Below are 57,671 nucleotides of genomic sequence, written 5' to 3' on the forward strand. Positions count from 1 at the left end.
AACGTCTAGAGATAGGCGCCCCCTTGTGGTCGGTATACAGGTGGTGCATGGTTGTCGTCAGCTCGTGTCGTGAGATGTTGGGTTAAGTCCCGCAACGAGCGCAACCCTTGTTCTGTGTTGCCAGCGAGTAATGTCGGGGACTCACAGGAGACTGCCGGGGTCAACTCGGAGGAAGGTGGGGACGACGTCAAATCATCATGCCCCTTATGTCTTGGGCTGCACACGTGCTACAATGGTCGGTACAAAGGGCTGCGATGCCGCGAGGCGGAGCGAATCCCAAAAAGCCGGCCTCAGTTCGGATTGGGGTCTGCAACTCGACCCCATGAAGTTGGAGTTGCTAGTAATCGCAGATCAGCATGCTGCGGTGAATACGTTCCCGGGCCTTGTACACACCGCCCGTCACGTCACGAAAGTCGGTAACACCCGAAGCCGGTGGCCTAACCCGTAAGGGGAGGAGCCGTCGAAGGTGGGACCAGCGATTGGGACGAAGTCGTAACAAGGTAGCCGTACCGGAAGGTGCGGCTGGATCACCTCCTTTCTAAGGAGCACATAGCAGCTTCGGGCGAACGTCCCGGAGTGCTCGCTCATGGGTGGAACGTTGACTATTCGGCACACTGGGTTGGCATTCGTTAGTACTGCTTCGGCGTGGAACACGGGTTGTTGATCGGGTGTGTCGGGCACGTTGTTGGGTCCTGAGGGAACGGAAGTTGCCTCAAGGATGCCGGTCTCACTGAAGAGGTGCCCTTTGGGGTTCTTGGAGGTGGGTGACTGGTCGTTGTTTGAGAACTGCACAGTGGACGCGAGCATCTGTGGCCAAGTTTTTAAGGGCGCACGGTGGATGCCTTGGCACCAGGAACCGATGAAGGACGTGGGAGGCCGCGATAGGCCCCGGGGAGCTGTCAACCGAGCTTTGATCCGGGGGTGTCCGAATGGGGAAACCCGGCAGTCGTCATGGGCTGTCACCCGCTGCTGAACACATAGGCAGTGTGGAGGGAACGCGGGGAAGTGAAACATCTCAGTACCCGCAGGAAGAGAAAACAACCGTGATTCCGGGAGTAGTGGCGAGCGAAACCGGATGAGGCTAAACCGTATTGGTGTGAGACCCGGCAGGGGTTGCCAATACGGGGTTGTGGGAATGAGCTTCAGTCGTCTGCCGGCGGCTGGGCGAGTCAGAAACCGTATGGATAGTCGAAGGACATGCGAAAGGTCCGGCGTAGAGGGTAAGACCCCCGTAGGCGAAATCTGTACGGCTTGCTTGCTCATCTCCCAAGTAGCACGGGGCCCGAGAAATCCCGTGTGAATCTGGCGGGACCACCCGCTAAGCCTAAATATTCCCTGGTGACCGATAGCGGATAGTACCGTGAGGGAATGGTGAAAAGTACCGCGGGAGCGGAGTGAAATAGTACCTGAAACCGTGTGCCTACAAGCCGTGGGAGCGTCGTCAGTGGGCTTGCCTGCTGGCCGTGACTGCGTGCCTTTTGAAGAATGAGCCTGCGAGTTTGCGGTGTGTAGCGAGGTTAACCCGTGTGGGGTAGCCGTAGCGAAAGCGAGTCCGAATAGGGCGGTTGAGTTGCATGCCCAAGACCCGAAGCGGAGTGATCTAGCCATGGGCAGGTTGAAGCGCGGGTAAGACCGTGTGGAGGACCGAACCCACCAGGGTTGAAAACCTGGGGGATGACCTGTGGTTAGGGGTGAAAGGCCAATCAAACTCCGTGATAGCTGGTTCTCCCCGAAATGCATTTAGGTGCAGCGTCACGTGTTTCTTGCCGGAGGTAGAGCACTGGATAGGCGATGGGCCTCACCGGGTTACTGACCTTAGCCAAACTCCGAATGTCGGTAAGTGAGAGCGTGGCAGTGAGACTGTGGGGGATAAGCTCCATGGTCGAGAGGGAAACAGCCCAGAACACCGACTAAGGTCCCTAAGCGTGTGCTAAGTGGGAAAGGATGTGGAGTCGCAGAGACAACCAGGAGGTTGGCTTAGAAGCAGCCACCCTTGAAAGAGTGCGTAATAGCTCACTGGTCAAGTGATTCCGCGCCGACAATGTAGCGGGGCTCAAGCACACCACCGAAGTCGTGTCATTGCAGCATGAAGGGCTAACGCCTGCTGTGATGGGTAGGGGAGCGTCGTGTGCCGGGTGAAGCGGCGGTGGAAACCAGTCGTGGACGGTATACGAGTGAGAATGCAGGCATGAGTAGCGATACAAGAGTGGGAAACTCTTGCGCCGATTGACCAAGGGTTCCTGGGTCAAGCTGATCTGCCCAGGGTAAGTCGGGACCTAAGGCGAGGCCGACAGGCGTAGTCGATGGACAACGGGTTGATATTCCCGTACCCGCTTTGAAGCGCCAACGCTGAACCTCTTGATGCTAAGCCCGTGAAGCCGGCCCGGAGTCTTCGGACGATGGGACGTGGTGGAGCCGGTGACCCAACGGGGTAGTAGGTGAGCGATGGGGTGACGCAGGAAGGTAGTCCAGCCCGGGCGGTGGTTGTCCCGGGGTAAGGGTGTAGGCCGTGAGGTAGGCAAATCCGCCTCACATTAAGGCTGAGACCTGATGCCGAGCCGATTGTGGTGAAGTGGATGATCCTATGCTGTCGAGAAAAGCCTCTAGCGAGTTTCATGGCGGCCCGTACCCCAAACCGACTCAGGTGGTCAGGTAGAGAATACCGAGGCGTTCGGGTGAACTATGGTTAAGGAACTCGGCAAAATGCCCCCGTAACTTCGGGAGAAGGGGGGCCATTCCTGGTGACGGCACTTGCTGTCTGAGCTGGGGGTGGCCGCAGAGACCAGCGAGAAGCGACTGTTTACTAAAAACACAGGTCCGTGCGAAGCCGTAAGGCGATGTATACGGACTGACGCCTGCCCGGTGCTGGAACGTTAAGGGGACCGGTTAGCTAGAGTTCGCTCTGGCGAAGCTGAGAACTTAAGCGCCAGTAAACGGCGGTGGTAACTATAACCATCCTAAGGTAGCGAAATTCCTTGTCGGGTAAGTTCCGACCTGCACGAATGGCGTAACGACTTCTCGACTGTCTCAACCATAGGCCCGGTGAAATTGCATTACGAGTAAAGATGCTCGTTTCGCGCAGCAGGACGGAAAGACCCCGGGACCTTTACTATAGCTTGATATTGGTGTTCGGTTCGGCTTGTGTAGGATAGGTGGGAGACTGTGAAGCAGCAACGCCAGTTGTTGTGGAGTCGTCGTTGAAATACCACTCTGGTCGTGCTGGATGTCTAACCTGGGTCCGTGATCCGGATCAGGGACAGTGTCTGGTGGGTAGTTTAACTGGGGCGGTTGCCTCCTAAAGGGTAACGGAGGCGCCCAAAGGTTCCCTCAGCCTGGTTGGCAATCAGGTGTTGAGTGTAAGTGCACAAGGGAGCTTGACTGTGAGACTGACGGGTCGAGCAGGTACGAAAGTAGGGACTAGTGATCCGGCGGTGGCTTGTGGAAGCGCCGTCGCTCAACGGATAAAAGGTACCCCGGGGATAACAGGCTGATCTTCCCCAAGAGTCCATATCGACGGGATGGTTTGGCACCTCGATGTCGGCTCGTCGCATCCTGGGGCTGGAGTAGGTCCCAAGGGTTGGGCTGTTCGCCCATTAAAGCGGTACGCGAGCTGGGTTTAGAACGTCGTGAGACAGTTCGGTCCCTATCCGCTGTGCGCGTAGGAGTGTTGAGAAGGGCTGTCCCTAGTACGAGAGGACCGGGACGGACGAACCTCTGGTGTGCCAGTTGTTCTGCCAAGGGCATGGCTGGTTGGCTACGTTCGGGAGGGATAACCGCTGAAAGCATCTAAGCGGGAAGCCTGCTTCGAGATGAGCACTCCCACCTCCTTGAGAGGGTAAGGCTCCCAGTAGACGACTGGGTTGATAGGCCGGATATGGAAGCCCTGTGAGGGGTGGAGTTGACCGGTACTAATAGGCCGAGGGCTTGTCCTCAGACGCTCGCGTTCACTGTGTGGTTCCCGGGTAGCGAACAGCTATCGCCGGCGAACAAGGAAACACTTATCAACTGAAAAGTGTGTTTCGCTGAATACCCGATAGGGTTTCGGTGGTCATAGCGTGAGGGAAACGCCCGGTTACATTCCGAACCCGGAAGCTAAGCCTCACAGCGCCGATGGTACTGCAGGGGGGACCCTGTGGGAGAGTAGGACGCCGCCGAACAATCATTCAAGGCCGCGGCCCCAGCGATTCGCTGGGGCCGCGGCCTTTTTGTGTTTTGCGAACGTGTGCACCTCCGGTGCTCGGGACCGTGACGACCGTGGCGGCTTCCGCCGTGACGACCGTCCCCAGGGTGGCGGTTTCCGTCGCGATGACCGTCCCTCCGGCGGCTTCCGTCGGGACGACCGTGACGACCGTCCGCGCCGTGACGACCGTCCGTCCGGTGGGTTCAACCGTGACCGCGACGACCGCGGCGGCTTCCGCCGCGACGACCGTCCGCAGGGTGGCGGTTTCCGTCGGGACGACCGTCCGTCCGGTGGGTTCAACCGTGACCGTGACGACCGCGGTGGCTACCGCCGTGATGATCGCCCGCAGGGCGGCGGCTTCAACCGTGACCGTGACGACCGCGGTGGCCGTCGCTTCGAGGGGCGCCGCGACGACCGTCCGCAGGGCGGCGGTTTCCGCCGCGACGACCGTCCGCGCCGGGACGACCGTCCGTCGTACCGCGACCGTGACGACCGCGGCGGCCGGGACTACGACGACCGCCGTGGCAACTACGAGCCGGTCAAGCGCCTGCCGATCCCGGAGGACGTCACCGGCTTCGAGCTGGACGCGGACGTGCGCCAGGAGCTCAAGAGCCTGCCCAAGACGCTGGCCGACGACGTCGCCCGCAACCTGGTGATGGTCGCCCGCCTGCTGGACGGCGAGCCGGAGGAGGCCTACCAGTACTCCCGCGTCGCGCTGCGGCTGGCCTCCCGGGTCGCCGCCGTCCGCGAGGCGGCCGGTTTCGCCTCGTACATGACGCAGCGTTACTCCGAGGCGCTCACCGAGTTCCGTGCCGCCCGTCGGATGACCGGTCGTGCCGACCTGTGGCCCGTGATGGCGGACTGCGAGCGCGGTCTCGGCCGTCCGGAGCGCGCGCTGGCGATGGCCGGCGAGCCCGAGGTGAAGCAGCTGGACAAGGCCGGCCAGGTGGAGATGCGCCTGGTCGCGGCCGGCGCCCGCTCCGACATGGAGCAGTTCGACGCGGCCGTGGTCACCCTGCAGAGCCCGGAGCTGGCCTCCAGCACCGTGCAGCCGTGGACCGCGCGCCTGCGGTACGCCTACGCCGAGGCGCTGATCGCGGCCGGCCGTGGCGACGAGGCCCGCGAGTGGTTCGCCAAGGCCGCCGAGGCCGACACCGACGGCGCGACCAACGCCTCCGAGCGGCTCGCCGAGATCGACGGTCTGGAGTTCGTGGACGCGCTCGACCCGGAGCTGGAGGACGAGGCCGAGCAGGCCGAGACCCCGGCTGCGGCGAAGTCGCGCGGCGGCGTGCCGGACGAGCGGGAGATCTTCGAGGACGAGGAAGACGTCGAGGAGTTCTACGACGAGGACGACCTGGAGATCGACGAGGACTTCGACGGTGTCGTGCCGGAGCGGTCCACCGACGCCAAGGCCTGAGGCCTGACGGCGCCCGGTACCGACTGAGGCCCTGCCTCCACCACGGAACACCGTGGTGGAGGCAGGGCCTCTTCGCTGTCTGCGGCTGTCCCCGGCCCGTCCGCGCCGGGAGCGGCAGTCCGTGTCGGGAGCGACCGTCCCCACCTGAACCACCGTCCCCCCTGAACCACCGTCCACCCGGGCGGGCCGGCCCTCACCGGCCGGACCGGTGACCCGGGCGGTCCTCAGCCCAGTTCGAGGCTGCGCAGGACCAGCCCGGTGGCCGGCTTGGGGCCGAAGGAGGTCGACTTGCGGGGCATGGTGACGCCCTGCTCGGCGAGCCGGCGGACCACGCTCTCGCGCACCGGGTGCAGCAGCACCGCCGTGCCGCCGCTGCGGGCCGCCTCGCGTTCGGCGGCCACGGCCGTGTGCAGGTAGCCGATGTCGTCCGGCCCGTCGGGGATGCGCCAGGTGTGGTCGAGCAGGGTGGCGTGCAGGACGGTCGCGTCCAGGTGGCGCCACTCCTCCGGCCGGTCGTGCGGGACGGTGGCGTCGAGCAGGGCCTCGTCGGGTTCGCCCACCAGCCAGTAGGTGCCGTCGCCGCCGGTGAGCACGAAGCTGCTGCCGCCGTGCCGCTTCTGCTCGGCGAGCGCCTGCAGGGCGGTCTCCAGTGGGCCGGCGACCTCCTTGACCTGCCAGCGGTCGCCGAGCTTCTCCAGCGCCTCGGCGATCGGCAGCCGGTACAGCACCCGGTGGATCGCCCGGACCTGGAGCGGGTAGCGGGCGGTGTCGACCAGCAGTACCAGGCCGCGGTCCCAGGGGCTGCGCGGGAGGTGGCGGTGCTCGCGCTGGAGCCGCAGGTACATCTCCCAGCGGTGGTGCCCGTCGGCGATCAGCGCGCGGCAGGTGGAGAGGTCGCGGCTGACCTCGGCGATCTCGGCGACGTCGGTGACGGCCCAGAGCCGGTGGTGGGTGCCGTCCGAGGTGGTGGTGGTCAGCAGCGGCTCGCCCCGGACGGCGCGCTCGACCACGCCGGCCGCGCCGCCGTTGCCCCGGTAGGTGAGCAGCAGCGGTTCGAGGTTGGCGCGGGTGGTGCGCATCAGACCGACCCGGTCGGCGACCGGTCTGGGCATCACGTCCTCGTGGGGGAGGACGACGGCGGCCTCGCTGCCGCTGACGGCGAGCGCGCCGATCAGGCCGCGCTGGAGCAGCTCGGGCGAGTCGCCGGCGGCGGGCACCCGCTGCTCGTAGACGTACAGCGCGGGCACCGGATCGGGGGCCAGGACGCCCTCGCGCTGCCAGTCGCGCAGCAGGCGGGCGGCGTGGCGGTAGCGGGTGTCGCGGTCCGGGCGGTCGCCGGGCTCGTCCGGTTCGGGGCGCGGGAGGATCAGCCGGACCACGTTGTGCGGGTCGGCGGTCTCCAGGTCGAGCCGTCGGCCCGGATCGACCACGTCGTACGGCGGCGAGGTCACGGCAGCCAGCGCGCCGACCCGATCGGGGACGTAACGCAGGCCTCGGAAGGGGAACAGGGACAGGCCTGCAGTGGCGACGTGCCCGGGATCGCCGGGGCCGCCCTGCGGAGACTCCGCTCCGCTTTCTGCACTGGGTGCGCTCATTCTGGGCATCGTAACCGGGTACGCGTTGTTCAGAGATCGGAACACCCGTGCTGGTCGGTGGGGCGGGTGTCGTGACCGAGGGCGAGGTACGGCGTGAACGATCGGACAGGCGGGGGCGAGGCGTCCCACGAGGCGGCCGTCTCGGGCGCCGGCGGAAACGGTCCCGGCGCGGGCGCCGGCACGCCCGGCGGGGGCGACGGAGTGCCGGAGCCGGACCGGGCGGGGGAGCCCGCGGGGGACGTGTACGACTGGTTCCGCCGCGGCGGTCGGCTGCTGGCGCAGGGGCACCCGGCGGCGGCCGAGCAGCTGCTGGCGCGGGCGGCCGCGGCGGAGCCGCACTCGCGCAGCATCCGGGAGACGCTGGCGAGGGCGCAGTTCGACGCCGGCTCCTACGCGGCGGCGCTGGAGAACTTCCGGGCCGTCGCCCTGGCCGATCCCTCGGACGACTACGCTCAGTTCGGATGGGGCGTCGCGGCGGCCCGGCTGGGCGACTTCGAGACGTCCGCCGAGCACCTGGCGCTGGCCGTGGCGATGCGTCCGGAGACCGACCACTACCGGGCCGCGCTGCGGCAGACCCGGGCGACCCTGGCGGCCCGCGCCGGGGCGTTCGGCCCGCTGCTGCCGGGGGCGCCGGGTTACCTGGAGCCCCCGGGGGCCTCCGGGGGGCCGCCCGGCCTGCCGCCGAGCGGCGGGGAGGACCGCGGGGGCACGGACCCGGACGCGGACGGCGCGGACGGGCGGGGCCCCGCCCCGGGAACGAACGAGTGAGCGACCCAGTGAACGAGGTAGAACAGGCATGACCGAGACGGCCACCACCGCGCGACGGACCGCCCCCGGCGGGAGCGGCCGCCCGCTCACCGAGGCGTACGACACGGCCCTGCTGGACCTCGACGGCGTCGTCTACGCGGGGCCGGACGCGATCGAGCACGCGGTGGAGTCGCTGGAGGCGGCCCGGGTGGCCGGGATGCGGCTGGCCTACGTGACGAACAACGCCTCCCGCCCGCCCCGGGTGGTGGCCGAGCACCTGACCGGGCTGGGCGTGGCCGCCGAGCCCGACGACGTCATCAACTCGGCCCAGGCGGCCGCCCGGGTGGTGGCCGAGAAGGTCCCGGCCGGGGCGAAGGTGCTGGTCGTCGGCGGTGCGGGCCTGGAGGAGGCGCTGGCGGAGCGGGGGCTGGTGCCGGTGCGCACGCTGGCCGAGGAGCCGCTCGCGGTGGTGCAGGGCTTCGACCCCTCGGTGGGCTGGCAGCACCTGGCGGAGGCCTCCTTCGCGGTCCAGCGCGGTCTGCCGTGGGTGGCGTCCAACCTGGACCTGACCGTCCCGCAGGCGCGCGGCATCGCGCCGGGCAACGGCACGCTGGTCGCCGCGGTCCGGGCGGCGACCGGCGTGGAGCCGGAGGTGGCGGGCAAGCCGCTGCCGCCGATGCACCGCGAGACGGTGCTGCGTACGGGTGCGCGGCGGCCGCTGGTGGTGGGGGACCGGCTGGACACGGACATCGAGGGCGCGTTCAACGGAGGGGTGGACAGCCTGCTGGTCTTCACCGGCGTCACCACGCCGGCGCAGTTGCTGACGGCGCCGGCGGAGCACCGGCCGACCTACCTGTCCGCGGACCTGCGCGGGCTGCTGGTGCCGCACTCCGCGGCGGTCGGGCAGCCGGACGGCGGCTTCGGCTGCGGCGGCTGGGTGGCCGTGGCGCAGGACGGCGAGCTGCGGCTGACGGCCACCGGGGAGGACCGCTGGGACGGCCTGCGCGCGCTCTGCGCGGCGGCGTGGACGGCGCTGGACGCGGCCGGCGAGCCGGTGGACGGGCGGAAGGCGCTGGCCGAGCTGGGCTTCTGATCCCCCACTCTGCGCAAGGGCGCGGGGCCGCCGGGTGCGGGCCGGCTCAGAGCCGGGTGCGGTTGGGGTCAGAGCAGGGTGCGGGCCGGCTCAGAGCCGGTTGCGGGCGGGGTCAGAGCCGGGTACGGGCGCGCGGGTCAGAGCAGGGTGCGCAGCCGTAGCAGGTCGCGGAGGCCGGCCTCCAGCTTGACCCGGCCGGTGGCCCAGGCCGAGGCGAAGTTGAGCCTGCCGTCGACGAGGGCGACCAGGTCGTCGCTGCTCATGGTGAGCCGGATCTCGGCCTTCGCGGCGGGCGGGCCGGGCGCCTCGGTGACGTCCTCGATCCGGCCGCCGCGCAACCGGCCGGAGAAGGTCAGGTCGAGGTCGGTGATCCGGCAGGTCAGCGAGCGGTCGAGGGCGGCGGCCTTGCGGACGTCGCCGGTGGAGCGGGCCAGGTTCCTGCTGAGCTGTTCCAGTGCCGCGCGGCACTCCTCGGCGTTGGCCATGGCGGCTGGTCCACTCCCTGTACGACGGCGGCGGTGACTGCGGGGCCACGGTACCCCAGCACGGTTTTGGCTGTAGCGTCGTCAGTGGGTGCCCGGAACGGGTCCGGGTGCCACGGCGACAGAGCGATGCGCAGAGGCGCTTAGGAGGCACCCGGATGCTGCCGAAGACGGTGCGGGGAGTGGTGGAGGTCGCCGCCGGGCTGGTGGAGGAGGTCGGCAAGCGGGTCGTCGGGACGGCGGCCGGACTGCTGGAGAGGACCGGGGTGGATGTCGCCGGGGTGGAGCGGAAGCTCGGCGGGCAGTTCCCGCCGTCCCCGGAGGCGCTGCAGACGCTGGCCGGGGAGGCGGTGACCGCGGGCCGGGCCGGGCTGGACCTGGCGGTCGGCGTGGCGCGGGGCGAGGTCGAGCGGGCCTTCGAGAAGGTCGGCGACCAGGTGACCAAGGTCGGGGTGGTGCTCGCCTACCTGGAGAGCAAGCTGCGCGAGGTCGAGGGGGAGGCCGTGCCCGCGGCGAAGGCGCCGGCGGCCGAGGAGCCGGGGCCGGCCCCGCGTGCGGACGGGCTCTTCGAACGGGGCTGGGAGAAGGGGGAGGAGCCCGCCGCGCCCGCCACCCGGGTGGCCGCGGAGCCGATAGTGGCCGAGCGGGTGGAGGTGGACGCGCCGGTGGAGGTCGACCCGCCGGTCCCGCCGGCGCGCACGGCTCCGGAGCCGAAGACGCCGGCGGAGTCGGACTCGGCGGCGGAGCCGGACTCGGCGGCGCCGGTGCCGGAGGCCCCGGGCGCGGGGAAGACCGCGGCCGCGAAGCCGGCGCAGCCGACGAAGTCGCCGGCCGGGAAGGCCGCGGCGAAGAAGGCCGCGGCGAAGAAGGCGACGGCGAAGAAGGCTGCGGCCGGTGCGGCGCCTGCCGAGAAGGCGCCGGCGAAGAAGGCCGCCACCAAGAAGGCCGCGGCCAAGAAGACGGTCGCCAAGCGGACGGTCGCCAAGAAGACCACCGCCGGGCAGGAGGCTCCCGCCAAGCGGACCGCGACCAGGAAGACCACCGTCCGGAAGACCAGCACGACGAAGAAGCCCGATGCCTGATCACGACCCCGGCCTCGACGCCCCGGACCGTCCGGGCGCCCCCGAGGCCCTCGACGTCGCCGACCCGCTCGGCGGCGCACCGCTCCCGCTCGGCGTCGAGCTGACCCCGACCGGTCACCCGGCCGTCGACGCCGGGCTGGCCCGGCTCGCGGCACTGGACGGGGTGCCGACCGGGGCGCACGTCGCGGTGTACGAAGATGTTCACCAGCGGCTCACCGACACGCTGGCCGCGCTCGACCGGGACTGACCCGCAGAACCATCCGTAGGAGCTGAAACACCAGTGGCAGTGGCACGACGCCGTCTCGACGCGGAACTGGTCCGCCGCAAGCTGGCCCGGTCGCGGGAGCACGCGTCCGAGCTGATCGCGGCCGGCCGGGTGACCGTCGGCGGCACCACCGCGACCAAGCCGGCCACCCAGGTGGAGACCTCGGCGGCGGTCGTGGTGGCGAAGGACGAGAACGATCCCGACTACGTCTCCCGCGGCGGCCACAAGCTGGCCGGGGCGTTCGCCGCCTTCATCCCGCAGGGCCTGGTGGTCGAGGGCCGCCGGGCGCTGGACGCCGGTGCGTCCACCGGCGGGTTCACCGACGTGCTGCTGCGCGCCGGCGCGGCGCGGGTGCTGGCGGTGGACGTCGGCTACGGGCAGCTCGCCTGGTCGCTGCAGAGCGACGAGCGGGTGACGGTCATGGACCGCACCAACGTGCGCGAGCTGACCCTGGAGCTGATCGGCGGGACGCCGGTCGACCTGGTGGTCGGCGACCTCTCCTTCATCTCGCTGGGTCTGGTGCTGCCCGCGCTGGCCGGCTGCGCCGCCGAGGACGCCGACCTGGTGCTGATGGTCAAGCCGCAGTTCGAGATCGGCAAGGAGCGCCTCGGCAGCGGCGGAGTGGTGCGCAGCCCGCAGCTGCGCGCCGAGATGGTGCGCCAGGTCGCGGGGCAGGCGTGGGAGCTGGGGCTGGGCGTGCGCGCGGTGACCGCGAGCCCGCTGCCCGGTCCGTCCGGGAACGTCGAGTACTTCCTCTGGTTGCGCCGGGACGCACCCCCGTTGGATCCGGCGGACGCGGACCGGGCCGTTGCGGAGGGCCCCGGATAGGCTGCTCTGCGGACGTCCGGTCCGTCATGCCGGGTCGACGCGGCCGCACCGGCCGACGGCGACCCGGCCGACGTAGGGAGAGGGCAGCTGGCATGAGCGGGCGAATCATGGGGGTACTCCTGGCCGGGAGCCGGGAGCGGATCGTCGCGGGGAGCGCGTCTCGCGGGGCGGCGGTCGGGCGGGGCCACGGCCTCGGTACCGGCAACCGCATCAGAATCGGCAGCGGTGTCAGCGGTGTCAGCGGAGTCAGCAGCGGAAGCGGCGGCAGGGGCAGCGAGGTGGGCGCATGAGCGACGAGCGGACGGTCTTCCTGATCGCGCACACCGGCCGTGAGGCCGCGCTGCGCAGCGTCGAGGGCCTGGTGCACGGCCTGCTCAAGGCGGGCATCCGGATCCGGCTGCTCGCCGCCGAGGCGGTGGACCTGGATCTTCCGGACGGCGTGGAGCGGGTGCCCGGCGGGCCGGGGGCCGCCGACGGCTGCGAGCTGATCCTGGTCGCGGGCGGCGACGGGACACTGCTGCGCGGGGCCGAGCTGGCGCGCGAGCACGGGCTCCCGATGCTCGGCATCAACCTCGGCCGGGTCGGCTTCCTCGCCGAGGCCGAGCGCGATGACCTGGCCGTGGTGGTCGAGCGGGTGGTCGACGCCGACTACGAGGTCGAGGAGCGGATGACCCTCGACGTGATCGTGCGGACCAACGGCGACGTGCTGCACCACGACTGGGCGCTGAACGAGGCGTCGATCGAGAAGGCGTCCCGGGAGCGGATGCTGGAGGTGGTGACCGAGGTGGACGGCCGCCCGGTGTCCAACTTCGGCTGCGACGGCGTGGTCTGCGCGACCCCGACCGGTTCGACGGCGTACGCCTTCTCCGGTGGTGGGCCGGTGGTCTGGCCGGAGGTGGAGGCGCTGCTGATGGTGCCGATCAGCGCGCACGCGTTGTTCGCCCGGCCGCTGGTGACCTCGCCGGACTCGGTGCTGGCGGTGGAGGTGCAGCCGAAGACCCCGCACGGGGTGCTCTGGTGCGACGGGCGGCGTTCGGTGGAGCTGCCGGCCGGCGCGCGGGTCGAGGTGCGCCGGGGGCAGACGCCGGTGCGGCTGGCACGGCTGCACCGGGCGCCGTTCACCGACCGGCTGGTGGCCAAGTTCGCGCTGCCGGTGACGGGTTGGCGCGGCCGGCACGACACGCACTGAGCCGGTGGGGGCGGGGTCCGTCGCGGTCCCGCCCCCACCGTTTCCGCGGGATCACTCACCGGCCTTGCGCTGCAGTGGAGATGGCGAAGCGTCAGACCGCCAGTGGCTGGCTCTCGTCGGCGGAGTCGCGCCATCGGCCGCCGGCGGCCCGTGCGGCGACCTCGGCGAGCCGGTCGACGGCTCCGGGGACGGCCGCGGCGGGCACGGTGAGCGGAATCCGGATGTGCTGCTCGAACGCGCCGTCCGCGCCGAAGCGGCTGCCCGCGGCGATCCGCACGCCGACCTGCTCTCCGGCTCGGGCGAGCGCCGCGCCGGAGAGGCCGCCGGTCGAGACCCAGAAGGCGAGTCCGCCGGGCGGCGGGGCGTAGCGCCAGTCGGGCAGGCGGGTGCGCAGGGCGTCGGCGAAGGCCTCGGCGCCGGCCCTCAGACGGGCCAACTGGTGGGCGCGGACGGCCTCCAGCGGCTCGCCGAGCAGTTCCGCGGCGATCAGCTGGTCCAGGACGGGGGCGCCGACGTCGCTGTAGACGCGCTCGGTGGCGAGACGGCGGACCAGGGCCGGCGCCGCCCGGACCCAGCCGATCCGCAGGCCGCCCCAGAGCAGTTTGCCGGCCGAGCCCACCGTGACCACCTGGGCCGAACGGTCCAGCGCGGCGGTCGGGCGGGGGAGGGCGGCGCCGTCGGCGACGCCCCAGCCGAGTTCGGCGGTGGTCTCGTCGACCAGGACCACCGCGCCCGCGGCGCGGGCGGCGGCGAGCAGTTCGCGCCGCTGCTCCTCGTCGACGAGGGCGCCGGTCGGGTTGTGGAAGTCGGGGATCACGTAGGCGGCCCTGGGCGCGGCGCCGTGCAGCACCCGGCGCCACTCGGCGAGGTCCCAGCGCGGCGGCCGGGTCGGCCCGTCCGGCGAGGCGTACGGGACGGGGACCAGCCTGGCGCCGCCGCGGCGCAGTGCCTGCAGGGTGTGGGCGTAGCTGGGCGCCTCGACCGCCACCCGGTCGCCGCTTCCGATCAGCGCCCGCTGCGCAAGGTGGAGACCGCCCATCGCGCCGATGGTGATCAGGATCTGGTCGGGGGAGGTGGGCAGTCCGCGCTCGGTGTAGCGGCGGGCGACCGCCTCGCGCAGGACGGGGACGCCGGTGGGGAAGTGGCCGTGCCCGGCGGCGTAGGCGGGCAGCTGCTCGACGGCCCGGGCGGCGGCGGCGCCGAGGAACGGCTGCGGGGCGGGGAGCGCGGCGACGCCGAGGTCGAGGGTGCGGCCCTGCTCGTCCGGCGGCACCGGGTGCAGTGCGTCGCCGGGCGGCGGGGCTCCCTCGGGCAGGGCGGTCCAGCTGCCGGAGCCTCGACGGCTGTGCAGGTAGCCGTCGGTGCGCAGGGCCTCGTACGCGGTGGCCACGGTGGTGCGGCTGAGCCGCAGGGCCAGGGCGAGTTCGCGCTCGGCGGGGAGGCGGGCGCCGACCGGCAGCCGGCCCTCGGTGACCAGGAGGCGGATCTGCCCGGCCAGGGTGCGGTAGGCGGGCCGCCGGGTGGCGGCGGGTTCGGGCAGGCGTGCGGTGGAGAGCAGCCGGGCGAGCGCGGCGGCGGTGACGGTGGTGTGCCAGTCGGCCATGGCGGAATCAGTCCACTTGCTCGGGATTGGCCCTGGAGCGGGCCTCATTGGCCTTGCCATCATCGCAGGGCGGCCGTTGAGTCCGCCACCGTCGAGGCCGTGCCCCGGGCGGTGCAGTACCACCAGCCGGAGTACCGATGGCCACCACCAGCCCGCCCCCGTCCACCACCACCGAAACCGACACCAGCACCGGCACCGACACCACCACCGAAACCGGCAGCGCCACCTCCACCGCCACCACCACCGCCACCGCCACCGGCCCTGCCGCCGGGTCCACGGCGGCGGCCGGGGGCCGGAGCCTCGCCGACCGCCTGCTCGGCGACACCCACGCGCTGGGCCGCCGGCTCCCGCAGCTCGCCGTCGGACTCGGCCTCTACGGGGCGAGCATGGCGCTGATGCTGCGCTCCGGCCTCGGCCTCGACCCCTGGGACGTCCTCCACCAGGGCCTGCAGCGGACCGCCGGCCTCTCGGTGGGCGCCTGGGTGACCATCTGCGGCGCCCTCGTCCTGCTGTTCTGGATCCCGCTGCGCCAGCTCCCCGGCCTCGGCACGGTGGCCAACGTGCTGGTGATCGGTGCGGCGATGGACCTCACCCTGCGGGTGGCCGGCGAGCCGGGCCCGCTGCCCGCCCGGATCGCCCTGATGGCGGCCGCGATCGTGCTGAACGGCCTGGCCACCGGCCTCTACATCGGAGCCCGGTTCGGCCCGGGGCCACGCGACGGGCTGATGACCGGCCTGCACCGGCGCACCGGCCGCTCGCTGCGGCTCATCCGTACCGCCATCGAACTGACGGTGTTGGCGGCGGGTGTCCTGCTCGGCGGCACCGCCGGCGTCGGCACCGTCGCGTATGCGCTGGCCATCGGCCCGCTGGTGCAGTTCTTCCTGCCGTGGTGCACCGTCCCCGCACCGGGGCAAACCTCCCGGAACGGATGAACCTGCGTGCACGGAGTTGCCGCGCGACGTTGTCGCTCGTCGCGCAGCGGGGGTGGAACCTCGTAAGGTCGTCTCCGTGTTGGACGAGATGCGGATACGGGATCTTGGGGTCATCGACGACGCGGTGGTCGAGCTGGCCCCCGGCTTCACCGCCGTGACGGGTGAGACCGGCGCCGGCAAGACCATGGTGGTGACCAGCCTCGGGCTGCTGCTCGGCGGCCGGGCCGACCCGGCCCTGGTGCGCAACGGCAGCGGACGCGCGGTGGTCGAGGGCCGCCTCGAACTGCCGGCCGACTCCCCGGTGGCCGCCCGCGCCGTCGAGGCGGGGGCGGAACTGGACGACGGCGCGCTGCTGATCAGCCGCACCGTCTCCGCCGAGGGCCGCTCCCGGGCGCACGTCGGCGGCCGGGCCGTACCGGTCGGGCTGCTCGCGGAGCTCGGCGAGGACCTGATCGCCGTCCACGGGCAGACCGACCAGCAGCGGCTGCTCCGTCCGGCCCGCCAGCGCGGCGCGCTGGACCGGTACGCGGGCGAGGCGGTGGCCGAGCCGCTGGCCCGCTACCGCGAGGTCTACCGCCGGCTGCGCGAGGTCTCCGCCACCCTGGAGGAGCTGACCACCCGGGCCCGCGAGCGCGCCCAGGAGGCGGACCTGCTCCGCTTCGGCCTGGACGAGGTCGCCGCCGCCGAGCCGGTCGCCGGTGAGGACGTCGAGCTCGGTGCCGAGGCCGAGCGCCTCGGCCACGCCGACGCGCTCTCCTCCGCCGCCACCCTCGCCCACGCCGCGCTGGCCGGGGACCCGGCCGACCCGGAGGCGCTGGACGCCGGCACCCTGCTCGCGCAGGCCCGCCGCGCCCTGGACGCCGTCCGCCACCACGACGAGCGGCTCGCCGCCCTCGCGGACCGGTTGAACGAGGTGGGCTACCTGCTCGCCGACGTGGCCGGCGACCTCGCCGGCTACGCCGACGACCTGGACGCCGACCCGGTCCGGCTGGCCGCGGTCGAGGACCGCCGGGCCGTCCTGGCCCAGCTGCTGCGCAAGTACGGCGGCCCGGAGAACTCCCTCGCGGAGGTGCTGGTCTGGGCCGAGGAGGGCTCCGCCCGGCTGGCCGAACTCGACGGCGACGACGAGCGGATCGACGAGCTGGGCGCCCGGGAGACCGCGCTGCGCGCCGAGCTGGCCGAGCTCGCGGCCGAGGTGTCGGCCGCCCGGCAGGCCGCCGCCGGCCGCTTCGCCGAGGCGGTCTCGGCCGAGCTGGCCGAGCTCGCCATGCCGCACGCCCGGGTCACCTTCTCGATCAGCCAGGTCGACGACCTGTCCGGGATCGAGATCGAGGGCCGCACCGTCGCCTACGGCCCGCACGGCGTGGACGAGGTCGAGGTGCTGCTGGCCCCGCACCCCGGTGCGCAGCCGCGTCCGATCGCCAAGGGCGCCTCGGGCGGTGAGCTCTCCCGGGTGATGCTGGCCGTCGAGGTGGTCTTCGCCGGTGCGGACCCCGTCCCGACCTACCTCTTCGACGAGGTGGACGCCGGCGTCGGCGGCAAGGCCGCGGTCGAGATCGGGCGCCGCCTGGCGAAGCTGGCCGAGTCCGCCCAGGTCGTGGTGGTCACCCACCTGCCGCAGGTCGCCGCGTTCGCCGACCGGCACCTGGTGGTGGAGAAGACCGACGACGGCACGGTGACCCGCAGTGGCGTCAAGGTCCTCAGCGACGAGGAGCGGGTGCGCGAGCTGTCCCGGATGCTGGCCGGCCTGGAGGATTCCGAGCTGGGCCGCGCCCACGCCGAGGAGTTGCTGGCCGCCGCCCGGGCGCCGCGCCACCGCTAGGCCGGCGCCGGGCGAACCCGAGTCGGACCCCCGAGTCCACTCCCGGGCCCCGACCCACGAGGCGGGCCCGGCTCCGCCACCCGGTGGGCGGCGGCCCTCTGCCGACCGCGACGCGCCCCCGTGGCGCCGACTGTCCAAGAGGGCCGCCGACCTGGCATGGTGGCGGCTGGACACTGGCTTTCCAGTCCCGAGCGCCGCTGCGGGCGATCCTCGCATCACGGCGCCCGAACCTGATCGAGTCGGATGCGAGACGACGTGGACCATTCCGCCGCCCGGGCCACCGCGGCCGCCCCTGAACCCGGCCAGCTGCACGTGGTGCTCGTCCTGGCCGCCAGCACCGGTGGCATCGGCGCACATGTGCGCTCCCTGGCACAGGGCCTGGTCGCGCACGGAGTGACCGTGACGGTGTGCGGGCCGGCCGGCACGGACGAGCTGTTCGGATTCTCCCGCTCCGGCGCCAGGTTCCACCTGGTCGACATCACCCCCACCGCGGGCGCCCGCAGCGACGCCACCGCGATCGGCGAGCTGCGCCGCGCCTTCACCGGCGCCGACGTGGTGCACGCCCACGGCCTGCGCGCGGGGCTCCTGTCCGACCTGGCGCTGCGCACCGCCGGCCGCTTCCCGGGCCTTCGCCCGGAGACCCCGCTGGTGGTCACCTCGCACCACGCGCTGCTCGCCACCGGCATGGAGCGCCGGCTGCAGCGGCTGATGGAGCGCCGGGTGGCGCGCGCCGCCGACCTGGTGCTCGGCGCGTCCTCCGACCTGGTGGCCCGGGCCCGCGAACTGGGCGCCACCGACGCCCGGCTCGGGCCGGTCGCCGCGCCGCCGATGCCCGAGGGCCGGCTGGAGCGGGACGAGGCCCGAGCCGTGCTGCTCGGCGCCGGACCGGACCGGCCGCTTGTGCTGGCGGTGGGCCGGCTGGTCCCGCAGAAGGCGTTCGGACTCCTGTTGGACGCCTCCCGGGAGCTGGCCGCCCTGGACCCGCAGCCCCTGGTGCTGCTCGCCGGGGACGGCCCCGAGGCGCCCGGCCTGCGCGAGCGGGTGACGGCCGAGAAGCTCCCGGTGCGGCTGCTCGGCTACCGCACCGATGTGCCCGACCTGCTGGCGGCCGCGGACGTGGTGGTGGTCTCCAGCCGCTGGGAGGCCCGCTCGCTGGTGGTCCAGGAGGCGATGCTGGCCGGCGTGCCGGTGGTGGCGACGTCCGTCGGCGGCATCCCCGAGCTGGTCGGGGACGCGGCGGTGCTGGTCCCGCCCGGCGACGCGGCGGCGATCGGCCGGGCGGTGCGCGGGCTGCTGGCCGATCCGGCCCGCCGTGACCGTCTTGCGGAGGCCGGCCGGCAGCAGGCCGGGACCTGGCCGGACGAGGCCGCCACCGTGGCCCAGGTGCTCAGCACCTACGACGAGCTGGTCCAGCGCAGCCTGTAGGAAGCAGGACAGGGCGGGGCGGGCGCCCGGCCGGCGGCCGGGCGCCACCGGTCAGACCGTGGCCTGCTCGGCCCGGTCCGCGGCCGGGCCGTTCGGCTGGGCCGAGAGGTACGCGCCGCCGCAGGCGGTCAGCCGCAGCGCGGTGTCGATCAGCGGGACGTGACTGAACGCCTGCGGGAAGTTGCCGACCTGGCGCTTCTCCCGCGGGTCCCACTCCTCGGCGAGCAGGCCGAGGTCGTTGCGCAGCGACAGCAGCTTGTCGAACAGCTCCCGGGCCTCCTGGACCCGGCCGATCATGGCGAGGTCGTCGGCCAGCCAGAACGAGCAGGCGAGGAAGGCGCCCTCGTGGCCGGAGAGCCCGTCGACGTTGTTGCCGCTCTCGTCGTGGGTCGGGTAGCGCAGCACGAAGCCGTCCTCGGTGGAGAGCTCGCGCTGGATCGCCTCGATCGTGCCGATGACGCGCTTGTCGTCCGGCGGCAGAAAGCCCACCTGGGGGATGAGCAGCAGCGAGGCGTCCAGTTCCTTGCCGCCGTAGTACTGGGTGAAGGTGTTGCGCTCCGGGTCGTAGCCCTTCTCGCAGACGTCCCGGTGGATGGTCTCGCGCAGTTCGCGCCAGCGCTCCAGGTGGGTGTCGGAGGGGGCGTCCTCGGGGGTCTGCTCCAGCAGCTTGATGGTGCGGTCGACGGCGACCCAGGCCATCACCTTGGAGTGGACGAAGTGCCGGCGCGGGCCGCGCACCTCCCAGATGCCCTCGTCCCGCTCCTGCCAGTGCTCCTCCAGGTACTCGATCAGGCGCAGCTGGAGGTGGTGGGCGTGGTCGTTGCGGACCAGGCCGGTCATGTGGGCCAGGTGCAGGGCCTCGACCACCTCGCCGTAGACGTCGAGCTGGAGCTGGCCGGCCGCGCCGTTGCCGACCCGGACCGGCTGGGAGCCCTCGTAGCCGGGCAGCCAGTCCAGCGAGGACTCGGTCAGCTCCCGCTCGCCGGCGATGCCGTACATGATCTGCAGGTTCTCCGGGTCGCCGGCGACGGCGCGCAGCAGCCACTCGCGCCAGGCGCGGGCCTCGTCCCGGTAGCCGGTGCGCAGCAGCGAGGAGAGGGTGATCGCGGCGTCGCGGAGCCAGGTGTAGCGGTAGTCCCAGTTGCGCTCACCGCCGAGGTCCTCGGGCAGGGAGGTGGTGGGCGCGGCGACGATGCCGCCGGTGGGGGCGTAGGTGAGGCCCTTGAGGGTGATCAGCGAACGGATCACGGCCTCCCGGTAGGGGCCCTGGTAGGTGCACTGGCCGGCCCAGTCGTGCCAGAAGTCGGCGGTGGCGTCGAGCATCTCCTCGGCGTCCGGGGCGGTCGGCGGATCGAGGTGGGAGGCCTGCCAGGTCAGGGCGAAGGCGATCCGGTCGCCGGCGGCGACGGTGAAGTCGGCGTAGGTGGTGAGGTTGCGACCGTAGGTCTCGGCCTCCCCGTCCAGCCAGACCGAATCGGGGCCGGCCACGGCGACGGTGCGGTGGCCGCCGTCGGCCTGCTCGACGCGGTGCACCCAGGGCACGACCCGGCCGTAACTGAAGCGCATCCGCAGCGCGGAGCGCATCCGGACGGTGCCGGACAGGCCCTCGACGATCCGGATCATCTGGGGGACGGCGTCGCGGCCGGCCAGCGGGCGCGGCGGCATGAAGTCGATCACCCGGACGCTGCCGCCCGGGCAGTCCCATTCCTGCTCCAGGATCAGCGAGTCGCCGCGGTAGCGGCGCCGGTCGGCGGGGACGGCCGGGGCGGCGGCGGTGGCGGGCGGGACGCGCAGGTCGCCGGTGTCGGTGAGGCGCACGCGGCCGGCGGCCGCGGTCGGCTCGGTCGCGGGGGCGGGCAGCTCGGCGGCCACCGCCTCGGCCGGGCCGATCCGCCAGAAGCCGTGTTCATCGGTGCCGAGCAGGCCGGCGAAGACCGCCGGCGAGTCGAACCGGGGCAGGCACAGCCAGTCGACCGCCCCGTCCCTGCTGACCAGGGCGGCGGTCTGCATGTCCCCGATGAGTGCGTAGTCCTCGATACGGCCGGCCACGTGGATCTCCAGTTCGCAATGTGGTCAGGACGCATCGGCGATCCGGGGAGAGCCAGCGGGTCTGCGGGGCCGGGGGCCACCCCGGGACGTCCGGCCCGCCGATGGGTGGTGGCGGGCCTTGCTGGAGTGTCCGCGCGAGGCCTTCGAGCCCCTGGAGTGGGTGGGGAGGAGCTGTTTTTCGGGGAGGTCCGGTCGCGCATCGGGGACCGAGAGGTGTCCTGACCCTCCCACGCCCTCCGCGTGCTCGTGTGTCGGCGATGCGTCCGTGCAGCTTACGACGGACGAAAGGGGCGAAGCACGCGGGCGCAGCTCTGCGTGGCGCCGCAATTCGGCGGAAATGCCGTGCATCGCGGGGCCGACGTGCAGGATGGCCCGGAAGGATCAGCTCCGGATGGTCCGCCGGGAGGGCGGCGCATGGCCCGGACGAGCGCCGCCGGGTGGCCCGCCCGGGCCGGTGGTGCGACGGATGTGACACGTGCGCCGTACGGTGCGCCGGTGGTGCGCCGGGCGCGTGGTTCCGTGCCACCGGGCGCGGGCCGGAAAGCGCCCCGGCCGGGTCACTGATACCCTGGTATCCCGTGGACCGGTGGGATCAAACGCCCCGGACCAGCCGAACCGACGACCCTGCGAGCGACGTGCCCAGCACCGCGCTCCCGTCGCCAGGCGAGCCGCGAGCCTCCCGCCCACGTCACCTTCGACACGCGACCCACGGGAGCCCCCTCTTGGCACAGCCCCATTCCGGCAAGGCAGCGAACGGCCGCGCCGTGACGACCAAGCACCTCTTCGTCACCGGGGGTGTCGCCTCGTCGCTCGGCAAGGGCCTCACCGCCTCCAGCCTCGGCGCCCTGCTCAAGGCCCGAGGCCTGCGCGTCACCATGCAGAAGCTCGACCCGTACCTCAACGTGGATCCGGGCACCATGAACCCGTTCCAGCACGGTGAGGTCTTCGTCACCGACGACGGCGCCGAGACTGACCTCGACATCGGCCACTACGAGCGGTTCCTGGACACCAACCTGCACGGTTCGGCCAACGTCACCACCGGCCAGGTGTACTCGACCGTCATCGCCAAGGAGCGCCGCGGCGAGTACCTGGGCGACACCGTCCAGGTCATCCCGCACATCACCAACGAGATCAAGTCCCGGATCCGCCGGATGGCGACCGAGGACGTCGACGTGGTGATCACCGAGGTCGGCGGCACCGTCGGCGACATCGAGTCGCTGCCCTTCCTGGAGGCCGTCCGCCAGGTCCGCCACGAGGTCGGCCGGGACAACGTCTTCTTCGTGCACGTCTCCCTGCTGCCCTACATCGGCCCCTCCGGCGAGCTGAAGACGAAGCCCACCCAGCACTCGGTGGCCGCGCTGCGCAACATCGGCATCCAGCCGGACGCCGTGGTGCTGCGCGCCGACCGCGAGGTGCCGCAGGCCATCAAGCGCAAGATCTCGCTGATGTGCGACGTGGACGAGGAGGCCGTGGTCGCGGCCATCGACGCCAAGTCGATCTACGACATCCCGAAGGTGCTGCACGGCGAGGGCCTGGACGCGTACGTCGTCCGCCGCCTCGACCTGCCGTTCCGCGACGTCGACTGGACCACCTGGGACGACCTGCTGCGCCGCGTCCACGAACCGCAGCACATCGTCAAGGTCGCGCTGGTCGGCAAGTACATCGACCTGCCGGACGCCTACCTGTCGGTGACCGAGGCGCTGCGCGCCGGCGGCTTCGCCAACAACGCCCGGGTCGAGATCAAGTGGGTCACCTCGGACGACTGCGAGACCCCGGAGGGCGCGCAGGAGCACCTCGGCGACGTCGACGCGATCTGCATCCCCGGCGGCTTCGGCGACCGCGGTGTCGACGGCAAGGTCGCCGCGATCACCTACGCCCGCGAGAACCGGATCCCGCTGCTCGGCCTCTGCCTGGGTCTGCAGTGCGTGGTCATCGAGGCCGCCCGCAACCTGGCCGGCCTGCCCGAGGCCAACTCCACCGAGTTCGACGCCGCCGCCAAGTACCCGGTCATTTCCACCATGGCCGAGCAGCTGGCGATCGTCGACGGCAAGGGCGACCTGGGCGGCACCATGCGCCTGGGCCTGTACCCGGCCAAGCTCGCCGAGGGCTCGATCGTCCGCGAGGTCTACGGCGGCGAGCAGTACGTCGAGGAGCGCCACCGCCACCGCTACGAGGTCAACAACGCCTACCGCGCGGACCTGGAGAAGACCGGCCTGGTCTTCTCGGGCCTCTCGCCCAAGGGCGACCTGGTCGAGTACGTCGAGTACCCGCGCGAGGTGCACCCCTACCTGGTGGCCACCCAGGCCCACCCGGAGCTGAAGTCCCGCCCCACCCGCCCGCACCCGCTGTTCGCGGGCCTGGTCAAGGCGGCCATCGACATCAAGACGGCGCAGCCCGCCGCCGAGTAGTAGACGACACGTCACCGGACGGCGGTCCCGCGATTCCCGCGGGGCCGCCGTTCGGCGTTAGATTGTGTCGTACTGACGAAAAGGGGAGACCGATGGACGACCAGCGCATCCACGACGTGGCCGAGGAGTGGGAGACCCGGGGGACCACCACACCGTTCCAGGGCAGGGTCACCGGCGTGCGCACCGAGGAGGTCCGGATGCCCGACGGCGGCTGGGCCCGCCGCGACTACCAGACCCACCCCGGCTCGGTCTCCGTCCTCGCCCTCGACGAGCAGCAGCGGGTGCTGATCGTGCGCCAGTACCGCCACCCCGTCCGCCAGCGGCTCTGGGAGCTGCCGGCCGGCCTGCTCGACGTGCCCGGGGAGAACCCGCTGCACGCGGCCCAGCGCGAGCTGTACGAGGAGGCGCACTGCAAGGCCGGGACGTGGCGGGTGCTGGTCGACTTCTACACCTCGCCCGGTGGCACCGACGAGGCGCTGCGGCTCTTCCTCGCCACCGACCTCGCGGACGCGGAGGGCGACCGCTACGAGGCCCACGGCGAGGAGCTGGAGCTCGAGACCGCCCGGGTGCCGCTCGCCGAGCTGGTCCGGCTGATTCACGCCGGCGAGCTGCACAACCCCACCCTGATCACCGGTACCTTCGCCCTGCACGCCGCGCTCACCAGCCCCGGCGGGCTCGATGCCCTGCGCTCGCCCGAGGCCCCCTGGCCGGCCCGGCCGTTCTCCTAGGGCCGTCCGGGGCCCTGGCGCCGATCCCGGGCCTGCCCGGTCCAGGGCTCGGGTCGCCGCCGGTGCGCTCGGACCCGGTGCCGGCGGACCCGGTGCCGGCGGGCGTCGCTCCCCTCGGCGTCGGCCCGCCCGGCCGGCTCCCGTGCGGGCCGGCGGTCGCGGGCGGGGCGCTCCGGTGGCCGCCTCGGGCGCGGCGGGTTGGCCCGTGGGGGTGATTTACCGGTTCGTACGACCGGATGTCACGTCGGCTGCGCCGGACGGTCGAACTACGCTTCGCAGACAGGGCGCCCGTCCCGGGCCGCCTCCGCTGAGCGCTGGGTGACGTCGGGAGTGGCACGGGTGGCGAGGAAGACGGCGACGATGGACCCGGGCCCCGGCGCACCCGTCGCGGGCGTTCCCGGACTGGACCGGCTGCCGGTCGGGCCCTCGCTGCTGGTCGGCCGCCGCGCGGAGCTGGCCGCCTTGCGGGCCGCCGCCGTGCGGCCGTCCGACGGGCGCAGCCCGGTGCTGGTGCTGGCCGGCCGCCCGGGCTCCGGCCGTACCACGCTGGCTGTCCGGTTCGCCGTGACGGTCGCGGCCGACTACCCCGACGGCATCCTGTTCGCCCGCCTCTCCTCGCCGGACGGCGGCCGGGTGCCGCCCGCCCGTGCCGCGCGCCGGCTGCTGGAGCAGCTCGGTGCGGACGGCGCCGGCGTCCCGCTGCCCGGGGCGGTCGAGGACGGCCGGGACGAGCCGGCCTGCGTGGCCCTGCGGGAGGCCCTGGCCGGGCGGAAGGTGCTGGTGCTGCTGGACGACGTCCGGGACGCCGGGCAGGTCTGGCCGCTGGTCGCGGACGAGCCCGGCTGCCTGGTGCTGGCCACCACCGCCGGGCCGCTCACCGGGATCGAGGACATCGACCCGGTCATCCTCGGCGGCCTGGACCGGCAGGCCGCCGCCGAACTGCTGGGCGACCTGGTCGGCGGGACCCGGATCAGCTGTGACCCGGTCGGTGGGGCCGACCTCGCGGAGGCCTGCGCCTCCCGGCCGGCCGCACTGCGGTTGATGGCGGGGTGGCTCAGGAGCAATCCGGAGCTGGCCGTCACGGACGCGGCGCGGGAGCTGGCGGAGGCGGTCCGTGAGGCGGACGGGAAGCCCACGGGCGGCCCGGGCCGGAAGGGGCCTGCGGCGGGATCGGCCGCCGGGCCGTCGACGACGGCGGGGGCTGCGGGGGCTGCGGCGGTCGTCGTCGACGGGGCCGGTGCCGCCGGTGCCGCGGGTGCCGCCGGTGCCGCAGGAAAGGGGACGGCGGGAGCGGGGACGGCAGGAGAGGCGTCGGTGCGGAAGGGGCCGCTCGGGAAGGGCCGGCCCGGCAGGGCCGCGGCGGCCGGGGTCCGGGCCGGTCGCGGGGCCGGGACGGGCACGGGGGGCGGGCCCGCCGCCGGGGAGCAGGCACCCGCCGGGCCGGCACGGAACGAGGCGCCCGCCCCGGCCCGGCCGGCGACCGACCCGGCCGCCTGGGTGAAGCCCGCGCCGGAGCCCGCCGAGCCCGTGCCCGTGCCCGACAACGACCCGCTGATCGGCGCCTTCACCCTCCTCTACCGCACGCTGCCCGCCCACCAGGCCAGGATGCTGCGCGCCCTGACTCTCGCTCCCGCCCAGTCCGCCGACCTGCGCACCGCCTCCGCCCTGGTCGGCTGCCCGGCGCCGGAGGCCGCCGCCACGCTGGCCGCCCTCGCCGAGCGGGAGCTGCTCGCAGAGGAGCCGCCCGCCGCCGACGGCACCCCCCGCTACCGGGTGCCCGGCCGCCTCCACGCCCGATTGGTGCGGCTGCGCGAGGCCGAGGACCGGCCCGCGGAGGTCGAGCTGGCCCGGGCCCGGCTGCTGGAGCGGCTGGTCCGGCTCACCGACTCCGCCCGTGCGCTGCTCGACCCCGCCGACGGGCCCGGTCCGGAGCCGCTGCCCGGTCCGCTGCGGCTGCGTTCGGCCGCCGAGGCCCGCGCCTGGCTGCTGGGCGAGCGCGACGTCCTGCTCGGCGCGGTCGCCGACGCGATCGGCCAGGGCGACCTGGACGGTTCGGCCGGCCGGCTGGTGACCGCCCTGCTCAGGGCGCTGCCGCTGACCGGCGCCGCCGCGCCCGCCGACCTCTACCAGCTGCACGAGCTGGTGCTGACCGTCGCCGAGCGGCACGGCAAGCCCCGCCGCGCCTCCGCAGCCCTGCTCAACCTGGGCGACCTGCAGGCCGGGGCCGGCCGTTGGGAGCAGGCGGCGGCGCACTACCGGGCCGCCCTGGAGCACGCCCGCTCCGCCGACGACGAGGCGCTCTGCGCCCGGGCGCTGGAGGGCGCGGCCGGCTGCCACCGGGCGCTCGGGGACGCCGTGCGCGCCGCCGACTGGTACGGCCGGGCGCTCGGCCTGCGGCAGTCGATGGGCGACCAGGCGGCGGAGGCCCGGCTGCTCGCCCGGGTGGCCGAGGCGCACACCGCGCAGCGCCGTTTCGACGAGGCCGAACGGGAGTACCGGGCGTCCCTCGGGGTGCTGCGGCGCCTCGGCGACGAGCGCGGTCGTCAGGCGGTCGGGGCCGCCCTCGCCGAGCTGCGGGAACGCCTCGACGCCGGGTGGTAGCGAGCGGTTCGGGAGTATTGTCGAAGATGCCCGGTTGGGACGGCTTTGGCGGGAAGATCGTCTTGGAAGCCTACGAACCTGCCAATGCATCTCGCAGATTTATTCACTTTGGAAGGCTGACACGCCGACTGGGCTTCATTACACTCGAACTCAGTCGCGCAGCGATCCATGCCTCCGCTCTGCCCGGAGGCTTCCCCCCGTGCGCGTCGCCCGCCGGTCTTCTCCGGTAGGGACCCCCATGGCAAGAGGACGTGTTTAGCCGTGAAGGTCGGCATCCCCCGCGAGGTCAAGAACCACGAGTACCGCGTGGCCATCACGCCCGCCGGCGTGCATGAGCTGGTCCGCAACGGACACGAGGTCTACATCGAGGACAACGCCGGTCTCGGCTCCTCGATCCCCAACGAGGAGTACGTGGCCGCCGGCGCCACCATCCTCCCCACCGCCGACGAGGTGTGGGCCACCGCCGACCTGCTGCTGAAGGTCAAGGAGCCCATCGCTGAGGAGTACCACCGTCTGCGCAAGGGCCAGACCCTCTTCACGTACCTGCACCTGGCGGCCGACCGCGCCGGCACCGACGCGCTGATCGCGTCCGGCACCACCGCGATCGCCTACGAGACCGTGCAGCTCGCCAACGGCGCCCTGCCGCTGCTCGCCCCGATGTCCGAGGTCGCGGGCCGTCTCGCCCCGCAGGTCGGCTCCTACCACCTGATGCGCCCGGCCGGCGGCCGCGGCGTGCTGCCCGGCGGCGTGCCCGGTACCCACCCGGCCAAGGCCGTCGTCATCGGCGGTGGCGTCTCCGGCTGGCACGCGGCCACCATCGCCATCGGCATGGGCTACGACGTGACCCTGCTCGACCGTGACATCAACAAGCTGCGCGAGGCCGACAAGATCTTCGGCACCAAGATCAAGGCCATCGCCTCCAACTCGCTGGAGCTGGAGAAGGCCGTCCTGGACGCCGACCTGGTCATCGGCGCCGTGCTGATCCCGGGCGCCAAGGCCCCCAAGCTCGTCACCAACGAGCTGGTCTCCCGCATGAAGCCGGGCTCCGTGCTCGTCGACATCGCCATCGACCAGGGCGGCTGCTTCGAGGACTCGCACGCGACCACGCACGCCGAGCCGACCTTCCAGGTCCACAACTCGGTCTTCTACTGCGTGGCCAACATGCCGGGCGCCGTTCCGAACACCTCCACCTACGCGCTCACCAACGCGACGCTGCCGTACGTCGTCGAGCTGGCGAACCGTGGTTGGAAGGAGGCGCTGCGCCGCGACGCCGCGCTGGCCAAGGGCCTGAACGTGCACGAGGGCCAGATCACCTACGGCGCCGTCGCCGAGGCCTTCGGCCTGGAGTCCGTCTCCCTGGAGAGCGTCCTCGCCTGACGTCCGACCCCCGGTCCGGGCCGGGTCCGCGCCGCGCAGGCGCCGGACCCGGCCCGGCCGTGCCGCTTCCCCGGGAGCTCCCCGGGAGTGGTTCGCAGGCCCCCGACCCTCCCTCCTGCCCGCCCGCGGGCCGGAGGACCCCGTTCCCGGGTCGGGGGCTTCGCCATGCCCGTGAACAGGGGGTTGCATCGGCGGGTCGCTCTGTCGTCAATTTCTGTGGGTCGCGTCACCCGACCGCAGAAACGTTAGGGTCAAGAGCCCTCGCATCCCTTGACAGAGGGTCGCCCGGCAGTCGACACATCCGGCCCACTACCGTGGATTGTGTTGCTGCGAACGCCTTGAACGGCCTAGAGTCGCAAACCGTCGGCATGCTGCCACGCTGACGAATCGACATAGAGTCCTGGATGCCCAAGGAGGTAAGACGACTTGTGAATGAGTCGACATTTGCTCCCGGGGGTGGTCAGCCAGGACTGGCGGAGCACACCGCCGGCCAGCCGAGTGAGGAGTCCGGGGCCCGGCAGGCCACCGTGGGCTCGGCCGAGGTCGGCTCGGTCGCACTCCGTACCTTCGAAGCACGCCAGAACACAGCACAGGTGACCACGGTGACCGACTACGACGCCGACCTGCCGGCCTACGGCCTGGCCTACGGCGAGATCGCCTACGGCGCCTACGACGACCCGGACGCCGAGTACGAGCCGGACCCGGAGTACGCCGCCACGCTGGCCCCCGACGCCGCGCGCCAGCGCCGCGAGCGGGTCGGCCCGACCGGCCGTCCGCTGCCGTACTTCCCGATCCCCGCGCCGGTGGCCGAGCACGGCCCCGCGCAGATCATCGCGATGTGCAACCAGAAGGGCGGCGTCGGCAAGACCACGTCGACCATCAACCTGGGTGCGGCGCTGGCCGAGTACGGCCGCCGCGTGCTCCTCGTCGACTTCGACCCGCAGGGCGCCCTCTCGGTCGGCCTCGGCGTCAACCCGATGGAGCTCGACGTCACCGTCTACAACCTGCTCATGGAGCGGGGCCTGACGGCCGATGAGGTGCTGCTGAAGACGGCCGTGCCGGGCATGGACCTGCTGCCGTCCAACATCGACCTCTCCGCCGCCGAGGTGCAGCTGGTCAGCGAGGTGGCCCGGGAGTCCGCCCTCGCGCGCGCCCTGAAGCCGCTGCTGCCCGACTACGACTACGTCATCATCGACTGCCAGCCCTCGCTGGGCCTGCTGACGGTCAATGCCCTGACGGCCGCTCACAGCGTCATCGTCCCGCTGGAGTGCGAGTTCTTCGCGCTGCGCGGTGTCGCGCTGCTCACCGAGACCATCGAGAAGGTCTGCGAGCGCCTCAACCCCGAGCTGCGCCTGGACGGCATCCTCGCCACCATGTACGACTCGCGCACCGTGCACAGCCGCGAGGTGCTGGCACGCGTCGTCGAGGCGTTCGGCGACCACGTCTTCCACACCGTCATCGGGCGCACCGTGCGCTTCCCGGAGACCACCGTCGCCGGCGAGCCGATCACCACGTACGCGACCAACTCGGTCGGTGCCGCCGCCTACCGCCAGCTCGCCAGGGAGGTGCTCGACCGGTGCCGCCCCGCCGAGTGAGTCTCCCGGGTGCCGACGAGCTGTTCCGGACCACCGGGGGGATGGCGCTGTCGCCGTCCCTCGCGCCGCGTCCGGCCGCCGAGGCGCCCAGACCGGAGACCGCGCGGACCGTCAACGGTGCCGGCGGCAGTCCCGTCGGCGGGACCGGCGCGGACGGCACGGCCGGCACGGACGGCGAGGGCGTCCAGGGGGCCGTCGACGGGGCCCCCGGGGGCACGGACGCCGCGGGCGGGCCCGGAAGGGCCCGGGAGCGCCGCGGCGCGGGTGCCGCGACGGTGCCCGCTCCGGCGCAGCCGGGCGGCGCGCACGGGGCCGGAACGGGCGCCGGGGGCGCGCAGGGCGCTTCCCAGGGCGGCGGGGCCGTCGGGGCGCCGGGCGGTGCGGCCGGTGGCGTGGCGGGTGCCGCGCAGGCCGTGGGCAGCCGGACCGCCGCCTCCGCTGCGCGCCAGCACGCGGCCGCGGCCGAGGAACAGGCGGGCGCCGCGGGGCGCCCCCGGCCGCGCGGCCGGGCACCGCGCCGTCCCAGCGGGCGGGAGCGGCACGACGAGAAGATCACCGTGTACGTCTCGGCCGAAGAGCTGATGGACCTGGAGCACACGCGACTGGTGCTGCGCGGTGAGCACGGCCTTGCGGTGGACCGCGGCCGGATCGTCCGGGAGGCCATCGCCGTGGTGCTGGCCGACCTGGAGCAGCGCGGCGAGGCGAGCATCCTGGTCCGGCGGCTGCGCGGGCGCTGACGCGCCGGGGCGCCGGGGCGCTCCGGGACCGGGTGCCGAGCTGCGGGGGCTGGGTACGGGGTCCGGGGGCGCGGGATCTGGGCGCAGGGCGCGGAGCCGTGAGGGCGCGGGTGCGCCGGGCGCGGATGCCGGGCGCAGGTGCGCCGGGCGCGGCGTGGCGGTGGCCCCGGCGTGGGGCGGGTGGCGGGTCCGGGTGAAGATGGACCGTCATGCCGAGCAGCCTGGAACCGCCCGCCCCCGTCGGGACCGCCCCCGAGGGGGCAGCTCCCTCGGGGACCGCCCCGGTCGGGGCGGTCCCCGGGGGCACCGCCACCGAGACCGTCGAGAGCACCGACGAGTCGCGGGGCGGCTTCCGGGTGCGGCTGCAGAACTTCGAGGGCCCTTTCGACCTGCTGCTCAGCCTGATCTCCAAGCACAAGCTCGACGTCACCGAGGTGGCGCTGGCGACCGTCACCGACGAGTTCATGGCGCACATCCGGGCCATGGGCCCGGACTGGGACCTCGACGCCGCGACCGAGTTCCTGGTGGTCGCCGCGACCCTGCTCGACCTCAAGGCCGCCCGTCTGCTGCCCGCCGCCGAGGTCGAGGACGAGGAGGACCTCGCCCTGCTGGAGGCGCGCGACCTGCTCTTCGCCCGCCTGCTGCAGTACCGGGCGTACAAGCGGGCGGCCGCCCTGTTCGGCGAGCGCTGGGCCGCCGAGCTGCTCCGGCGCCCGCGGACCGTCGGACTGGAACCGCACCACGCGCAGCTGCTGCCGGAGGTCGTGATCGGCATCGGCGCGGAGCGGTTCGCGGAGCTGGCGGCCCGGGCCATGGCACCGAAGCCGAAGCCGGTGGTCTACGTCGACCACATCCACACCCCCCCGGTCAGCGTGCGGGAGCAGGCCGGGCTGGTCGTCGACCTGCTCACCGAGCTGGGCGAGGCGTCCTTCCAACGGCTCGTCGCGGACGCGCCGGACACGCTGGTGGTGGTCGCCCGGTTCCTGGCCCTGCTGGAGCTCTACCGCGAACGGGTGCTCGACTTCGACCAGCCGGAGGCGCTGGGTGAGCTGCTGGTCCGCTGGGTGGCCGAGGCGGACCGGGGCGCGGTCGAGGTGACGGACGAGTTCGACCGGCCCGCGGGCGAGTCCGTGGACCGGGCGGAGCGGGAGAAGAAGGAGGAGCGGCGATGACGGGTGGTGCCGAGGGCGGCGGGCGGCCGGCGCGGCGGCCGCTGGGTGTCCCCGGACAGCCGCGCGCCGAGGAGTGGCTGGAGCCGGCACCCGGCGTGGTGCCGGTCGGCGCGGACCGGCCGGAGCCGGGGCAGGAGCCGGCACCCGGGCCTGGGCCGGAGCCGGAGCCCGGGCCTGGGCCGGAGCCGGAGCCCGGGCCTGGGCCGGAGCCGGCACCCGGGCCTGGGCCGGAGCCGGAGCCCGGGCCTGGGCCGGAGGCCGTCGGGGGTGAGCCGGCGAGCGGCGCGGCGCAGGCCGTCCGGCCCGCGGTGAGCCCGGTGGCCGTGGCGGCCGTGGCGGGCACGGCGGCTCCGGCGCCCGTGGCGGACCCGCTCGTCGTGCACCAGAAGTCGGCCCCTTCGACCTCCCGTGCCGGTGCCGCGGGCAGGGCGGCCGGGCGGCCGGGCCCTGCGCAGGGCATCGAGCGGGGCGATGGGCCGGGACTCGGGCCGCAGGCCGGCGAGAGCGCGGGTACGGGCGAGGGCGAGGGCGGGGGCTTCGGCCCGGCCGGACCCGGGCTCAGGGCCGAGCTGGAGGCGATCCTGATGGTCGTCGACGAGCCGGCCTCGGAGGGCCACCTGGCGTCCGTGCTGGAGCGCCCCCGGGCGGAGGTGACGGCGGCGCTGCGCGACCTCTCCGCCGAGTACACCGCCCAGGGCCGGGGCTTCGACCTGCGGCTGGTGGCCGGAGGGTGGCGGTTCTACAGCCGGGCCGAGTGCGCGCCGGCCGTCGAGCGCTTCGTCCTGGACGGCCAGCAGGCCCGGCTGACCCAGGCCGCTCTGGAGACCCTGGCCGTCGTCGCCTACCGTCAGCCGGTGTCCAGATCGCGGGTCTCGGCCGTCCGGGGTGTGAACTGTGACGGCGTGATGCGTACCCTGGTACAGCGAGGACTGGTGGAAGAGGCCGGATCCGAGCCCGAAACAGGTGCGATCCTGTATCGGACGACGAACTACTTCCTGGAACGGATGGGGCTCCGCGGCCTGGATGAGCTGCCGGAGCTCGCTCCCTTCCTGCCCGAGGTCGACGACGTGGAAGCGGAGTCCCTGGAGGGCACGATGATCGCGGAGGCGGTCGCCGCCGCTGCCGTGCAGGCCGCGGACGGCAGTGGCGAGGCCGATCGGGCTGCGCCTGATCGGTAGGGGGCGGTGAGGTCGGCCGAAACGACCGCACAGCCCAGACGGAAAACGACGTACGGACACTTTGATGCGTAGCAGTGGCAACGGCAGGAACAGCAGCGGCGGCGGCAGCGGTCGCGGCGGACAGGGCGGGGGCCGGGGCGGCGGCTCCTACGGGGGCGGCTCCGGCCGCGGTGGCTCGTACGGCGGCGGATCCGGTTCCTCGCGCGGCGGCGGCGCCGGCCGCGGCGGATCGGGCCGGGGCGGGTCCGGCGCCCCGCGGGGCGGCTCGTACGGCGGCGGCTCGGGCTCCTCGCGCGGCGGTTCGTACGACCGGCGCGACGACCGGCGCGACGACCGCCGGTACCCGGACCGCCCGCTGCGCCCCGAGGAGCGGCGCTACGACCGCCCCGAGTACGGCGGCGGCCCCAACGCCACCCCCGCCCGCGGCGGCTACGCCGGGCGCCGCCCCGGCCCGGCCCCGCGCCCGCGCCGTGAGGGCCAGGGCGCCCCGGGCGACCCGCGCCGCCAGCCGCAGCGCTCGCGCGAGCTGCAGGCGCGGATCGAGGACGCGGTGCTCGCCCGGCACGACAAGCCGGCCGTGAAGCTGCCCAAGACCTTCGGCGAGCCCGAGGGCGAGCGCCTGCAGAAGGTCCTGGCGCGCGCCGGCGTCGGCAGCCGCCGCGCCTGCGAGGAGCTGATCGAGCAGGGCCGGGTCGAGGTCAACGGCAAGCTCGTCACCGAGCAGGGCAAGCGTGTCGACCCGCAGAAGGACGAGATCAAGGTGGACGGCCTGACCGTCGCCACCCAGTCGTACCTGTTCTTCGCGCTGAACAAGCCGGCCGGCGTGGTCTCCACCATGGAGGACCCGGACGGCCGCCAGTGCCTCGGCGACTACGTGACCAACCGCGAGACGCGGCTGTTCCACGTCGGCCGTCTGGACACCGAGACCGAGGGCATCATCCTGCTCACCAACCACGGCGAGCTGGCCCACCGCCTCACCCACCCGCGGTACGGCGTGACCAAGACCTACCTGGCCGCGATCCAGGGCCCGATCCCGCGCGACCTGGGCAAGCAGCTCGCGCAGGGCATCGAGCTGGAGGACGGGTTCGCCCGGGCCGACAGCTTCAAGGTCGTCTCCAACGTCGGCAAGAACTACCTCGTCGAGGTCACCCTGCACGAGGGCCGCAAGCACATCGTCCGCCGGATGCTGGCCGAGGCCGGCTTCCCGGTCGAGAAGCTGGTGCGCACGCACTTCGGCCCGATCGCCCTGGGCGACCAGAAGTCCGGCTGGCTGCGCCGTCTGACCAACCCCGAGGTCGGCCAGCTGATGCGCGAGGTCGGTCTGTAGCCCGGCCGACGCTCCGGTCGGGTCGGTCGCGCAGTCGCCGGACCGGCCTGCGCCTTCGGGCCTAAGCGTGACAAGGGCCTCCCCGCCGAGTGGCGGGGAGGCCCTCACGCCGTTCGGCGGGTCCTGCTGTGAGCCGGGACGCATCGCCTGGTCACCGGCTTGTCAGCGCGATGATCCGTGGCCGAGGATTGCCACCTGACCGCGGCCCGCCGAGTGGCGGGAGTGCGCCACGGTGGCGCGGGCGGGAGGCGAGACGGGGGAGCGGCGTCGTGTCCGATGCACCACTCAGCGCACTGGGACTGGCCGCACCGGACGGACGGGTCTACGCGGCGCTGGTGGCCAATCCGCAGTCGACGGCGGAGGACCTGGCGGTCGCGTGCGGGCTGACCCTCCAGCAGAGCGTGCGCGCTCTGGACCGGCTGGCGCAGCACGGCATGGCGACCCGCGCCCCGGTGGACCGGCACCGGTTCCTGCCGGTGGCCCCGGACGTCGCGATAGGCACGCTGATCGGCCACCGCGAGTCCGAACTGCGGCATGCCCGCGCCGAGATGCACCGTCTGATGGACGCCTTCCGGGAGGCCTCGCGCTACACCGACCCGGCGCACTCGGTCGAGGTGCTGACCGGCGGGGAGGCGATCGCCCAGCGGCTGGAGCACATCACCGAGACCAGCCAGTACCAGGTGCGCGGCTTCGACTGCCCCCCGTACATCCAGGACCCGGTGGCCAACATCCCGCTGCAGCGCCGGCGGATGAAGGAGGGGCTGCGGTTCCGGACCATCTACGACCGGGAGGCGGTGGCCTGGCCGGGCCGGCTGGAGAAGAACATCCTGGTCGGCGTCGCGGACGGCGAGGAGGCGCGGGTCCGGCCGGCGCTGCCGATGAAGATGATCATGTCGGACGACCGGATGGCGATCATCCCGATCAGTGTGGGGGACAGCGTCCTCGACGCCGCCTACGTCATCCACCCGTCCGCGCTGCTGCAGGCGCTGGACACGCTGTTCGAGGCGGAGTGGGAGCGCGCCGTCCAGCTCCAGGCCGCGATCGGGGCGGGGGAGGAGGCGCTGGAGCCGGAGGCCGACCACCGCAAGCTGCTGGGCCTGCTCGCGGCCGGCCTCACCGACGAGTCGATCGCCCGCTCGCTCGGCTGGAGCGCCCGGACCACCCAGCGCCGGCTGCAGAGCCTGATGCGCGAGCTGGGCGCCACCACCCGGTTCCAGGCCGGTATGGCGGCCCGGGAGCGCGGCTGGCTCTGACCCCGGCCGTCGCCGCAGCGCCGGCCGCCGCCTCGCCGGCCCCCCCCGGCCGTCGTTGGCACACCTGTGGGCGCCGGCACCCCGGCCGTGGCGCTGCCCGCGCGGGCTCAGCTCCAGGGGGTGAGGCTCGCCCAGCGGCCGTCCGGGCCACGCTCGACCTTCTCCAGGCCGATCACGGCGGACCGGTTCAGCCGCCCGTAGATGTGGGGGAACAGCACGCCGGGCGTGGCCCCGGGCGGCGGTGCGCCGTGCGGCGCCTCCCACTTGACCATCGGCTCCACCAGCGACTCCTCGATCAGCAGCGCCATCAGCGGCTCGCGGGCGTCGGCGAAGAAGGCGTTGGCCACCGCGAGTGCCGTCTGTTCGTCCGCCGAGCAGTGGATGAACCCGTCGGTGAGCAACGAGGCGGTGGCGTACGGCCGGCCGGGGTCGGCCAGCCAGTCGTCCAGGGGGGCGAGGTGCAGGATCATGGTTCTGTTGTACCCGAGCCGGTAGCCGAGCGGACGTCCGGGACTGAGCGGGTGTCACGGCGGCGGGTCGCCGGACGGTCCCGCCGGAACGCCCGGCCGCTGCGCCCGGCCGCGTCCGTGGCCGCGGACGCGGCCGGAGGAATCGGGGCCGGAGGAATCGGGGCCGGAGCCGGAGCCGGGGACGCGGTCGGGGTCGGGGCCGTCGTCACAGGCCGGCCACCTTCGAGGAGGCGGAGACCTCGTACACCAGCGTGACGGTGCGGTGCGCGCCCGGACCCAGCGGGACGTCCCAGCGGGCGATGCCCTCGGCGTCGAAGGCGTCGGGGGCCGGCCGGCAGTCCTCCTTGCGTAGCCGCACCTCCACCGCGGACACCTCGGAGACCGGCACCCGCTCGCGCACCGCGACCAGCTGCTCGTCCTGCTCCTCCGGACCGGAGAAGCGGGAGATGTGCAGCCGGACCGTCCGGGTGGTCACCTGGCGCTGGCTGAGACCGGTGGTGGCCTGGCTCTCCTCGGCCTCGCGGACCACCCGGTAGCCGTCGGAGCTGCCGAAGGCCAGCTCGGCGTCGGCGCCCGCCGCCGTGAACGGCAGCTCGCCGCGGCCGGTGAAGCCGCTGCCGCGGACCAGTTCGACCGGGCCGACCAGCAGCGCGTGCCCGGACGCGTTGCGGAACCGCACCACCTGGGTGACCAGCGGGGACAGCTCCGGCGCGCAGGCGTACTCGGTGGTGGCCGGCACGGTGAAGGCGCCCAGCGGCACCCGGTGCGCCCGGCCGTCCGAGGGCACCGACGCCGGCGCGGGCGCGCGCAGCACCCGGACCTCGCCGCCGTCGTCCACCCCGGGCACCTCGCCGGACGGTCCGAGCGTGCCGATCGCCTCCTCGCGCAGCTCGACCTCGACGGTGCGGCGCTCCTCGGCGCTGCGCTCGCGCAGCGTCAGCCGGTCCTCGGCCAGCGCGGGCGGTTCGGTGGCCAGCGCGGATCGGGCCGTGGACAGGGTGAGCCGGGCGTCCGTCCAGTCCTCCCCGGTGCGCTGCCAGACCACGGCCTCCGACTCCAGCCGCAGGGTGCCGTCGACCAGGGTGGCCCGGTAGGAGGGGCGCCAGAGGGCGCACGGAACCAGGTGGCTGACGGTCAGCCGGGCCGGTCCGGCGGTGGCGGCCTCGACGGTGAGGTCGAGGTGGGCGACGAGCTCGGCCGGCTCCTCCTCGGCCTGGTCGAGCGCGATCCGGGCCCGGGTGGCGTCCTCCTCGAGCCGGCGCAGCCGGGAGCGGACGGCGCGCAGCTCCTCGCCGTACCGCTCGCGTTCGCCGTCCACCCGGTCCAGTTCGCGCGTCCAGCGGGCCCGTTCGACCTCGCCGGCGCCGGCGCCCTCGCCGACCTCGCGCAGCAGGTCGGCGGAGAGCTGGGCGAGCAGCGCCAGCCTGGCCTGGAGGCGGTCGCGCAGCTGCTCCTCGCGGCGGGTCCGGCGTTCGAGTTCGTGCACCCGGTGGCGCAGCTCGGAGTCGTCGGGGCCGGGCGCCCGGGGAGCGGGTGGGGTCCAGGCGCGCACGATGCGGGCGTCCAGGACACGGGTGCCCGTGGCGTCCGCCTCGGCGCGCAGGGTGCGGTCGACGGCGAGCGCGGTGATCGGTCCGAGGCGCAGCCGCTGGACGCCGGCGGAGAGCTCGACGGTGGCGGTGCGCTCGACGTGGCTGCGGTCCTCCAGGCAGGTGACGGCGGTGACCGGGAGGGGGGCGGTGGTGCTGGTCATCGTTCAGTTCCTCCGGTTTCCGCCGACGATGGCCTTGCCGGCCGGGATTCTGATCTGGAAGTCGCCGTCGAGCTCGGCCCGGCCGCCCGGCGGCAGCTCGACGCGCCACAGCCGGGTACCCGGCGGGTACTCCGGGGCGGGGCTCGCGGGCGCCTGCCAGTCGGCGCGCTCCTCGATCCGGATGTCCGCGTCCGAGGCGACCGGCACCCGCTCGCGGACCTCGACGGTGACCGGCCGCCCGAGCCGGTTCGCCAGCTCGACGTGCACCCGGTGGTCGAGCAGGGTGGTGTTGTTGAGCATGCCGGCGGTGGACTCGCGCAGCTCGGTGCGGCGCACCACCTCGATGCTCTCGGCCACGCCGATGCCCAGCCGGCGGGTGCCGCCGGGGGCGAGGGTGGGCAGCGCGGCGGTGAGCAGGAACTCGCCGTCGACGGTGACCTCCACCGGCCCGGCCAGCACGGCCTGCGCGGTCGGGTTGGCGAGCACGACCGTGCTGTAGACCTTCTCCTCGACGGAGGGCACGGTGACGTACTCAGGGCGGACGGACAGCGGGATCTCGCCGATGGTGACGGTGTGCCAGGTGCCGTCCGACGGGATGTCGGCGGGTGCGGCGGCGTCGAAGCGGTGGTCGAAGGAACCCGCGGAGGCGCGCGGCGGTACGGCGTGGCGGGGCAGCGGCAGGGCGGCCACCGAACGGGCGACGTTCGCCGAGTGCTGCCGGGCCGGCGTGGACCGCCCGGCCGTGGGCGTTCGCAGCGTGCCGCGTCGGCCGGCCGGCTGCTCGGGGCCGGACAGGACGAGGGCCGGGTAGTCGAGCAGCGCGGCGTCGGGAGTGAGCGGCGCGAACGGCTCGGCGGAAGGCTGGGCGGCGGGTTCGGCACCGGCTCCGCCGGCGTCGGGCCCGCCGGGGCCGCCGTACCCGGCGAAGTGTGCGGTGGCGTCGCCGGCCGGTGCGGCGAGGGTGGGGCGCGTCGCCGGGCGGGAGGCGCGTCTGGCGCGCGCCGGGGCGCCGCCGGGAGCCGCCGGCGCGGGGGGCGGCGGTGCGGCGGGGGCCGGCGCCGGCGCGACGGCGGGCGGCGGCAGCGGGCCGCCGGGCTGCGGGGGCGGCGGCCCGCCGTACCCGGCGAAGCCGGCCTGCAGGAAGTCCGGTCCCTCGGTGTCCAGGGCGTGGCCCGCCCGCGGGGCGGCGGCCGTCACGGGGGCGGGCGGCGCGGCCGTGACCACGGCGGTGGCCACGGCCGGGCGCTCGGGCGCGGGCCGCGGGCCCGCCGCGTCGTAGCCGGTGAAGAGGTCGGCCAGGCCGCCCGGGGTCTCGCGCCAGCCGGACGGCGGCGGGACCGGCTGGCTGCGGCCGATCCGCAGCGAGCGGAGCTTGGGGAGGTCGGTGCGCCGGTCCAGGTCGGCGGTGGAGAGGGCGAGCCGGACGCCGGTCCAGTCCTCGCCGGTCCGCTGGGCGACGGAGGCGCGCAGGAGCAGCTGCCCGGTGTCCGCGCCCTGGTGGTAGGAGAGGCGGTAGGCGGGTACCCAGCGGGCGCCGGGGACGCCGTACTCGAGTTCGAGCTCGATCTCGGCGGCGTCGGCGGCGGCGTCGGCGGCGGTGCCGTCGGCGGGGGTGGTGCTGGCGGGGGTGGTGCTGGCGGGGGTGCCGTCGGCAGAGGTGGTGTCGGCTGGGGTGGCGGCATCCGGGAGGGCTTCGGTGCCGGGGAGAGCCGCGGTGCCGGGGAGCGGAGCACTGCCGTCGGCCGGGCTGCCGCCGGGAGCGGCGGCCGCACCCGGGGTGGCGGTCGCGGCCGGGCTGGCGAGCGTGACCAGCACGGTGGCCGAGGTGTCGACGGGGTGGGCCGGCTCGGCGGTGGAGGAGCGCTCCAGCCGGTCGGCGAGCACCGCGGACTCGTGCTCGGCGGCCTCCAGGTCCCGGGTCAGTTCCTCGGCACGCCGCTGGAGCCGGTCGAGGCGCTCGTCGACGAACTCGGCAAGCTCCAGCCAGGCGTCGGCGGGCGTCCGGCGCAGCGGCTCGTCCTTGCGCCGCGGCGGCGGCACCGCACGCAGGGCGGCCGTCTCGGCGATGGTCGCCAGGGCCAGCCGGTGCCGCTCGCGGACGGCGTGCTCGTGCTCCCGCGCCTCGTCCAGCCGACGGCGCAGCTCCGGGAGTTCGTCGCGGCTGCGGAGTTCGGCTACCGGTTCGAGGCGGGCCTCGGTGACGGCGGTGCCAGGTGGTCCGTCCAGCACCCGGGCGCGCAGCGACCGGCCGTCGAGCACGCGGGGCAGGCCGGTCAGCCGGAGCCGGCCGTTCGGCGGCAGCGCCACCCGGGCCCGGCGGCGGCAGACCGCGCCGGCGGCGTAGACCACGACGGAGTCGAGCACCGACGGGTGGGCCGGTACCTCGGGCCCGTCCGATCGCTTCCTGTTCTCTGCCCTGTGCTGGTCGTTCACCCGGCCTGCCCCTTCGTTCGCGCTGTCCCGCGCCGAATCGCGCGCTGCCGCCCCCTGAGCGGTCAGTCTGCCTCGCTTCGGTGCGGGCGTCGCTGGATTTCGTCCTGCGTGGCGTGTGCGTTCCGGCCCGCGTCCTGCCGCGGGCCCGGTGGTGGTGGTCTCCGTGCCCCTCGTCGCGGTGGTCGTGACCGTGGTTGTGGTCGATTGCGGTGTGCGGTTGCGGTTGCGGTCGTGAGGTGGTCGTGGTCGTCGTCGAGAGAGGGGACGGGGCAGTGGGCCCGGCGGTTGCGGCGTGACCTCGCGGTGGCGGTGGCGGTGGCGATGGCGATGGCGGTGTCACGGTGGCGGTGGGGACGGGGCCGGGGATGCGAGAGGATGGGGCGAGCACGCCCAGGCCAGCCGTGAGGAGAGCCAACCCGCCATGCGCACTGCCGTCGTCGTCGGTACCGGACTCATCGGGACGTCCGCCGCGCTCGCCCTGACCGGACGCGGGCTGACCGTCCATCTGGAGGACGCCGACCCGGACGCGGCCCGGACCGCCGCCTCGCTCGGCGCCGGCACCACCGAGCCCGCCGACGGCCCGGTGGACCTGGCGATCATCGCCGTGCCGCCCGCGCTGGTCGGCAAGGTCCTCGCGGACTGCCAGCGGCGCGGCCTGGCCCGCTGGTACACCGACGTCGCCAGCGTGAAGGACGGCCCGCGCGCGGAGATCGCCGCGCTGGGCTGCGACACCGTCCACTACATCGGCAGCCACCCGATGGCCGGGCGCGAGCGCTCCGGCCCGCTGGCCGCCCGCGCCGACCTGTTCGAGGGGCGGCCGTGGGTGCTCACCCCCACCCCCGACACCGACACGGAGACGCTGAACGCCGTCCTGGAGCTGGTCGCCCTCTGCGGTGCGATGCCGATCGTGATGGACTCGGCCGCCCACGACCGCGCCGTCGCCCTGGTCTCGCACGCCCCGCAGCTGGTCTCGTCGCTGGTCGCCGCGCGGCTGGAGCACGCCGACGAGACGGCCATACGGCTCTCCGGCCAGGGCGTCCGGGACGTGACCCGCATCGCCGCCTCCAATCCCGGCATGTGGGTGGACATCCTCTCCGCCAACGCGGGCGCCGTCGCCGACATCCTGGAGGAGGTCGCCGCAGACCTGGGTGACACCGTCACCGCGCTGCGGGCGCTCCAGACCGCCGAGGAGGGCGAGCGCCGGGCCGGGGCGGCCGGGATCGCGGACGTCATGCGGCGCGGCAACACCGGCCAGGCCCGGATCCCCGGCAAGCACGGTGCACCGCCCACCCGGTACGAGACGGTGGCCGTGGTGCTCGGCGACCAGCCCGGCGAGCTCGGCCGCCTCTTCGGCGAGGTCGGGGCGGTGGGCGTGAACATCGAGGACGTCGCCATAGAGCACTCCACCGGCCAGCAGGTCGGCTTCGTCCAGCTGTCGGTCGCCCCGGCCGCGGTGAAGCCGCTGACGGCGGCGCTGCGGGCGAGCGGCTGGAGCGTCCGGGACTGAACCCGGCCGGGGCCCTCCCGGCCTGCGGCGGGGCCGCGGCCCGGGGTCCGGACCGGGGCCGCGGATCGGGGGCCGCCCTGGGGTCCGCCCTGGGGTCCGGGCCGGGGGCCGCCCCCGGGCGGGGCGGCCTTTCGCGCCGGTCCATTAACCTTGAGGTAGACAACCCCGGGTTTCACGCTGCGCGGAATCAGGTCGCGCGGGTCCGGGCCCCAGGCTTCAGAGAGAGGTTCGCCCCGTGGACACTGCCGACCAGGCGCACGCCCCGGTCGTCGTCGCCATCGACGGACCCTCCGGCTCCGGCAAGTCGACCGTCTCGCGGGCGGTCGCCGCCCGGCTGGGGCTCAGCTTCCTGGACACCGGTGCCATGTACCGGGCGATGACCTGGTGGATGCTGACCAACGACGTGGACGTCACCGACGCCGACGCCGTGGCCGTCGCCTGCGGCAAGCCGGTGATCGTCTCCGGAACGGACGCCGAGGGACCGACCATCACCGTGGACGGCCAGGACGTGTCCGGCCCGATCCGCGGCCCCGAGGTGACGGCGCACGTCAGCGCCGTGTCCGCGGTGCCGGCGGTGCGGACCCGGCTGGTGGAGCTGCAGCGCGGCTGCGCCGACGTAGCCGAGCGCGGCATCGTCGCCGAGGGCCGGGACATGGGCACCGTGGTGTTCCCGGACGCCACCGTCAAGATCTTCCTCACCGCCTCGGAGACGGCCCGCGCCCAGCGCCGCGCCGCCGAGCTGCGGGCGAAGGGGGTGGACGAGGCGACCATCACCGCGATGGCCGCCGACCTCGCCCGCCGCGACGCCGCCGATTCCTCCCGGGAGACGGCGCCGCTGACCCAGGCCGCGGACGCGGTCCTGGTCGACACCAGCGAGCTCACCCTGGAGCAGGTGATCGGCACGATCGCCTCCCTCGTGGAGGAGCGCGCCGGGCTGTCGGCCGTCTGATGCCGTCGGCCGGCTGATCCCGCTCCGGTCCTCTCCGGACGGTGATCGGACGGAGGTCCGGCCGCGGTCGGAGCCGGAGCCGGTCCGGTCGTTCGGCCGGTCGGTCCGGTCGGTCCGGTCGGCCGGGTCGCCCTGGTCGGCTCGTCCGGGCTTTCGAGGGCCGGCCGGCCCCATGCAGGAAGCGGGGTGCCACCGAGGCATCCCGTCGCAGTACTCGCGCTGCCCCGAGCGGGGCAGGTACGCACGGCGCGCCCCTGGGAAGGGCCGGGCCGGGAAACGGAAAACACGAACATGACCGCAGAGCACCCCACCGCCGGCCACGGCGAGCTGGACGCCGCCGAGTACGCCGAGTTCATGGCGATCGCCGCCGAGGAGGGCTTCGACCTCGAGGATGTCGACGGCCTCGGCGACGGCAGCCACGCGCCGCTGCCGGTGCTGGCCGTCGTCGGCCGCCCGAACGTCGGCAAGTCGACGCTAGTGAACCGCATCATCGGCCGCCGTGAGGCCGTCGTCGAGGACAAGCCGGGCGTCACCCGCGACCGGGTCAGCTACGAGGCGTCCTGGAACGGCCGCCGCTTCAAGGTCGTCGACACCGGCGGCTGGGAGATCGACGTCCTCGGCATCGACGCCATGGTCGCCGCCCAGGCCGAGCTCGGCATCGAGACCGCCGACGCGGTGCTCTTCGTGGTCGACGCCACCGTCGGCGCGACCGACACCGACGAGGCCCTGATCAAGATCATCCGCCGGGCCGGCAAGCCGACCGTGCTCTGCGCCAACAAGGTCGACGGCCCGTCCACCGAGGCCGAGGCCGCCTACCTGTGGTCGCTCGGCCTCGGCGAGCCCTACCCCGTCTCCGCCCTGCACGGCCGCGGCTCCGGCGACCTGCTCGACGCCGTGATGGCCGCCCTGCCGGAGGCCCCGCCGCAGACCTTCGGCGACGCCGCCCCCGGCGGCCCGCGCCGCGTCGCGCTGATCGGCCGTCCGAACGTCGGCAAGTCCAGCCTGCTCAACAAGGTCGCCGGCGAGGAGCGCGTCGTCGTCAACGAGCTGGCCGGCACCACCCGCGACCCGGTCGACGAGATGATCGAACTCGGCGGCAAGACCTGGAAGTTCGTCGACACCGCCGGCATCCGCCGCCGGGTCCACCTGACCGCCGGCGCCGACTTCTACGCCTCGCTGCGCACCTCCTCCGCCCTGGAGAAGGCCGAGGTCGCGGTGGTCCTGATCGACGCCAGCGAGACCCTGGCCGAGCAGGACACCCGGATCATCTCGATGGCCGTGGAGGCCGGCCGCGCCGTCGTCATCGCCTACAACAAGTGGGACCAGCTGGACGAGGAGCGCCGCTACTACCTGGAGCGCGAGATCGAGCGCGACCTCGTCCAGGTCCAGTGGGCGCCGCGGGTGAATGTCTCGGCCAAGACCGGCCGGCACATGGAGAAGCTCGTCCCGGCGATCGAGACCGCGCTGGAGGGCTGGGAGACCCGTATCCCGACCGCGCGGCTGAACGCCTTCCTCGGCGAGCTGGTCGCCGCCCACCCGCACCCGATCCGCGGCGGCAAGCAGCCGCGCATCCTCTTCGGCACCCAGGCGGGCACCCGTCCGCCGCGCTTCGTGCTGTTCGCCTCCGGCTTCCTGGAGGCCGGCTACCGCCGCTTCATCGAGCGCCGCCTGCGGGAGGAGTTCGGCTTCGTGGGCACGCCGATCTCGATCTCCGTCCGGGTGCGCGAGAAGCGCAAGAAGAAGTAGGACGAACGCGGCGACGCGCGTCGCGCAACGACGAGGAGGGCCTCGCCACTTCGGTGGCGGGGCCCTCCCGCGTGCGGGGGCCGTCTGGCCGTGGGGTGGGGGGAGAGGCGCATGGGACCCAGGCAGGTGGATGCTGCGGGTCCTTGAGCGACGGCTGCTGCGGGGGCAGGCCGCGGCCGCGCAGGATCAGTGCTGGTCGCCGCCGCGGCCCGGGGGGAGCGAGAGGAGGTTCCGGTGGCGGCCGCCGGTCGCCGGGCCGGCGGTGGCACCGGCGCCCGTACCGCCGAGCGGTGCCGGGGAGGGGGTGGGCGTCGGCATCGGGTGCGGGACCGGGCCGAGGTAGCCCGCCGCGACCCAGCCCTGTCCGTTGGCGAACTGGCCCGTGGGCTGAGCGGGTTGGCCGCCGGAGGGAGTCGAACCGCCGTGGCCGGTGGCCTGGGTGTGCGACGCGGGCGCGGGGTGGCTCTGGGCGTGGGCGAGATGGCGGTCGGCGGGCGCGGCGTGGCCGGTGCCGTCGCTGGTGGGGTCGGCCGGGTGGGCGCCGGGCGCGGTCGGCGCGGCGTACGCGGCAGCGCCGGTGTGCGTGGCGCCGCCGGTGTGGGCGGGGCCGGTGTGGGCGGAGTTGGTGTGGGAAGTGCCGCCGTGGGAGGGGTGGCCGCCGTGCGTCGTGTGGCCGCCGTGCGTCGCGTGGCCGGCCACGCCGGGGCCGGTCTGCTGGCTGGGCATGAACTGAGGGAGGCCGAGCGCCTGGCCCCCGTACGTCTGGAAGGACTGCTGCTGCGGGGAGTACGACCGCGGCTCGCCGAAGAGCGGGTAGCCGTCCCGGACGGCGAAGCCCGTGAACTTCAGGTTCTCCTCGCCCGAGCGGTCGCCCGGCAGGGCCCGGAACAGCCGCCGGTACTCGGAGTACAGCTCGTCGTAGATCGGCGTCGTCGAGTGGGGGTTCTCCGCGTCGTACGACGGGCGCATGCCCGGGATGGCAGGTGGGACGGTGGTGGATCGGCGCTGGGATGCGGAGACGTCGTAGCTGTACACACAAGGGCCAACGAGCGAGAGCCCGGGGGGATGCGGGCTCCGCAGGCCGGAGGCGGCAGTTCGGGGCACGAGGCTGGCCCGGGAGATGGGCAGCCGGGGGCCGGCAGTGCCGGGGGTGGCGCAGCCCGGGGCCGGCAGTGCGGGCGGGGGGCACCCGGTGTCGGCAGTGGGGGAGGTGGCGCACCAGGGGTGGGCACTCGCCCGGACGGAAGACGGCCGGTGCCGATCGGGCCGACGATCGGCACCGGCCTGGCAGCGCCCGACCGCGGGCGGGAGTCCGCGGGCGGCGTTCGGTGGGGTCGGTGCGGGGGTGGAACGCGGGTCGAACCGGAGGCGGGCCCTGGGCGTGAGCCCGGGGCGTGGGGCCCCGCCGGAGCCCGTCGGGCTCAGCCGGGCGCTTCACGGGTGCGGCCCGGCCGTCCCCGGGCGGCTCAGGTGCCGGCGAGCGGCAGCGAAGCGGCGACCACCTGTCCGAGGGCCACGGCGCGCTCCAGCGCCTGCCGGAGCAGGTCCTCGCGCGGCTGCCGGCCGACCATGCCGGCCGGCACGGCGTACATGGTCACCTGCGCCATCTGACTGGCCGCGATCCGCCAGGCCTCGGTGACCTGGAGCGGCTGGTGCGCCTGCCACCACCCCGTGCTGCCGCCGGCCGCGGCGGGCTGCAGGATCGCGTGCAGCTTGCCCATCGCCACCAGCACCGACCAGCCGGGCAGCTGGTCCGGCGTCTTGTTGAGATCGGTGACGAGCTGGAATCCCGCGTCCTGCAGGAGGTCCAGGAACTCGTCGGTACCGGAGGTGTTGCCCGGCCGCCCGACCGGTCCGGTGGGCTCGACCACCAGCGAGGCGTGGCCGGTCTCCCCGTGCAGGACGAGCCCGCACGTGATGCCGAGGATGGCGGCCTGCCCGGGGGCGCTGGGCTGCTCCAGCGCGCCGTCCGGCCGGCCGCCGAGCGCGGCGGACCCGGTGGGTTCCGGGGCGGCGCCCGGCGAGGGCACCGCCGGGGCGCTCGCGGCCGCCGGGGTGCCGACCTGGGACTGGCTGATGCTGCGGACGGCGCCGACCAACTGCTCCTCGGCGACCGGCACCACCTGGGAGGGGATGCAGCGGGCGTGCGCGAACGCGAGCACCGCGGTCTCCTCGCCGACGAACAGCACGGTGCTGGTGGGCTCCTGGAGCGAGTCGCCGGGCGTGCGGCAGGAGGTGCACTCGTAGCTGTCGGGCGCGTGGGCGCCACCGAGCAGGCGGTCGGCCTCGTCGTCGCCGATCTCGGACCGGACTTCGTCGCTGACGTCGAGCATGCGCGGCACTTGGAACTCCTCGGGATGTCGGGATGTGGGAAGGGAACGGGCGAATGACGAGGTGGGACGGGTGCGGGGTGTGGGCTTGGTGCGGGGTCCTGGGGGCCGGGTCCTGGGGGCGGTGTGCTGGGTGCGGGGTCAGGTGCGGGCGAGTGGGCGAGCGCGTTCGGGCGGAGAGGCTGTAGCGGGCGGTTCGCGGGCGGGCCGCGGGGGCGAGTCGCAAGGGCGGGCAGGGGACCGTTTGTGGCCGCCTCTACCAACGGACCCCTGTGGCAGGGGTCACGGGTGGTCGCCGAGGCTGACGGTTATTGCCCCGGAATCGATCGCCGGGAGTGTTCTCATGGTCGCAATGTGTCGATGTCGGCGACGGGACTGCCGGAATGAAGCCGTGAGGTGGGTCACGGCTCGCCGATGTTTGATCTAGGAAATGACGGCCAAAACGGACAAATGGGGCGCCATTGAAAGGTCATTACCGTCGGTAACCCTTCGCTGAGCTGGGCAGACCGTCGGATGTTTGGATCCCCGGCGGCCGACTCGTAGCTTCATTGGCGGTGCAACGAGCACCACCCGGGTTCACCCCCGACGCACAGCCCGCCGGCTCACCCCGGCGCAGGCCGTGCCCGCCGATGCGACCGCTCGAACAGGTCGCCGGTGCGTGGCGGGTGGCCGGGGCGGCGCGGCACGTCGGACACGTGCCCGGCCGCCCCACGGACGCGGCGAGCGAATCGATCCCTCCGAGGGCTTGGTTCCGCATGCCCGCCCGGGGCTGTCGAGAGGAACCCCATGTCTTTCCGTAACGAGTCCGCCGCTGCCACCACCTCCACCGTCACCAAGCGCAACCGCGTTCGGATGGCTGTCGTGGCGGGCGCCGCTGTCGCGGCCCTGCCGGTGGCCGGCCTCGTCACGGCCACCTCGGCCTCCGCCGCCTCCGTCGCCACCTGGGACGCCGTCGCCCAGTGCGAGAGCGGTGGCAACTGGGCCATCAACACCGGCAACGGCTTCTACGGCGGTCTGCAGTTCACCTCCAGCACCTGGGCCGCCTTCGGTGGTACCGCCTTCGCCCCGCAGGCCAACCTCGCCACCAAGGCGCAGCAGATCTCCATCGCCGAGAAGGTCCTCGCCTCGCAGGGCCCGGGCGCCTGGCCCGTGTGCTCCGTCAAGGCCGGCCTGACCAAGGGCGGCGCCCCGGCCGCGGTCGACACCTCCGCCGGTGCGACCACCGCCGCGAAGCCGGCCGCCCCGGCCGCCGCCGCTCCGAAGCCCGCCGCGCCGAAGGCGACCGAGGCTCCGAAGCCGGCCGCCCCGAAGGCCGCCGAGGCCCCGAAGGCCGCCGCTGCGCCCAAGGCCGCCGCTGCGCCGAAGTCCGATGACTCCGCCAAGTCGTGGAAGGCCGAGACCTCCAACGACGCCAAGCAGGTCAACGGTGGCAACTACACCGTGAAGTCCGGCGACACCCTGAGCAAGATCGCCGCCGCCAAGGGCCTGGACTGGCACGACCTGTACAACAAGAACACCAAGGTCATCGGTGGCAACCCCGACCTGATCTTCCCGGGCCAGACCCTGACCGTCTGATCCCGTTCGTCCGGTCGGACCCCTCCGGGACCCGCGGGTTCCGTGGATCCACCGGGTCCCGAGGGATCCGGAACGGCCGCTTCTCCGCTGTGCGGGGGAGCGGCCGTCGGCGTCTCCGGTGTGTCGGACCGTGTCGGGGCGGCGCGCGCCTAGGGTCGGCTGCTATGCCTTCGATTCGTAGGATCAGCCGTGAATCGTTCGTCCCTACCGGGGGCGGAGCGATCCGGAGGGGTGGCGCCGCCGGGGCCGCCGTCGCAGCCGCGGTCGTCGCGGCTCTCGCCGCCGCCGCGGTGCCGGCGACCGCCGTGGTGCTGCCGGACGGGCGGGCGCGCACCGCGGTGACCGTCGCGGACCTGGTCTGGGACGACCTGGCCGAGTGCGAGAGCGGCGGAGACTGGCGCGCCGACACCGGGAACGGCTACTTCGGCGGCCTGCAGATCTGGCCGCCCACCTGGGAGGAGGCCGGCGGCCTGCGGTTCGCCGACCGGCCCGACCACGCGAGCCGTCGGCAGCAGACCGCCGTCGCCGAGGAGATCCTCCGGATGCAGGGGTGGGAGGCCTGGCCGGTCTGCGCCCGGGAGATCGGGATGATCGCGGACGACTGAGGGCGCCGCCTCCGGCCGACCGTTCGGCGGCTTGGCGGTCCGGCGGTCCGGCGGCCTGGCGGTTCGGCGGCCTGGCGCGGTCCGGCGGCCTGGCCGGCCGGCCCGGTCTCGTCCTCCGGATCGTCGGACTGCTGCGCGAGGATGGTGGTGTGATCCAGGGCGAGCTGTTCGGCGACGAGCCGGGGACGGGCGGGCGTGCGGGCACCGGGGCCGGAGCACCCCGGGAGAGGTCCGAGCCGGCGCCCGGGGCGGTGCTGCTCCCGGGCTGGCTCGACGCCGACGCCCAGCTGCGCCTCGTCGTCGCCTGCCGGCAGTGGGCCCGGCCACCCGCCGGGATGCACACCGTCCGGATGCCCACCGGCGGCATGATGTCCGTGCAGATGGTGAGCCTCGGCTGGCACTGGTACCCCTACGGCTACCGCCGGACCGCCGAGGACGGCACGCCGGTCAAGGCCTTCCCGCCCGAGCTCGGCGAGCTGGCCCGCCGGGCCGTCGCGGAGGCGTACGGCGAGGCGGTCGGGACGGTCGCGGGGGCGGTCGGCTACGAGCCCGACACCGCCATCGTCAACCACTACCCGCACGGCGCGAAGATGGGCCTGCACCAGGACCGCGACGAGCGGACGGACGCGCCCGTCGTCTCGCTCTCGCTCGGCGACTCCTGCGTCTTCCGCCTCGGCAACACCGAGACCAGGACCCGTCCGTGGACCGACCTTGAGCTGCACAGCGGCGACCTGCTGGTCTTCGGCGGCCCGTCCCGGTTCGCCTACCACGGCGTGGTGCGGACGCTGCCCGGTACGGCGGACCCGGCGCTGGGGCTGACCGGGCGGCTCAACGTCACCGTCCGGCAGAGCGGGCTCGCGACCGGGTCCGGGCGCTGAGGGCGGGTCGGCCCGCGGATCAGCATGTCCCGGAGGCGGGTTGCGCAGGCGGGTTGGGGAGGCGGCTTGGGGAGGCGGGTTCCGAAGGCGTCCGAGGCGTCCGGAGGTGGTTCCGGAGCGCGATGCGCAGGCAGCTTTCGCAGTGCGGTGCGGAGGGGTGTCTGGAGGCCGGCATCTCGTTCGAGTGATTCGCCGACGGACACCCCGGGTGCGGGGAATGCCCGGACTCGCTGGAGAATTCGAAGGGGCGGGAGAATTCGAGAGAACGGGCGCCGACAGCCGGGCGGAAGACCTCCGTCCGGGCCGGTCGCCCGGAGAGGAAGCGCACGCATGGGTACCCCCGTCGACGAACTCGTCGAACTGCTGGACCTCGAGCAGATCGAGCTGAACATCTTCCGCGGTCGCAGCCCCGAGGAGGCACTCCAGCGGACCTTCGGCGGCCAGGTCGCCGGCCAGGCGCTGGTCGCGGCGGGGCGCACGGTGGACAGCGACCGCCCCGTGCACTCACTGCACGCCTACTTCCTGCGCCCCGGGGTGCCCGGTGTCCCGATCGTCTACCAGGTGGACCGGATCCGGGACGGCCGCTCCTTCACCACCCGCCGGGTGCTCGCCATCCAGGGCGGCCGCTCGATCTTCGCGCTCACCGCCGACTTCCACCTCCCGGAGGAGGGAAGCATCGAGCACCAGGACCCGATGCCGGACGTCGCCGCTCCCGAGGACCTGCCGAGCGCGCTGGAGGAGGTCGGCTCCCGGCTCGGCGAGCTGCCGCCGTTCATCAGCCGCAGACAGCCCTTCGACGTCCGGTACGTCGACCGGCTGCGCTGGAGCAAGGAGGAGCTGGACGGCGTCGAGGCCCGTAGCGGCGTCTGGCTGCGCACCAACGGCTCGCTGCCCGACGACCCGCTGATCCACGTCTGCGCCCTGACCTACGCGAGCGACATGACGCTGCTGGACGCCGTCCGCGCCCCCGTCGAGCCGCTCTGGGGCACCCGCCACTTCGACATGGCCTCGCTCGACCACGCGATGTGGTTCCACCGCCCGTTCCGGACCGACGACTGGCTGCTCTACCAGCAGGAGTCCCCGATCGCGCACGGCGCGCGCGGCCTCGCCCGCGGACAGATCTACGACCGGAGCGGCCGGCTGGTGGTGTCTGTCGTGCAGGAGGGTCTGTTCAGGCCCCTGAAGGGATGAACCACCCCCGTGGCCGGTGTTGACGTGTTGACGTGGTGGTGTGTCGAGACGTGTCGACGCGATGGCGTACTCATGTCGCGCCGTGCCAATGTCGTCACGCGCCGATGTCGGGTCTGTACGGACACGTGTCGACGCGGCGACCCTTGACGGAGCAGGAAGGCCTGCCGGCAGGCCGGCCGGGAGGCCCGTGGGGAAGTCCTGTCAGCAAGGCCTGCGGGCCTCGGACGGAAGTGGGAGGGCATGCCGATGACGGCGACAGCCGCGGAGGAATGGAAGCACTGGAGCGACGGCCGGGCAGCCGCCGTGAGCTCACCGCACGGGCCGCTGGCGCTCACCGGCACGCACTGGCTGGAGCCCGAACCCGCCGAGATCGCCGGCCTGCCCGGCCGCTGGTGGGCTGACGCGGAGGGCGTCCGGCTCCGGGCGGTGGCCGCGGACGGCATCACCGTCGCCGGCGCCACCGGTCCGGTCGACGGCGAGGTCCTGCTCCGCCCGGACACCGACCCGGCCGCCGACACCGCTTCGCGGGGCGAGGTGCTCCTCGTCCCGATCGAGCGCGAGGGCGAGCTGGCCCTCCGGGTCTTCGACCCGGACGCACCGCGCCGGGCGTCCTTCGCCGGGATCTCCGCGTACTCCTACTCGCCGGAGTGGGCCGTCCCGGCGGTCTTCACCCCGTTCGAGAGCGGCGACGACCAGGCCGTGGTGGTGGCGAATGCGGACGGCAAGGAGCGCCCGCTGGCCGTCACCGGCCGGGTCTCCTTCACCGTCGCGGGGGAGCACCGCACCCTCACGGTCAGCCGCGCTGCCAACGGTCTCACCGGCGTCATCGCCGACGCGAGCAGCGGGACGGACACCTACCGCTTCCGGTTCATCAGCCTGCCCGCGCCCGACGCGGACGGCCACACGGTGCTCGACTTCAACCGCGCGTACCTGCCGCCGTGCGCCTTCGCCGACCACTTCATCTGCCCGTTCCCGCCGCCGGGCAACCGGCTGGACTTCGTGGTCGAGGCAGGGGAGAAGCAGGTCCTCACGCGTTAGCGCAGGGCCGGGGCCGGCCCGGGCCGGGGCCGGGCGGAAGGGGGTGGGGGCGGGGCGCGCGGGCTCCCTCGCGGTCGGCACGCCGCTGCTGCGGGTGGGCCGCTGCGGTCGGACGACGGCACGGACAACCGCGGTCGGACCGCCGTGATCGGACCGTCGCGGTCGGGCGCCGGCCGGCGGCGGCGATCAGCACGCTCGCGGCCGTCGCTTATGGACGCTGGTCACGGCAGACGGAGGCCTGCAGCCGGCGCCCCGGTGGCGGCCCGGTCGGCGGGCGGAGTGAATATGGGGCACTGTGTCGACCAATCATCCTGCCAATTCGACGGCCGCCCCCGGGGCGCCCGAACCCGGCGCAGTGCCGCCCTCCGAGCCGTCCGACGCCCTGGCGCCGGCCGCCGCCTCCCGGTCCGCGCTCCCGGACGGCCCGCTCCCGGACGGCCCGCTCCCCTGGCACCGCAGACTGGCCCGTGGGGCCTTCGCCGACCTCAGCCCGCTGCGCGACCACGCCGACTACCGGCGGGTCTGGTTCGGCCAGGCGGTCTCCTCGATCGGCCAGCAGATGACCGCCGTCGCCGTCTCGGTCCAGGTCTACGACCTCACCGGCTCGAGCTTCGCCACCGGTCTGGTCGGGCTCTTCTCCCTCTTCCCCCTGATCGCCTTCGGCCTCTACGGCGGCGCGATCGCCGACACCGCGGACCGCCGCCGCCTCGGCCTGATCGGTTCCGCCGGCCTCGCCGCCGTCTCCGCCGTCCTGGCCGCCCAGGCCATCGCCGGCCTCGGCCTGGTCGCCGTCCTCTACGCCGCCGTGGCCGCCCAGGCGGGCTTCTTCGCGCTCAGCTCGCCCGCCCGCTCGGCGATGGTCCCCCGCCTCGTCCCGGCGCACCAGCTCCCCGCGGCGAACGCCCTGAACACCGTCAGCATGAACCTCGGCCTCACCGTCGGCCCCATGCTCGGCGGCGTCCTGATCGGCGCCTACGGCGCCCAGGCCGCGTACCTCGTCGACACCGTCGCCTTCGGCGCCACCCTCTACGCGATGTGGCGCCTGCCCGCCATGCTCCCGCTCGGCGAGCGCAAGGGCCGCGCCTCCGTCCTGGACGGCCTGCGCTTCCTCCGCGAGCAGCCCAACCTGCGCACCAGCTTCCTCGCCGACCTCGCAGCGATGATCTTCGGCATGCCGCGCGCCCTCTTCCCGGCCATCGCGGTCACCTTCTACGCCGGCGACGCCCGGACCGTCGGCCTGCTCGTCTCCGCCCCCGCCGTCGGCGCCCTGGTCGGCGCCCTCTTCTCCGGCTGGGTCGGCAAGGTCAACCGCCAGGGGGCCGCCGTCCTGGCCGCCGTCGCCGCCTGGGGCCTCGCCATCGCCGCCTTCGGCCTGATCCACAACCTCTGGCTCGGCCTCCTCCTGCTCGCCGTCGCGGGCTGCGCGGACACCGTCAGCATGATCTTCCGCAACACGATGATGCAGGTCGCAGCCCCGGACGAGATGCGCGGCCGGCTCCAGGGCATCTTCATCGTGGTGGTCGCCGGCGGCCCCCGCCTCGGCGACTTCGAGTCCGGCGCCGTCGCCTCCCTCACCAGCCCCGCCACCTCCGTGGTCAGCGGCGGCCTGGCCTGCGTCGCCGCCATCCTCCTCCTCGCCGCCCGCCGCCCCGCCTTCCTCCGCTACGACGCCCGCAACCCCACCCCCTGACCCCCACCACCCCGCCACCCGGATACCTGGCAGCGAGCACCCCCCGACGTGCTGTATTGTTTTCCACGTCGCCGGGACACCAGCGACAAGGTCGAGAAGCCCCACCGCAGAGCCCCCCAGGCTCCGCCGAAGGCGCCGAGACCACGGGACGTGGCGCAGCTTGGTAGCGCACTTGACTGGGGGTCAAGGGGTCGCAGGTTCAAATCCTGTCGTCCCGACGTGAGTCGGAAAGGCCGTTGGCCGGGTTGACGCCCAGGTGAACGGCCTTTTGCATGACATGGCGTCAGATTTGACAGGCACTCGTTCGCATACGACTGGGGACCGGATGGGGACCAAGTGGCCTCGGAGTGGTCGAATTCGGGGGTCGAGACCTTCCGTAAGGGGCGTTTCTGGCCCCAAAAATGACTACCCACGGTGACCGATATCGAATCGTGACTATCAACTTTTCGACACCTCCCGACGTAATCCGGCCATGTTTTCGGGCAGTTGGGCGATCGTCTTCGAATCTGTCAAGACGTCAGCAGATTTCGTGACCTCGTGCCGGAGGCATCGCCTGGGGCCTTCCGGACGCCTCCGTGGGCTCGGCCCAGGCCCGCCCGTGGCCCGCGATCGTCTACACACGGTGACCATCGCCGAGACGGCATGAGGGGGAGGATCGACCCGACGGCCACGGCACTGAGGCCGCGGAGCGCCGGCAGGCGAGCTCCGATGCGACGGAGCTGGCCCACGGGCTGAGGATGGTGCCGCACCGGGACGGCGACAGCCGGATCTCCCGCCGAGCTGGTACTGGCCGGGCAGCTGCGATGGTGCTGCACCTGGATGGTACGAGCGACCGGCCGGCTGGCGGGCCTGGATCTCCGGCAGTACGTACCTTCGATGGTGCCGCACCGAAGTGGTGCGGAGGCACTCTGGGGCGGGTTGCGGACGATATGGAAGTTGACCTTGCTGTGATGGGGCCGCACCGGGCTGGTGCAGAGCGACCCCCACGACGACTGCCGCTTGGACTGGCCATTGAAAGTGCTGCGATGGTGCCGACCAGGGTGGCTCGGAGCGACCCATGGGGCCTTGGACACCAGCGTTGCCGAGCATCGTGCTGCGATGGTGCCGCACCGAAGTGGTGCGGAGGCACTGAGCAGGTCCACCTCCCATCCGGCTTGATCCGGTATCTGCGATGGAGCCGCACCCGTGGGTTGCGGAGGTGTGACGCACGAGCAGTTCGGTGCGGCGCGCGCCATGATGCTGCGATGGAGCCGCACTGGGGTGATGCGGAGAGACCCGGGCCGCCGAGGCTCCCGCCCCCGTGCCGCTGGGCAGCCTTCGATGGTGCCGCACCGAAGTGATGTGGAGGCACTTGAGCGCCGCTTCCGCCTCGGTGTCCCCGAGATGCTGCTGTGATGGAGCCGCACCGAAGTGGTGCGGAGATACTCCACGACGCTATGAGAGGGCGTTAAGTCCGTTTCTGGATGATCTGGTGTCGCCCGTTCGTGGGTAGGGAGCCGTTCGGGCTGACTCGCATGTCGTGTGCATGATGGGGTCGGAGTATGGAACGGATGCCGTACTCAACGGACTTGTCCGACGGGCAGTGGGCCTTGATCGAGCCGCTGGTCACCGCATGGAAGCAGGAGCGGGTGTCTCGGTCGGCGACCGGGGACCCGGGCTCCTGCGATCTGCGCGAGGTCGTGAACGCGCTGCTATACCAGAACCGGACGGGGTGTCAGTGGCGGCTCCTGCCGCATGACCTACCGGCCTGGTCGGCGGTGTTCTACTACTTCACTTTGTGGCGCCAGGACGGGCTTGACCAGCGGATCCAGGAGATCCTGCGCTGCCAGGTGAGGGAGCGGGCCCGGCGATTAGAGGACCCGTCCCTGGTGATCATCGACACCCAGTCCGTCCGTGCGGCGGCCGGGGTGCCGAAGGAGACGACGGGGCTGGACGCGAACAAGAAGACGCCCGGCAGGAAGCGGGGGCTGGCCGTCGACGTGCTGGGCCTGGTCATCGGCGTGGTGGTCCTGGCTGCGAGCGCGCACGACAACGAGGCCGGCATCGCCCTGCTGGACCAGGCGGCCGAACGGTGCGGTATGCGCCTGGAGAAAGCCCTGGTAGACCAGGGCTTCAAGGACGCCGTGATCATCCACGGGGCGGTGAAGGACATCACCGTCGAGGTGGTCCGCCGCAACCCCGCCGACCAGGGCAAGGGGTTCGTCCCGCAGCCGAAGCGGTGGGTGGTCGAGCAGGTCAACGGCACCCTCATGCTCCACCGGCGCCTGGCCCGCGACTACGACCACCGGCTGGACAACGCCGCCTCCCGCGTCTACTGGGCCTCCACCGCCGGCATGCTCCGCCGCCTCACCACCCTCAGCCCCGCCTGGCGCGACGACGTCGAGCTGGCCGCGTGAACGTCACTGAACTCCTGCGGCTGTTGCAAGCCGAACACGACGAGACCGCTGCACGCGCCGACCACCTGCGCGAACAGATCGACCAACTCACAACTGCCCTCACCGAGGTCGAGGCTCGACTCGCCGAGATCGTCACTACCGGCAAGGTCATCGGCGGCCTCGCCCTGCCCGACCACGAACCGGCCTCTGCGGAGACCGCCACGGTCTACCAGCGCATCGTGACCGCCTTCAACGAGCATCCCGGGCAGGTCTTCCGGGTTCGCGAACTACACGAACTCCTCGGCCTGCGAACCGACGAGCCCTCGATCAACGTCACCCGCTCCCGCCTGGGACGACTCGTCCGCCAGGGACTCCTCGAACAACCCGGACGCGGCCGCTACCAGAAACGGACTTAACGTCCTCTGAGGTGGCTGTCTGACCCGAAGGAACTGCTATGGTGCCGCATTGGGTTGGTGCGGAGCGGCTGTGATGGATCGCGGCCGTGAGCTCTCCGATGCGGTGGCTGCGATGGAGCCGCACCGAGATGGTGCGGGGAGACGTCGGGCGCCGGAGCCGAGTTCGGTCTTCTTATCCATGCTGCGATGGTGCCGCGCCGCTGGACGCGGAGGAACGCGGTGGTCTGGCTGGTCACCGAGGCGCCGGACGAGCTGCGATGGTGCTGCACCGGGATGGTGCGGAGCAACATGCCGGCCCGGGTGGTCGTCACGGTCGGGAGATCGAAGCTGCGATGGTGCCGTACCGGGAGGTGCGGAGCGACGAAATGGTCACCTCGCGGCTCGCCACGGAGCGGAGCTGCGATGGTGCCCCAACAGGGGTGCGGAGCGAGTGGGCAGGTTCAGCTCCTCGGTCATCTGGACGTCGGCGCTGTGATGGTGCCGCACCGGAACGGTGCGGAGCGACGTGAGGCGCACGGCGCGGAAGTGCCACGTGCGACCTAGCTGCGAGGGTGCCGCACCGGGACGATGCGGAGCGACTTGGGAGGACCTCGAGCACGGCCAGGTGGCGTCGAAGCTGCAATGGTGCCCGCACCAGGACAGTGCGGAGCGATTCGCGGGCCGCGGCGAGGGCTTCCTCGACCGTGTCGCTGCAATGGTGCCGCACCGGGATGGTGCGGAGTTCCGCTTACAGCGGGCCGGCCGGCCCGCCGACATCGTCCTGTGGCTGCGGTAAAGCCGCGCTGGTGAGGTACAGAGGAACGGTGCGATCCTGGCAGTCCGCAGGTTCCAGCACTGGGTGCTGCGATGGTGGTTGCGGTGTTCGGCGGTAAGGGCGGTATCGGGCTGCGATGGTGCCGAACCCGGATGGTGCGGAGCGACGGCGGTGTGCGCCAGCTACGGGTTCATGGAGAACGCGCTGCGATGATGCCGTACCGGGACAGTGCGGAACGACACGGCCACCACGCGCACTGCACCAGTGAGCTGCAGTCGCTGTGATAGTCCCGCACCCTGATGATGCGGAGCGACGGGTGCGTCAGCTGCCGTACGTGACGGTCGAGCAGGGGCTGCGATGGTGCCGCACCGGGATGGTGCGGAGCGACGCCTACACGGCCGACAACGAGGCCGCGAAGTTCGCCGTGCTGCGATGGTGCCGCACCGGGACGGTGCGCAGCGGCGACGTGGGACCGGTCGCGGTTCGACCTGGGCGCGGAGCTGCGTTGGTGTCGCACCGGGATGGTGCGGAGCGACGTCGGCACCCACCACGTGACCGTCTTGATGAGGATGCTGCGATGGTGCCAAACCGGGACGGTACGGAGCGACGTCAGTCCTGGAAGTACATGGTGTGGTCGGGGTTGTTGCTGCGATGGTGCCACACCGGGATGGTGCGGAGCGACCCCGGATCTCGTCGTACCGTTGCCCGGCCGACTTGTCGCTGCGATGGTGCCGCACCCGGGTGGTGCGGAGCGACCGTGGAGCCGAGCCTCCAGAGCCTGTGCGAGGAGTTCCCTGCGATGAACCGGCGCCGAAGTGGTCCGGAGACGCCCAACAACATTCTCGGCGGCGGGATGTCGGGCACCGCGCTGCGATG

Annotated in this window: 40 protein-coding genes, 1 tRNA gene, 2 rRNA genes and 1 other annotated feature (1 of these 44 only partly in view); of the genes, 34 read left to right on the top strand and 9 right to left on the bottom strand. The window is 73.3% G+C overall.

Translation table 11 applies throughout. The features are described from left to right. Positions 1-538: a sequence feature (mutual gap in cmsearch alignment for this rRNA model is longer than 100), on the top strand; it begins 713 nt to the left of the window's first position. 273 nt (positions 539-811) lie between these two features. From MCM47_RS21275 to MCM47_RS21290, 3 genes are all read left to right on the top strand, one after another. Beyond that, positions 812-3,932: ribosomal RNA gene (locus MCM47_RS21275) — 23S ribosomal RNA — on the top strand. 108 nt (positions 3,933-4,040) lie between these two features. Next, a 5S ribosomal RNA gene (rrf, locus tag MCM47_RS21280) occupies positions 4,041-4,157 on the top strand. A 615-nt stretch (positions 4,158-4,772) separates the two neighbouring features. Then, positions 4,773-5,597, top strand: coding sequence for a tetratricopeptide repeat protein (locus tag MCM47_RS21290; RefSeq protein ID WP_238863437.1), 825 nt, complete (start codon positions 4,773-4,775; stop codon positions 5,595-5,597). 224 nt (positions 5,598-5,821) lie between these two features. Here MCM47_RS21290 and MCM47_RS21295 read toward each other — a convergent pair whose 3' ends face one another. Further along, entirely contained in the window at positions 5,822-7,192 is a 1,371-nt protein-coding gene (locus MCM47_RS21295) for a DUF1015 family protein (protein WP_238863243.1), read from the bottom strand. 93 nt (positions 7,193-7,285) lie between these two features. Here MCM47_RS21295 and MCM47_RS21300 point away from each other — a divergent pair, with 93 nt between their 5' ends. Next, positions 7,286-7,960: a tetratricopeptide repeat protein gene (locus MCM47_RS21300; RefSeq protein WP_238863244.1), complete on the top strand. Its 675-nt coding sequence runs from the start codon at positions 7,286-7,288 to the stop codon at positions 7,958-7,960. A 28-nt stretch (positions 7,961-7,988) separates the two neighbouring features. Continuing rightward, the gene (locus MCM47_RS21305; protein ID WP_238863245.1) at positions 7,989-9,032 is read left to right on the top strand and encodes an HAD-IIA family hydrolase; all 1,044 of its coding nucleotides are present in this window, start codon (positions 7,989-7,991) and stop codon (positions 9,030-9,032) included. A gap of 137 nt (positions 9,033-9,169) precedes the next feature. Here MCM47_RS21305 and MCM47_RS21310 read toward each other — a convergent pair whose 3' ends face one another. Next, on the bottom strand, positions 9,170-9,517 hold the full coding sequence (locus tag MCM47_RS21310; RefSeq protein ID WP_238863246.1) for an SCP2 sterol-binding domain-containing protein: 348 nt from the start codon (positions 9,515-9,517) through the stop codon (positions 9,170-9,172). 155 nt (positions 9,518-9,672) lie between these two features. Here MCM47_RS21310 and MCM47_RS21315 point away from each other — a divergent pair, with 155 nt between their 5' ends. From MCM47_RS21315 to MCM47_RS21330, 4 genes are all read left to right on the top strand, one after another. Next, positions 9,673-10,596, top strand: coding sequence for a hypothetical protein (locus MCM47_RS21315; RefSeq protein ID WP_238863247.1), 924 nt, complete (start codon positions 9,673-9,675; stop codon positions 10,594-10,596). Continuing rightward, complete coding sequence (locus MCM47_RS21320) at positions 10,589-10,843, top strand: hypothetical protein (RefSeq protein ID WP_238863248.1); 255 nt, start codon at positions 10,589-10,591, stop codon at positions 10,841-10,843. Before MCM47_RS21315 ends, MCM47_RS21320 begins: the two co-directional genes overlap by 8 nt. Positions 10,844-10,882: 39 nt before the next feature. Beyond that, complete coding sequence (locus tag MCM47_RS21325; protein WP_238863249.1) at positions 10,883-11,689, top strand: TlyA family RNA methyltransferase; 807 nt, start codon at positions 10,883-10,885, stop codon at positions 11,687-11,689. A 286-nt stretch (positions 11,690-11,975) separates the two neighbouring features. Beyond that, on the top strand, positions 11,976-12,878 hold the full coding sequence (locus MCM47_RS21330; RefSeq protein ID WP_238863250.1) for an NAD kinase: 903 nt from the start codon (positions 11,976-11,978) through the stop codon (positions 12,876-12,878). 91 nt (positions 12,879-12,969) lie between these two features. Here MCM47_RS21330 and MCM47_RS21335 read toward each other — a convergent pair whose 3' ends face one another. Next, positions 12,970-14,481 carry a PLP-dependent aminotransferase family protein gene (locus MCM47_RS21335; protein ID WP_238863251.1) on the bottom strand — a complete coding sequence of 504 codons (1,512 nt, stop codon included), beginning with the start codon at positions 14,479-14,481 and terminating at the stop codon, positions 12,970-12,972. Between the two features lie 137 nt (positions 14,482-14,618). Between MCM47_RS21335 and MCM47_RS21340 the strand changes: the two genes are divergently transcribed. The 3 genes from MCM47_RS21340 (at position 14,619) to MCM47_RS21350 (ending at position 18,660) form a co-directional block, all read left to right on the top strand. Then, entirely contained in the window at positions 14,619-15,413 is a 795-nt protein-coding gene (locus MCM47_RS21340; RefSeq protein WP_308222393.1) for a hypothetical protein, read from the top strand. 88 nt (positions 15,414-15,501) lie between these two features. Then, entirely contained in the window at positions 15,502-17,235 is a 1,734-nt protein-coding gene (gene recN, locus MCM47_RS21345; RefSeq protein WP_238863439.1) for a DNA repair protein RecN, read from the top strand. 255 nt (positions 17,236-17,490) lie between these two features. Further along, positions 17,491-18,660, top strand: a complete 1,170-nt coding sequence (locus MCM47_RS21350; RefSeq protein ID WP_238863252.1) for a glycosyltransferase family 4 protein — start codon at positions 17,491-17,493, stop codon at positions 18,658-18,660. Positions 18,661-18,711: 51 nt separating this feature from the next. Here the strand turns inward: MCM47_RS21350 and MCM47_RS21355 are convergent, their stop codons facing one another. Further along, entirely contained in the window at positions 18,712-20,709 is a 1,998-nt protein-coding gene (locus MCM47_RS21355; protein ID WP_238863253.1) for a glycoside hydrolase family 15 protein, read from the bottom strand. 764 nt (positions 20,710-21,473) lie between these two features. Here MCM47_RS21355 and MCM47_RS21360 point away from each other — a divergent pair. The 10 genes from MCM47_RS21360 to MCM47_RS21405 all read left to right on the top strand — a co-directional run bounded on the left by MCM47_RS21360 (position 21,474) and on the right by MCM47_RS21405 (position 35,085). Next, the gene (locus MCM47_RS21360) at positions 21,474-23,117 is read left to right on the top strand and encodes a CTP synthase (RefSeq protein WP_238863254.1); all 1,644 of its coding nucleotides are present in this window, start codon (positions 21,474-21,476) and stop codon (positions 23,115-23,117) included. 92 nt (positions 23,118-23,209) lie between these two features. Then, positions 23,210-23,845 carry an NUDIX hydrolase gene (locus MCM47_RS21365; RefSeq protein ID WP_238863255.1) on the top strand — a complete coding sequence of 212 codons (636 nt, stop codon included), beginning with the start codon at positions 23,210-23,212 and terminating at the stop codon, positions 23,843-23,845. Positions 23,846-24,184: 339 nt separating this feature from the next. After that, positions 24,185-26,446, top strand: a complete 2,262-nt coding sequence (locus MCM47_RS43345; RefSeq protein ID WP_238863256.1) for a tetratricopeptide repeat protein — start codon at positions 24,185-24,187, stop codon at positions 26,444-26,446. Between the two features lie 261 nt (positions 26,447-26,707). Continuing rightward, positions 26,708-27,823: an alanine dehydrogenase gene (gene ald, locus MCM47_RS21375; RefSeq protein ID WP_238863257.1), complete on the top strand. Its 1,116-nt coding sequence runs from the start codon at positions 26,708-26,710 to the stop codon at positions 27,821-27,823. 527 nt (positions 27,824-28,350) lie between these two features. After that, positions 28,351-29,418 carry a ParA family protein gene (locus MCM47_RS21380; protein WP_374209186.1) on the top strand — a complete coding sequence of 356 codons (1,068 nt, stop codon included), beginning with the start codon at positions 28,351-28,353 and terminating at the stop codon, positions 29,416-29,418. Beyond that, positions 29,415-30,155, top strand: a complete 741-nt coding sequence (locus MCM47_RS21385) for a hypothetical protein (protein ID WP_238863259.1) — start codon at positions 29,415-29,417, stop codon at positions 30,153-30,155. The genes MCM47_RS21380 and MCM47_RS21385 overlap by 4 nt, the downstream gene beginning before the upstream one ends. Before the next feature lie 209 nt (positions 30,156-30,364). Further along, a complete protein-coding gene (locus MCM47_RS21390) occupies positions 30,365-31,327 on the top strand; it encodes a ScpA family protein (protein WP_238863260.1) in 963 nt (320 codons plus the stop codon). 584 nt (positions 31,328-31,911) lie between these two features. Further along, a complete protein-coding gene (locus tag MCM47_RS21395) occupies positions 31,912-32,505 on the top strand; it encodes an SMC-Scp complex subunit ScpB (protein WP_238863440.1) in 594 nt (197 codons plus the stop codon). A 64-nt stretch (positions 32,506-32,569) separates the two neighbouring features. Continuing rightward, positions 32,570-33,832, top strand: coding sequence for a pseudouridine synthase (locus tag MCM47_RS21400; protein WP_238863261.1), 1,263 nt, complete (start codon positions 32,570-32,572; stop codon positions 33,830-33,832). Between the two features lie 269 nt (positions 33,833-34,101). Beyond that, positions 34,102-35,085: a helix-turn-helix domain-containing protein gene (locus MCM47_RS21405; RefSeq protein WP_238863262.1), complete on the top strand. Its 984-nt coding sequence runs from the start codon at positions 34,102-34,104 to the stop codon at positions 35,083-35,085. A gap of 107 nt (positions 35,086-35,192) precedes the next feature. Here the strand turns inward: MCM47_RS21405 and MCM47_RS21410 are convergent, their stop codons facing one another. From MCM47_RS21410 to MCM47_RS21420, 3 genes are all read right to left on the bottom strand, one after another. Continuing rightward, positions 35,193-35,555: a DUF952 domain-containing protein gene (locus MCM47_RS21410; RefSeq protein WP_238863263.1), complete on the bottom strand. Its 363-nt coding sequence runs from the start codon at positions 35,553-35,555 to the stop codon at positions 35,193-35,195. Between the two features lie 205 nt (positions 35,556-35,760). Continuing rightward, positions 35,761-37,308, bottom strand: a complete 1,548-nt coding sequence (locus tag MCM47_RS21415) for a mucoidy inhibitor MuiA family protein (RefSeq protein WP_238863264.1) — start codon at positions 37,306-37,308, stop codon at positions 35,761-35,763. A gap of 3 nt (positions 37,309-37,311) precedes the next feature. After that, a complete protein-coding gene (locus MCM47_RS21420) occupies positions 37,312-39,741 on the bottom strand; it encodes a DUF4139 domain-containing protein (protein ID WP_238863265.1) in 2,430 nt (809 codons plus the stop codon). Between the two features lie 421 nt (positions 39,742-40,162). Between MCM47_RS21420 and MCM47_RS21425 the strand changes: the two genes are divergently transcribed. From MCM47_RS21425 to der, 3 genes are all read left to right on the top strand, one after another. Beyond that, positions 40,163-41,248 (top strand): prephenate dehydrogenase, encoded by a 1,086-nt coding sequence (locus MCM47_RS21425; protein WP_238863266.1) that lies wholly within the window; start codon positions 40,163-40,165, stop codon positions 41,246-41,248. Between the two features lie 235 nt (positions 41,249-41,483). Then, a complete protein-coding gene (cmk, locus tag MCM47_RS21430) occupies positions 41,484-42,197 on the top strand; it encodes a (d)CMP kinase (RefSeq protein WP_238863267.1) in 714 nt (237 codons plus the stop codon). 291 nt (positions 42,198-42,488) lie between these two features. Continuing rightward, a complete protein-coding gene (gene der, locus MCM47_RS21435; RefSeq protein WP_238863268.1) occupies positions 42,489-43,943 on the top strand; it encodes a ribosome biogenesis GTPase Der in 1,455 nt (484 codons plus the stop codon). 186 nt (positions 43,944-44,129) lie between these two features. Here der and MCM47_RS21440 read toward each other — a convergent pair whose 3' ends face one another. Continuing rightward, positions 44,130-44,912 (bottom strand): hypothetical protein, encoded by a 783-nt coding sequence (locus tag MCM47_RS21440; RefSeq protein WP_238863453.1) that lies wholly within the window; start codon positions 44,910-44,912, stop codon positions 44,130-44,132. Positions 44,913-45,409: 497 nt separating this feature from the next. Beyond that, positions 45,410-46,285 carry a hypothetical protein gene (locus MCM47_RS21445; RefSeq protein WP_238863269.1) on the bottom strand — a complete coding sequence of 292 codons (876 nt, stop codon included), beginning with the start codon at positions 46,283-46,285 and terminating at the stop codon, positions 45,410-45,412. Positions 46,286-47,059: 774 nt separating this feature from the next. On the opposite strand from MCM47_RS21445, the gene MCM47_RS21450 reads away from it, so the two are divergent. The 9 genes from MCM47_RS21450 (at position 47,060) to MCM47_RS21490 (ending at position 56,041) form a co-directional block, all read left to right on the top strand. Further along, complete coding sequence (locus tag MCM47_RS21450; protein ID WP_305068003.1) at positions 47,060-47,848, top strand: transglycosylase family protein; 789 nt, start codon at positions 47,060-47,062, stop codon at positions 47,846-47,848. A gap of 164 nt (positions 47,849-48,012) precedes the next feature. After that, complete coding sequence (locus MCM47_RS21455) at positions 48,013-48,453, top strand: transglycosylase family protein (RefSeq protein ID WP_238863270.1); 441 nt, start codon at positions 48,013-48,015, stop codon at positions 48,451-48,453. Between the two features lie 164 nt (positions 48,454-48,617). Continuing rightward, complete coding sequence (locus MCM47_RS21460; RefSeq protein WP_374209187.1) at positions 48,618-49,331, top strand: alpha-ketoglutarate-dependent dioxygenase AlkB; 714 nt, start codon at positions 48,618-48,620, stop codon at positions 49,329-49,331. 330 nt (positions 49,332-49,661) lie between these two features. Continuing rightward, positions 49,662-50,522 (top strand): acyl-CoA thioesterase II, encoded by an 861-nt coding sequence (locus tag MCM47_RS21465; protein ID WP_238863271.1) that lies wholly within the window; start codon positions 49,662-49,664, stop codon positions 50,520-50,522. Positions 50,523-50,768: 246 nt separating this feature from the next. After that, entirely contained in the window at positions 50,769-51,560 is a 792-nt protein-coding gene (locus MCM47_RS21470) for a DUF1684 domain-containing protein (protein ID WP_238863272.1), read from the top strand. 460 nt (positions 51,561-52,020) lie between these two features. Beyond that, positions 52,021-53,250 carry an MFS transporter gene (locus MCM47_RS21475; RefSeq protein WP_238863442.1) on the top strand — a complete coding sequence of 410 codons (1,230 nt, stop codon included), beginning with the start codon at positions 52,021-52,023 and terminating at the stop codon, positions 53,248-53,250. 144 nt (positions 53,251-53,394) lie between these two features. Then, positions 53,395-53,468: transfer RNA gene (locus tag MCM47_RS21480), tRNA-Pro, on the top strand. A gap of 1,323 nt (positions 53,469-54,791) precedes the next feature. After that, positions 54,792-55,646, top strand: coding sequence for an IS5 family transposase (locus tag MCM47_RS21485; RefSeq protein WP_238863273.1), 855 nt, complete (start codon positions 54,792-54,794; stop codon positions 55,644-55,646). Further along, the gene (locus tag MCM47_RS21490; RefSeq protein ID WP_238863274.1) at positions 55,643-56,041 is read left to right on the top strand and encodes a type IV toxin-antitoxin system AbiEi family antitoxin domain-containing protein; all 399 of its coding nucleotides are present in this window, start codon (positions 55,643-55,645) and stop codon (positions 56,039-56,041) included. The genes MCM47_RS21485 and MCM47_RS21490 overlap by 4 nt, the downstream gene beginning before the upstream one ends. Positions 56,042-57,671 lie beyond the last annotated feature (1,630 nt).

The sequence above is a fragment of the Kitasatospora sp. A2-31 genome (assembly GCF_022288725.1).
Lineage (GTDB): Bacteria > Actinomycetota > Actinomycetes > Streptomycetales > Streptomycetaceae > Kitasatospora.

Bases quoted from the DNA above. Each gene is read 5' to 3' on its own strand.
- MCM47_RS21295 (WP_238863243.1), bottom strand. From the start codon at position 7,192: ATGAGCGCACCCAGTGCAGAAAGCGGAGCGGAGTCTCCGCAGGGCGGC.
- MCM47_RS21305 (WP_238863245.1), top strand. From the start codon at position 7,989: ATGACCGAGACGGCCACCACCGCGCGACGGACCGCCCCCGGCGGGAGC.
- MCM47_RS21310 (WP_238863246.1), bottom strand. From the start codon at position 9,517: ATGGCCAACGCCGAGGAGTGCCGCGCGGCACTGGAACAGCTCAGCAGG.
- MCM47_RS21315 (WP_238863247.1), top strand. From the start codon at position 9,673: ATGCTGCCGAAGACGGTGCGGGGAGTGGTGGAGGTCGCCGCCGGGCTG.
- MCM47_RS21320 (WP_238863248.1), top strand. From the start codon at position 10,589: ATGCCTGATCACGACCCCGGCCTCGACGCCCCGGACCGTCCGGGCGCC.
- MCM47_RS21330 (WP_238863250.1), top strand. From the start codon at position 11,976: ATGAGCGACGAGCGGACGGTCTTCCTGATCGCGCACACCGGCCGTGAG.
- MCM47_RS21335 (WP_238863251.1), bottom strand. From the start codon at position 14,481: ATGGCCGACTGGCACACCACCGTCACCGCCGCCGCGCTCGCCCGGCTG.
- MCM47_RS21340 (WP_308222393.1), top strand. From the start codon at position 14,619: ATGGCCACCACCAGCCCGCCCCCGTCCACCACCACCGAAACCGACACC.
- recN (WP_238863439.1), top strand. From the start codon at position 15,502: ATGCGGATACGGGATCTTGGGGTCATCGACGACGCGGTGGTCGAGCTG.
- MCM47_RS21365 (WP_238863255.1), top strand. From the start codon at position 23,210: ATGGACGACCAGCGCATCCACGACGTGGCCGAGGAGTGGGAGACCCGG.
- MCM47_RS21390 (WP_238863260.1), top strand. From the start codon at position 30,365: ATGCCGAGCAGCCTGGAACCGCCCGCCCCCGTCGGGACCGCCCCCGAG.
- MCM47_RS21395 (WP_238863440.1), top strand. From the start codon at position 31,912: ATGGTCGTCGACGAGCCGGCCTCGGAGGGCCACCTGGCGTCCGTGCTG.
- MCM47_RS21400 (WP_238863261.1), top strand. From the start codon at position 32,570: ATGCGTAGCAGTGGCAACGGCAGGAACAGCAGCGGCGGCGGCAGCGGT.
- MCM47_RS21410 (WP_238863263.1), bottom strand. From the start codon at position 35,555: ATGATCCTGCACCTCGCCCCCCTGGACGACTGGCTGGCCGACCCCGGC.
- MCM47_RS21415 (WP_238863264.1), bottom strand. From the start codon at position 37,308: ATGACCAGCACCACCGCCCCCCTCCCGGTCACCGCCGTCACCTGCCTG.
- MCM47_RS21425 (WP_238863266.1), top strand. From the start codon at position 40,163: ATGCGCACTGCCGTCGTCGTCGGTACCGGACTCATCGGGACGTCCGCC.
- der (WP_238863268.1), top strand. From the start codon at position 42,489: ATGACCGCAGAGCACCCCACCGCCGGCCACGGCGAGCTGGACGCCGCC.
- MCM47_RS21440 (WP_238863453.1), bottom strand. From the start codon at position 44,912: ATGCGCCCGTCGTACGACGCGGAGAACCCCCACTCGACGACGCCGATC.
- MCM47_RS21450 (WP_305068003.1), top strand. From the start codon at position 47,060: ATGTCTTTCCGTAACGAGTCCGCCGCTGCCACCACCTCCACCGTCACC.
- MCM47_RS21455 (WP_238863270.1), top strand. From the start codon at position 48,013: ATGCCTTCGATTCGTAGGATCAGCCGTGAATCGTTCGTCCCTACCGGG.
- MCM47_RS21465 (WP_238863271.1), top strand. From the start codon at position 49,662: ATGGGTACCCCCGTCGACGAACTCGTCGAACTGCTGGACCTCGAGCAG.
- MCM47_RS21470 (WP_238863272.1), top strand. From the start codon at position 50,769: ATGACGGCGACAGCCGCGGAGGAATGGAAGCACTGGAGCGACGGCCGG.
- MCM47_RS21485 (WP_238863273.1), top strand. From the start codon at position 54,792: ATGGAACGGATGCCGTACTCAACGGACTTGTCCGACGGGCAGTGGGCC.